Source organism: Ruegeria halocynthiae (genome assembly GCF_900106805.1).
GTDB classification, from domain to species: domain Bacteria; phylum Pseudomonadota; class Alphaproteobacteria; order Rhodobacterales; family Rhodobacteraceae; genus Ruegeria; species Ruegeria halocynthiae.
This window is the reverse complement of the sequence record NZ_FNNP01000001.1, coordinates 222,869-280,539: the sequence shown is the minus strand read 5'-3', so window position 1 is coordinate 280,539 and position 57,671 is coordinate 222,869. Positions and strand designations below refer to the sequence as shown.

General features: G+C 55.8%; 52 protein-coding genes and 2 tRNA genes (2 of these 54 running past the window's edge). 19 read left to right on the top strand and 35 right to left on the bottom strand.

The window, feature by feature from the left end:
• Nucleotides 1-116, bottom strand: the 5' portion of a protein-coding gene (locus tag BLU89_RS01440; protein WP_074733870.1) for a thiol-disulfide oxidoreductase DCC family protein. The gene continues 319 nt to the left of window position 1, outside the view; the window shows 116 of its 435 coding nt (coding positions 1-116); the start codon lies at nucleotides 114-116; its stop codon lies off the left edge, out of view.
• Nucleotides 117-440: 324 nt separating this feature from the next.
• On the opposite strand from BLU89_RS01440, the gene BLU89_RS01435 reads away from it, so the two are divergent.
• The gene (locus tag BLU89_RS01435; protein WP_074733868.1) at nucleotides 441-1,460 is read left to right on the top strand and encodes an AraC family transcriptional regulator; all 1,020 of its coding nucleotides are present in this window, start codon (nucleotides 441-443) and stop codon (nucleotides 1,458-1,460) included.
• A 176-nt stretch (nucleotides 1,461-1,636) separates the two neighbouring features.
• Here the strand turns inward: BLU89_RS01435 and rpoD are convergent, their stop codons facing one another.
• The 8 genes from rpoD to BLU89_RS01390 form a co-directional block, all read right to left on the bottom strand.
• Nucleotides 1,637-3,625 carry an RNA polymerase sigma factor RpoD gene (rpoD, locus tag BLU89_RS01430; RefSeq protein ID WP_074733866.1) on the bottom strand — a complete coding sequence of 663 codons (1,989 nt, stop codon included), beginning with the start codon at nucleotides 3,623-3,625 and terminating at the stop codon, nucleotides 1,637-1,639.
• 114 nt (nucleotides 3,626-3,739) lie between these two features.
• Nucleotides 3,740-5,689, bottom strand: a complete 1,950-nt coding sequence (dnaG, locus tag BLU89_RS01425) for a DNA primase (RefSeq protein ID WP_074733864.1) — start codon at nucleotides 5,687-5,689, stop codon at nucleotides 3,740-3,742.
• A gap of 1 nt (nucleotide 5,690) precedes the next feature.
• A complete protein-coding gene (locus tag BLU89_RS01420) occupies nucleotides 5,691-6,026 on the bottom strand; it encodes a hypothetical protein (RefSeq protein ID WP_074733861.1) in 336 nt (111 codons plus the stop codon).
• A gap of 35 nt (nucleotides 6,027-6,061) precedes the next feature.
• Nucleotides 6,062-6,607: a sarcosine oxidase subunit gamma gene (locus BLU89_RS01415; RefSeq protein ID WP_074733860.1), complete on the bottom strand. Its 546-nt coding sequence runs from the start codon at nucleotides 6,605-6,607 to the stop codon at nucleotides 6,062-6,064.
• On the bottom strand, nucleotides 6,600-9,533 hold the full coding sequence (locus BLU89_RS01410; protein WP_074733858.1) for a sarcosine oxidase subunit alpha family protein: 2,934 nt from the start codon (nucleotides 9,531-9,533) through the stop codon (nucleotides 6,600-6,602). Before BLU89_RS01410 ends, BLU89_RS01415 begins: the two co-directional genes overlap by 8 nt.
• Nucleotides 9,530-9,793: a sarcosine oxidase subunit delta gene (locus tag BLU89_RS01405; protein ID WP_074733856.1), complete on the bottom strand. Its 264-nt coding sequence runs from the start codon at nucleotides 9,791-9,793 to the stop codon at nucleotides 9,530-9,532. The genes BLU89_RS01410 and BLU89_RS01405 overlap by 4 nt, the downstream gene beginning before the upstream one ends.
• 55 nt (nucleotides 9,794-9,848) lie before the next feature.
• Nucleotides 9,849-11,102: a sarcosine oxidase subunit beta family protein gene (locus BLU89_RS01400; protein WP_074733854.1), complete on the bottom strand. Its 1,254-nt coding sequence runs from the start codon at nucleotides 11,100-11,102 to the stop codon at nucleotides 9,849-9,851.
• 197 nt (nucleotides 11,103-11,299) lie between these two features.
• Nucleotides 11,300-12,730 (bottom strand): Glu/Leu/Phe/Val family dehydrogenase, encoded by a 1,431-nt coding sequence (locus BLU89_RS01390; protein ID WP_074733850.1) that lies wholly within the window; start codon nucleotides 12,728-12,730, stop codon nucleotides 11,300-11,302.
• Between the two features lie 425 nt (nucleotides 12,731-13,155).
• On the opposite strand from BLU89_RS01390, the gene BLU89_RS01385 reads away from it, so the two are divergent.
• From BLU89_RS01385 to BLU89_RS01375, 3 genes are all read left to right on the top strand, one after another.
• Entirely contained in the window at nucleotides 13,156-14,874 is a 1,719-nt protein-coding gene (locus BLU89_RS01385) for a VWA domain-containing protein (protein ID WP_245709633.1), read from the top strand.
• 113 nt (nucleotides 14,875-14,987) lie between these two features.
• A complete protein-coding gene (locus BLU89_RS01380) occupies nucleotides 14,988-15,497 on the top strand; it encodes a hypothetical protein (RefSeq protein WP_245709632.1) in 510 nt (169 codons plus the stop codon).
• A 64-nt stretch (nucleotides 15,498-15,561) separates the two neighbouring features.
• Nucleotides 15,562-16,077, top strand: coding sequence for a hypothetical protein (locus BLU89_RS01375; RefSeq protein ID WP_245709631.1), 516 nt, complete (start codon nucleotides 15,562-15,564; stop codon nucleotides 16,075-16,077).
• Nucleotide 16,078: 1 nt separating this feature from the next.
• On the opposite strand, the gene BLU89_RS01370 is transcribed toward BLU89_RS01375, so the two are convergent.
• Nucleotides 16,079-16,549, bottom strand: coding sequence for a hypothetical protein (locus BLU89_RS01370; RefSeq protein ID WP_074736278.1), 471 nt, complete (start codon nucleotides 16,547-16,549; stop codon nucleotides 16,079-16,081).
• Nucleotides 16,550-16,709: 160 nt separating this feature from the next.
• On the opposite strand from BLU89_RS01370, the gene BLU89_RS01365 reads away from it, so the two are divergent.
• Nucleotides 16,710-17,621: a pirin family protein gene (locus tag BLU89_RS01365; protein WP_074733842.1), complete on the top strand. Its 912-nt coding sequence runs from the start codon at nucleotides 16,710-16,712 to the stop codon at nucleotides 17,619-17,621.
• A 7-nt stretch (nucleotides 17,622-17,628) separates the two neighbouring features.
• Here the strand turns inward: BLU89_RS01365 and BLU89_RS01360 are convergent, their stop codons facing one another.
• Nucleotides 17,629-18,216 carry a TetR/AcrR family transcriptional regulator gene (locus tag BLU89_RS01360; protein ID WP_074733840.1) on the bottom strand — a complete coding sequence of 196 codons (588 nt, stop codon included), beginning with the start codon at nucleotides 18,214-18,216 and terminating at the stop codon, nucleotides 17,629-17,631.
• Nucleotides 18,217-18,316: 100 nt separating this feature from the next.
• On the opposite strand from BLU89_RS01360, the gene BLU89_RS01355 reads away from it, so the two are divergent.
• The 6 genes from BLU89_RS01355 to BLU89_RS01330 all read left to right on the top strand — a co-directional run bounded on the left by BLU89_RS01355 (nucleotide 18,317) and on the right by BLU89_RS01330 (nucleotide 23,199).
• On the top strand, nucleotides 18,317-18,565 hold the full coding sequence (locus BLU89_RS01355; protein WP_074733838.1) for a hypothetical protein: 249 nt from the start codon (nucleotides 18,317-18,319) through the stop codon (nucleotides 18,563-18,565).
• Nucleotides 18,566-18,693: 128 nt separating this feature from the next.
• A complete protein-coding gene (locus BLU89_RS01350; RefSeq protein ID WP_074733836.1) occupies nucleotides 18,694-19,980 on the top strand; it encodes a homoserine dehydrogenase in 1,287 nt (428 codons plus the stop codon).
• 71 nt (nucleotides 19,981-20,051) lie between these two features.
• Nucleotides 20,052-21,035: a class II fructose-bisphosphatase gene (gene glpX / locus BLU89_RS01345; protein ID WP_074733834.1), complete on the top strand. Its 984-nt coding sequence runs from the start codon at nucleotides 20,052-20,054 to the stop codon at nucleotides 21,033-21,035.
• Nucleotides 21,036-21,127: 92 nt separating this feature from the next.
• Nucleotides 21,128-22,870, top strand: a complete 1,743-nt coding sequence (recJ, locus tag BLU89_RS01340; RefSeq protein WP_074733832.1) for a single-stranded-DNA-specific exonuclease RecJ — start codon at nucleotides 21,128-21,130, stop codon at nucleotides 22,868-22,870.
• Between the two features lie 109 nt (nucleotides 22,871-22,979).
• Nucleotides 22,980-23,054: transfer RNA gene (locus tag BLU89_RS01335), tRNA-Glu, on the top strand.
• Nucleotides 23,055-23,124: 70 nt separating this feature from the next.
• Nucleotides 23,125-23,199, top strand: a tRNA-Glu gene (locus tag BLU89_RS01330).
• A 202-nt stretch (nucleotides 23,200-23,401) separates the two neighbouring features.
• Here BLU89_RS01330 and BLU89_RS01325 read toward each other — a convergent pair.
• From BLU89_RS01325 to BLU89_RS01280, 10 genes are all read right to left on the bottom strand, one after another.
• Nucleotides 23,402-23,809, bottom strand: coding sequence for a universal stress protein (locus tag BLU89_RS01325; RefSeq protein WP_074736276.1), 408 nt, complete (start codon nucleotides 23,807-23,809; stop codon nucleotides 23,402-23,404).
• Nucleotides 23,810-23,974: 165 nt separating this feature from the next.
• On the bottom strand, nucleotides 23,975-25,156 hold the full coding sequence (locus tag BLU89_RS01320) for a UxaA family hydrolase (protein ID WP_074733830.1): 1,182 nt from the start codon (nucleotides 25,154-25,156) through the stop codon (nucleotides 23,975-23,977).
• 12 nt (nucleotides 25,157-25,168) lie between these two features.
• Complete coding sequence (locus BLU89_RS01315) at nucleotides 25,169-25,459, bottom strand: UxaA family hydrolase (RefSeq protein ID WP_074733828.1); 291 nt, start codon at nucleotides 25,457-25,459, stop codon at nucleotides 25,169-25,171.
• 18 nt (nucleotides 25,460-25,477) lie between these two features.
• Entirely contained in the window at nucleotides 25,478-26,458 is a 981-nt protein-coding gene (locus BLU89_RS01310; protein ID WP_074733826.1) for an alcohol dehydrogenase catalytic domain-containing protein, read from the bottom strand.
• Nucleotides 26,455-27,222, bottom strand: coding sequence for an SDR family NAD(P)-dependent oxidoreductase (locus BLU89_RS01305; RefSeq protein ID WP_074733824.1), 768 nt, complete (start codon nucleotides 27,220-27,222; stop codon nucleotides 26,455-26,457). Before BLU89_RS01305 ends, BLU89_RS01310 begins: the two co-directional genes overlap by 4 nt.
• Nucleotides 27,215-28,522: a histidinol dehydrogenase gene (hisD, locus tag BLU89_RS01300; RefSeq protein WP_074733822.1), complete on the bottom strand. Its 1,308-nt coding sequence runs from the start codon at nucleotides 28,520-28,522 to the stop codon at nucleotides 27,215-27,217. Before hisD ends, BLU89_RS01305 begins: the two co-directional genes overlap by 8 nt.
• Nucleotides 28,523-28,531: 9 nt before the next feature.
• Nucleotides 28,532-29,860, bottom strand: coding sequence for a TRAP transporter large permease (locus tag BLU89_RS01295; protein WP_074733820.1), 1,329 nt, complete (start codon nucleotides 29,858-29,860; stop codon nucleotides 28,532-28,534).
• A gap of 10 nt (nucleotides 29,861-29,870) precedes the next feature.
• The gene (locus BLU89_RS01290; protein ID WP_074733818.1) at nucleotides 29,871-30,386 is read right to left on the bottom strand and encodes a TRAP transporter small permease; all 516 of its coding nucleotides are present in this window, start codon (nucleotides 30,384-30,386) and stop codon (nucleotides 29,871-29,873) included.
• 102 nt (nucleotides 30,387-30,488) lie between these two features.
• Nucleotides 30,489-31,634 carry a TRAP transporter substrate-binding protein gene (locus BLU89_RS01285; protein ID WP_074733816.1) on the bottom strand — a complete coding sequence of 382 codons (1,146 nt, stop codon included), beginning with the start codon at nucleotides 31,632-31,634 and terminating at the stop codon, nucleotides 30,489-30,491.
• 32 nt (nucleotides 31,635-31,666) lie between these two features.
• A complete protein-coding gene (locus BLU89_RS01280; protein WP_074733814.1) occupies nucleotides 31,667-31,846 on the bottom strand; it encodes a hypothetical protein in 180 nt (59 codons plus the stop codon).
• Nucleotides 31,847-31,991: 145 nt separating this feature from the next.
• On the opposite strand from BLU89_RS01280, the gene BLU89_RS01275 reads away from it, so the two are divergent.
• Nucleotides 31,992-33,062 (top strand): LacI family DNA-binding transcriptional regulator, encoded by a 1,071-nt coding sequence (locus BLU89_RS01275; RefSeq protein ID WP_074733812.1) that lies wholly within the window; start codon nucleotides 31,992-31,994, stop codon nucleotides 33,060-33,062.
• 137 nt (nucleotides 33,063-33,199) lie between these two features.
• Nucleotides 33,200-33,991: an inositol monophosphatase family protein gene (locus BLU89_RS01270; RefSeq protein ID WP_074733810.1), complete on the top strand. Its 792-nt coding sequence runs from the start codon at nucleotides 33,200-33,202 to the stop codon at nucleotides 33,989-33,991.
• Between the two features lie 4 nt (nucleotides 33,992-33,995).
• Here BLU89_RS01270 and BLU89_RS01265 read toward each other — a convergent pair whose 3' ends face one another.
• The 4 genes from BLU89_RS01265 to BLU89_RS01250 are packed head-to-tail and all read right to left on the bottom strand — an operon-like array spanning nucleotide 33,996 to nucleotide 38,875.
• Nucleotides 33,996-34,562, bottom strand: a complete 567-nt coding sequence (locus tag BLU89_RS01265; protein WP_074733808.1) for a histidine phosphatase family protein — start codon at nucleotides 34,560-34,562, stop codon at nucleotides 33,996-33,998.
• A complete protein-coding gene (locus BLU89_RS01260; protein ID WP_074733806.1) occupies nucleotides 34,563-35,624 on the bottom strand; it encodes an ABC transporter ATP-binding protein in 1,062 nt (353 codons plus the stop codon).
• 11 nt (nucleotides 35,625-35,635) lie between these two features.
• Nucleotides 35,636-37,849 carry an ABC transporter permease gene (locus BLU89_RS01255; RefSeq protein WP_074733804.1) on the bottom strand — a complete coding sequence of 738 codons (2,214 nt, stop codon included), beginning with the start codon at nucleotides 37,847-37,849 and terminating at the stop codon, nucleotides 35,636-35,638.
• Entirely contained in the window at nucleotides 37,850-38,875 is a 1,026-nt protein-coding gene (locus tag BLU89_RS01250) for an ABC transporter substrate-binding protein (RefSeq protein ID WP_074736274.1), read from the bottom strand.
• 292 nt (nucleotides 38,876-39,167) lie between these two features.
• Here BLU89_RS01250 and BLU89_RS01245 point away from each other — a divergent pair, with 292 nt between their 5' ends.
• The 6 genes from BLU89_RS01245 to BLU89_RS01220 are packed head-to-tail and all read left to right on the top strand — an operon-like array spanning nucleotide 39,168 to nucleotide 44,393.
• Nucleotides 39,168-40,022: a DeoR/GlpR family DNA-binding transcription regulator gene (locus BLU89_RS01245; protein WP_074733802.1), complete on the top strand. Its 855-nt coding sequence runs from the start codon at nucleotides 39,168-39,170 to the stop codon at nucleotides 40,020-40,022.
• Nucleotides 40,023-40,035: 13 nt separating this feature from the next.
• Nucleotides 40,036-41,010 (top strand): phosphate/phosphite/phosphonate ABC transporter substrate-binding protein, encoded by a 975-nt coding sequence (phnD, locus tag BLU89_RS01240; RefSeq protein ID WP_074733800.1) that lies wholly within the window; start codon nucleotides 40,036-40,038, stop codon nucleotides 41,008-41,010.
• A 59-nt stretch (nucleotides 41,011-41,069) separates the two neighbouring features.
• Nucleotides 41,070-41,864 carry a phosphonate ABC transporter ATP-binding protein gene (gene phnC, locus BLU89_RS01235; protein ID WP_074733798.1) on the top strand — a complete coding sequence of 265 codons (795 nt, stop codon included), beginning with the start codon at nucleotides 41,070-41,072 and terminating at the stop codon, nucleotides 41,862-41,864.
• Complete coding sequence (phnE, locus tag BLU89_RS01230; RefSeq protein ID WP_074733796.1) at nucleotides 41,861-42,676, top strand: phosphonate ABC transporter, permease protein PhnE; 816 nt, start codon at nucleotides 41,861-41,863, stop codon at nucleotides 42,674-42,676. The genes phnC and phnE (BLU89_RS01230) overlap by 4 nt, the downstream gene beginning before the upstream one ends.
• Entirely contained in the window at nucleotides 42,676-43,491 is an 816-nt protein-coding gene (phnE, locus tag BLU89_RS01225; protein WP_074733795.1) for a phosphonate ABC transporter, permease protein PhnE, read from the top strand. The genes phnE (BLU89_RS01230) and phnE (BLU89_RS01225) overlap by 1 nt, the downstream gene beginning before the upstream one ends.
• A complete protein-coding gene (locus BLU89_RS01220) occupies nucleotides 43,488-44,393 on the top strand; it encodes an HAD-IIA family hydrolase (RefSeq protein ID WP_143030504.1) in 906 nt (301 codons plus the stop codon). Before phnE (BLU89_RS01225) ends, BLU89_RS01220 begins: the two co-directional genes overlap by 4 nt.
• Nucleotides 44,394-44,491: 98 nt before the next feature.
• On the opposite strand, the gene BLU89_RS01215 is transcribed toward BLU89_RS01220, so the two are convergent.
• The 10 genes from BLU89_RS01215 to BLU89_RS01170 form a co-directional block, all read right to left on the bottom strand.
• Nucleotides 44,492-48,910 (bottom strand): WD40 repeat domain-containing serine/threonine protein kinase, encoded by a 4,419-nt coding sequence (locus BLU89_RS01215; protein WP_074733792.1) that lies wholly within the window; start codon nucleotides 48,908-48,910, stop codon nucleotides 44,492-44,494.
• A gap of 15 nt (nucleotides 48,911-48,925) precedes the next feature.
• The gene (locus tag BLU89_RS01210) at nucleotides 48,926-49,390 is read right to left on the bottom strand and encodes a hypothetical protein (protein ID WP_143030503.1); all 465 of its coding nucleotides are present in this window, start codon (nucleotides 49,388-49,390) and stop codon (nucleotides 48,926-48,928) included.
• A 112-nt stretch (nucleotides 49,391-49,502) separates the two neighbouring features.
• Nucleotides 49,503-50,393: an adenylate/guanylate cyclase domain-containing protein gene (locus BLU89_RS01205; protein WP_074733789.1), complete on the bottom strand. Its 891-nt coding sequence runs from the start codon at nucleotides 50,391-50,393 to the stop codon at nucleotides 49,503-49,505.
• A gap of 114 nt (nucleotides 50,394-50,507) precedes the next feature.
• A complete protein-coding gene (locus tag BLU89_RS01200) occupies nucleotides 50,508-51,695 on the bottom strand; it encodes a S41 family peptidase (RefSeq protein WP_074733787.1) in 1,188 nt (395 codons plus the stop codon).
• A 248-nt stretch (nucleotides 51,696-51,943) separates the two neighbouring features.
• Nucleotides 51,944-52,696 (bottom strand): ABC transporter ATP-binding protein, encoded by a 753-nt coding sequence (locus tag BLU89_RS01195; protein ID WP_074733785.1) that lies wholly within the window; start codon nucleotides 52,694-52,696, stop codon nucleotides 51,944-51,946.
• A 1-nt stretch (nucleotide 52,697) separates the two neighbouring features.
• A complete protein-coding gene (locus BLU89_RS01190; RefSeq protein WP_074733783.1) occupies nucleotides 52,698-53,546 on the bottom strand; it encodes an ABC transporter ATP-binding protein in 849 nt (282 codons plus the stop codon).
• On the bottom strand, nucleotides 53,543-54,454 hold the full coding sequence (locus tag BLU89_RS01185) for an ABC transporter permease (protein ID WP_074733782.1): 912 nt from the start codon (nucleotides 54,452-54,454) through the stop codon (nucleotides 53,543-53,545). Before BLU89_RS01185 ends, BLU89_RS01190 begins: the two co-directional genes overlap by 4 nt.
• Nucleotides 54,451-55,509, bottom strand: a complete 1,059-nt coding sequence (locus BLU89_RS01180; RefSeq protein WP_074733780.1) for an ABC transporter permease — start codon at nucleotides 55,507-55,509, stop codon at nucleotides 54,451-54,453. Before BLU89_RS01180 ends, BLU89_RS01185 begins: the two co-directional genes overlap by 4 nt.
• Nucleotides 55,510-57,105 carry an ABC transporter substrate-binding protein gene (locus BLU89_RS01175; protein WP_074736272.1) on the bottom strand — a complete coding sequence of 532 codons (1,596 nt, stop codon included), beginning with the start codon at nucleotides 57,103-57,105 and terminating at the stop codon, nucleotides 55,510-55,512.
• Between the two features lie 35 nt (nucleotides 57,106-57,140).
• Nucleotides 57,141-57,671 carry the 3' portion of a dipeptidase gene (locus tag BLU89_RS01170; protein ID WP_074733778.1) on the bottom strand. Its footprint extends 525 nt past the window's final position, so the window shows 531 of its 1,056 coding nt (coding positions 526-1,056); its start codon lies off the right edge, out of view; it ends in the stop codon at nucleotides 57,141-57,143.

Here is a 57,671-nt window from a genome sequence, read left to right as displayed (position 1 = left end):
CTCTCGTCCTGATCATGGCGCAGCATGAATCGAAAAAATCCCGAGCACAGCACGCACTCACCATCGAAGACAATCAGATCTGTATCGGGGGCAAGGTTGTCGGTCACGGGATTCAAAGGATTGCACCAATTGTTCGGAAGATACTGTCACGGCTGATTGCCCTCAGCAATGCGGCATGACAGACCAGCTTGGCAAGACGTGTCGGGGAACCCGTTAAAGCGGCTTGGTGGACCGCTCGCCCGGGCTCTGACCTTATCCCCGAAAGGCGCTGACCCGACAACGCTGGCAATCTATGTGTAGCCTCAGCTGAGGTCTTGGCGATTTCTGCCAAATCCTTTCGATCCCCGGCCAATTTCCCAAGCAGCGGACCCAAGACTGGCGCAATGCCATGGTTTACCGTTAGGTTGACCGGAGTATAGGAACGAGTTCTGGACAAGGTTATGGACGTTGATATTTCGCGCATTCAGCTTCTGACACAAAGCCTCGCGCAGCGCGCCGACGCAAGCGTGGTGGCAAAGGTGCTGAGCGACTGCGATCTGTCACAGGCCGACATAGAACCGCCAGCCACACATTACAGTGCCCATCAGGAGGCACTTTTTGTGCGCCATGCCTGTGATGAGCTTGACGACATCACTTTCGGCGCACGGGCGGGTCTGGAATTCAGTTCTTCATCCAGTATCACGGCCTATATCAGCAAATATTCGCGTGATCTGCGGCAGGTCATGGAAAACACAACGCGATTCCACGGCATCATTGACCCTGCACTAGCCTTTAGCCTGCGGGTATCGGGTAACTCTGCCTCGCTTGAGGCAGATTGGAAAGATCCGGGTTTTTCCCGATATCACCGACGAACCGAGTTCATGTTGTTCGCTGCAATTGCCCGGATGCGAGCTCTGACGCAGCAAAAGTTGAACCCAATCGAAATCCGGTTTCAGCATGATGTCGGACAACACGCTGACACATTCCAGAAGATTGGAGGCTTTCCGGTGAGTTTTGGGACCGAGCGGTTGGAAATCATCCTGTCACTGCCCTCGCTCGAGATACAGATCCCAACCTACGATCTCAGCCTGCGCGCGCACCTGCTGGAATATTGCGAAAGATTGCTGGCCGAAAGGCGTTCGCCGAAACAGAAAACCCGCTCACAGATCGAGGGGCTGATCACCCGTTCCATGCCCGGAGGTATAGTGCAGGCGGATGAGGCCGCAGCGCAGCTTGGCCTCAGCACTCGGACGCTGGCACGCCGTCTGACTGATGAGGGCACCTCATATCGTGAGGTTGTCGAGGATCTGCGCTGCGATCTGGCACAAACCTTCATCAAGAACGGGATGAACCTGACCGAGATTTCCTACTCGCTGGGTTATTCCGATCAGGCCGCGTTTTCCACTGCCTTCAAACGTTGGACGGGACAAGCGCCCAGCGCCTTCCGCAAACGCGTTTCTCATCCACTTTCGCAAGGATAAAAGTGGCCGGGGGTCATCGGCGTCGCCACCTCGCCCCGGCCTGTCCATGAGTGGACAGCGACGATATAGTGAGGGCCGCAAAACCGCCCTTGTGATTTCTCGCCAATTTGAATTGAAGTTTGGCCATCGTGAAGTGACCAAAGAAAAAGGCGCCTCGGATCGAGGCGCCTTTGATCTTATTGGTCCAGGAACGACCGCAATTTCCGCGACCGACTGGGATGCTTCAGCTTCCGCAGCGCTTTCGCTTCGATCTGGCGGATACGTTCGCGGGTCACGCTGAACTGCTGGCCTACTTCTTCCAGCGTGTGGTCGGTGTTCATGCCGATGCCAAAGCGCATCCGCAGAACTCGTTCCTCACGCGGGGTGAGCGAGGCCAGAACCCGTGTCGTGGTTTCCTTGAGGTTTTCCTGAATGGCGCTGTCCAGCGGCAGCACGGCATTCTTATCCTCGATGAAATCGCCCAATTGGCTGTCTTCTTCATCGCCGATCGGCGTTTCGAGTGAGATCGGCTCTTTGGCGATTTTCATCACCTTGCGAACCTTCTCAAGCGGCATCTGCAGCTTTTCGGCCAGCTCTTCCGGCGTCGGTTCGCGGCCGATTTCGTGCAGCATCTGACGACCGGTCCGGACCAGCTTGTTGATCGTTTCGATCATGTGGACCGGAATACGGATCGTGCGCGCCTGATCCGCAATCGAGCGCGTGATCGCCTGACGAATCCACCAGGTTGCATAGGTCGAGAACTTATAGCCACGGCGGTATTCGAACTTATCGACCGCCTTCATCAAGCCGATGTTACCTTCCTGAATAAGATCAAGGAATTGCAAACCACGGTTCGTGTATTTCTTGGCGATCGAAATCACCAGGCGCAGGTTGGCTTCGACCATTTCCTTCTTGGCCTGCCGGGCTTCTTTCTCACCCTTCTGTACCTGCTGAACGATGCGGCGGAATTCCGAGATATCCAGACCAACATACTGTCCGACCTGAGCCATATCGTTGCGCAGTTCCTCAACTTTGTCGGTTGAGCGTTCGATGAACATCTGCCAACCCCGACCCGGCTTTCCTGCCATCTCAGACAGCCAGTTCGGATCAAGCTCGCGCCCTCGATAGGCATCAATGAACTCGCGCCGGTTGATGCGTGCCTGATCAGCCAGCTTTACCATCGAACCGTCCAGCGACATGATGCGGCGGTTGATGCCGTAAAGCTGGTCGATCAGCGCTTCGATCCGGTTGTTGTGCAGGTGAAGTCCATTAACAAGCTCAACGATTTCAGCGCGCAGCTTCTGATAGGTCTCTTCGTCCTTGGCGCTGAAAGTGCCGTCTTCGTTTAGCGTTGCCGAAATCCGGCTATCCTGCATCTCCGACAACATCGCAAAATCGGTTGAGATGCGTTCCAGCGTGGTCAGAACCTGATCCTTAAGCGCCGCTTCCATGGCGGCGAGGGACATATTGGCCTGCTCATCTTCGTCGTCATCATCGTCTTGAGCGATCGGGTTGCCGTCAGCATCCAGCTCTGGGCCTGTGTCTTTTTCAGGTTTGGCCGCTTGAACAGTGGAGGTGTCGACGACGGGTTCTTCAACGTCACCATCTTCGTCCAGCTGGTTACCGAACGTCGTTTCCAGATCAATGACATCGCGTAGCAGGATGTCTTCGGACAGCAATTCGTCATGCCAGATCGTAATCGCTTGGAAGGTCAACGGGCTTTCGCACAGCCCCAGGATCATCGTATTGCGACCAGCCTCGATCCGCTTAGCGATAGCAATCTCGCCCTCACGACTCAGCAGTTCGACCGATCCCATCTCGCGCAGGTACATGCGCACGGGGTCGTCGGTTCGATCCAGCTTTTCGTTCTGCGAGCCGGCCAACGCAATCTCACGCGGGCCTTCAGTAGTCACCAGATCGGTCGAGCCTTTGTTCTCTTCCTCTTCGGCCTCTTCATCTTCGATGATGTTGATGCCCATCTCGGATAGCATCGACATAACATCTTCGATCTGTTCCGAGCTGACCTGATCTGGCGGAAGAACCTGATTAAGCTGGTCGTAGGTGATGTAACCTTTCTCGCGAGCCTCGGCGATCATCTTCTTGACCTGGGTCTGGCTCATGTCCAGCGAGATTTCCTGTTCCTGCTCGTCGGATTTGCGGTCTTCGTTCGTATCCTTGGCGGCCATTCAATGCTCCTGCAGGGATGGGTGATTCGTTTGAACCGAATCATTAGCGCGTGAAAGTGATTCGGCCACCCGTTTACCTGTTTTTCTTTTCCAGTGCCTTACGAAAACACCACATTAGCGGCGTTTTCTCTCAAATTTGATACCCGACATGATGGTCTTAAACGCGTCTTTCTCGTCGCGGTTGATTCGCGCACCATTGTCGGCGATGTCGAAAACAGCCCTGTCTTCATTCTGGCTACGGCTTGTTCGGTTACGCTCTTCGGCGGCTTGCGCCAGCCGGTACGTCAACGCCTCATCGGCCAGATCAGACAGTTCCTCCGCTGCTTCTGCAATCTCGGCATCCAACCCCCGGAGCGCTTTGATCTTTGCGAGTTCCTCGGCCAGCGTCATCTCGGCCTTTTCAACGTCGCCTGGTTTGTGCACACAGGGGATTACAGCGACATGGCGAAGCGTCAGCAGCTTTTCAAGGGGTTCTGGGCCCAAAGTTTGAACGATATGGTCATGCAGATTGTCCGGATCATCAATCGCGTGACGCAGGATCGCCCCGCGCAAAGCCGCGTGATCAGGATCGTGGCAATCCATTTCTTCCAACTGGTGTTCAAATTGGACCACAACTTGCGGATTTAGAACTGCGATTGCCAGTATGGCCGCTTCGCGCAGTTGAATATCGGCGTTCTCAGACGACGCCAGAAAAGAAGCACGTGCACCGGGAGAGGCCGGTTGTGGTTGCGGCTGCCATTTCCCGCGCGGTTGCCACGGACGGTTTGGCGATTGTCTCTGCGGGCGAAACAATTGCCAGCGCAGGTCCTTAATTTCCTGTCCGTAATGTGACCGGATCGACGGATCGCGGATCAGCTTGATCTTCTCACGCAGGGATTTGTCCAATGCTGCTTTGCGTTCGGGGCTGTCGAACACCTTGCCTTCGGTCTCGCGTTGCCACAGCAGTTTGACCATAGGGATCGCAGCATCCAGCACAGATTGCACCGCGCCCGGCCCTTCTGCACGCAGCAGATCGTCAGGGTCCTTGCCCTCGGGCATCAGCGCAAAGCGCAAGGATTTGCCTGCCTCCAGCAGCGGCAAGGCCAAGTCGATCGCCCGCATCGCCGCGCGCAGGCCTGCAGTATCACCATCCAGCGCTATGATCGGCTCATCAGAAACACGCCAGAGCAATTGCAACTGATGTTCGGTGATCGCTGTTCCCAAGGGCGCGACCGACGCGCCGAAACCCGCCTCGGCCAGTGCGATCACGTCCATATAGCCCTCAGCCACGATCAGAGGCTGCCCCTTTCCCACAGCCTGCCGCGCAGGGCCGTGGTTATAGAGGCTGCGGCCCTTGTCGAACAAATCAGTCTCGGGCGAGTTCAGGTATTTCGCGTTGTCGTTGGGGTCCATGGCCCGACCGCCAAACGCAACGCAGCGTCCACGCGGGTCGCGGATGGGGTACATGATCCGATTGCGGAACGTATCATAAGGCTTCTTGCCCTTGTTCGAAGGCTTGGCCAGCCCAGCCCCTAGAATCAGATCTTCGGCCACATTCTTTCCGGTCAAGTGATCCCAAAGTGCCTGCCAACCATCGGGAGCGAACCCGATCTCCCAGCGATCAAGCGCCTGCGCGTTCAAACCACGACGGGTCAGGTAATCGCGCGCCGCGGCCCCTGCCCCTGTCTTGAGCTGCAAGCGGAAGAACTGCACCGCCTGTTCCATCACCTCAGCCAATTGAGAACGCCGGTCTTGTTTCTCTTGCGCTTTTGGATCGCGCTCGGGCATCGGCATCCCAGCTTCACGCGCCAGAATTTCAACCGCTTCGATGAACGAGACATTCTCGCTCTCTTTTACAAAGCTGATCGCATCGCCTTTGGCATGGCAACCAAAGCAGTAATAGAATCCCTTTTGATCATCGACGTGGAACGAGGCGGTCTTTTCATGATGAAACGGACACGGGGCCCACATGTCACCCTTGCCCTGATTGGATTTACGCTGGTCCCACATGACCTTACGCCCGACAACCTGAGACAGGCTGAGGCGCGCACGCAGTTCATCCAGAAATCCAGGGGGCAGTGACATATCAGTTATTGAGGTCTTTTCTCAGGGCCTGAACCTGGTCCCAGTTGTCCACGCATTGCTGATACGTAATTTCGCCAAAATCTTTCTTACGCAAATCTCGCTTCTTTTGCTCGTAAATCCACGAAGTCAGCGGAGGAATCGCTTTGTTATAGTTCGATGGCCAAGACGGGTTGGTCGACGCGATTGTCCCGGCAACATCCGCTTCTTTAGTCCGGTCCAGTCGTGCTTGCTGAATCGCCCGAACAACGTCGGCTTGATACCCACAGCTTTCCTCTTTGGTTTCTTGCGCTAGCGCTGGGGTGGACAGAAGGACAAGGGCGAGCAATGGGCGAAACATTATGCGGCTCCGGAATCAGTTGAGTTCCGAGAAGTCTACCCGCGCGCGGCCACGCCTTCCATCGCCCTTTTCAAATCGTGAACCAGTGTCTCGGCCATGGATCGAAAGACCATGATCTGAAACGCGTTCTCACCCACCCGCGTGATCGAAGCTGTCATGTGAAACAGTAAGGTCCGGGCGGTATGGCCGCGCTTGAACTGAGACAAACGCAAATCAACCGGAACTACGCGGGCAAGTACATCTTCGACCTCAGCCCCATTGACCCGGACGACTGTCCACGCGTCTGACTGATCGACGATCGCAGCATTCCCAAACAGCGTTACATCAGGTGCAGGCCCCATCAGCATCACATGTGACGGGCCGAACCAGATCGCCCGGTCACCTGCTTTCCCGGTCGCCCTATTGGCCGACGGATAAGCCATCCCATGCGCTGCCTTCAACGCCTCGGACAAAGCCTTTTGCTTACCATTTAAGGGTGAGATCGAATGGATCGCCCCGACATCCTCTTCGCTGAGCGTCACAGAGCCGACAGTCAGAGGCAGCAACCCGTCGCAAGGCGTATTAGCGATCAGTTTACCCACGGACGCGCCCTCCTTCTGGATCAAAGAAGACCGGGTTAACCACTTCGCACAGCGTCGTCACGCCGCGCAGATGATCGACCATCTTGACGATTGCTCCGTACCTGTCCGGCCCATCGGCAAGAAAACCCAACCCCAACATGGTTTCCAGAGTCGGCGAGTAACAAACCGAGGTCAGATAACCCTGATCATTGATCCGCACTGGTTCGGCTTCTTCATTGTAGAGATGCGCTCCAGCCAAAAGCTCTCTGCTTTCGCCAATCGGCTTCAGTCCGACCAGCCGTTCCCGCCCTGACCCTTCCAGACCAGGACGTTCTGACATAGTTTTGCCGATACAATCCTTTTTCTGCGACACCATCCGGCCCATACCAATATCATAGGCGGTTGTCCGACCATGGATCTCGGAATGCGTGATGAATCCCTTCTCGATCCGCAGAACGTTCAACGCTTCCATCCCGTAAAGCCCACCGCCAAGCGCTTGGGCGCGCTCGGTCAAAATGTCGAACAGACTCGCGCCATAGCGCGCGGGCACCGCGATTTCATAGGCGTGCTCGCCCGAGAACGAGATGCGGAACAGCCGCCCCTGCACACCCAGCACCGAGATCGGACCACAGGCCATGAACGGCCAGCTTTCGTCATCGATGGCTGAATCCAGCAGGTCATTCAGCAGCTCGCGTGACTTTGGCCCAGCCACTGCGAATTGTGCCCATTGCTCGGTCACCGACGTGAACGATACATCAAGATCGGGGCGCAGCCCCTGGTGGGCGAACTCCAGATGTTTCATCACGTCCCCCGCCGCCGCGGTGGTCGTAGTCATCAGGTAATGCGTTTCACCCAACCGCGCGGTGGTGCCGTCATCCATGACGAACCCATCCTCGCGCAACATGAGCCCATACCGGGTGCGGCCCACTTTCAACGTCGAGAACATGTTCGCATATACGAAATCCAGAATCGCCCCGGCATCCGGGCCTTGAATGTCGATCTTTCCCAAAGTTGAGACGTCACATACGCCAACCGCCTGACGCACCATGTTGACCTCGCGGTCGCAGGACTGCCGCCATGTGGTCTCAGCTTTCTCAGGGAAATAGCTGGGGCGGTACCACAACCCCGCCTCAATCAGCGGAGCCTGTCGCGCCACGGTTGCCTTGTGCGATGTGGCAAAGCGCTGCGGCTTGAACCCTTTGCCTTCGGCCCCCGCGCCCAAGGCCGCAATGGCAATCGGAGAATATGGCGGGCGGAACGTCGTAGTCCCGGTCTCGGATATCCCGCGCCCGGTTGCATCAGCCAAAATAGCCAGCGCCGTCACGTTCGAGTTCTTGCCCTGATCCGTCGCCATACCTTGCGTGGTATAGCGCTTCATATGCTCGACCGAACGGAAGTTTTCGGTCGCGGCCTGTTTAATGTCTTTCACCGTGACGTCGTTCTGGAAATCCAGCCAGGCACGCCCCTTGCCAGGAACAGCCCAAAGCTGAGATATCTCATAAGGTGTATCTTCGGCCTGCGGCATGGCGGTCTTTGGCGCTTTCAGACTGAGATCTCCAAGCGCGGCCTCTGCCGCCTCAACCCCCTGGCGCAGGCAGGCCGCGGTCGAGAACGATCCGCTGCACGCCCCCGCCGTCACCATTCCGGGCACAGCCCCCGAGATTGGCACAAAGGCCTCGATATCACGCTTCCATACGGGGCGGCCATTCATATGGCAGGTCAGGTGAACCGAGGGATTCCACCCACCGGTCATGGCCAAACAGTCGGTGTGGATACGATCTTCGCCACTGGGGCGACGCACTGTGATTGATTCCAGCCCCTTGCGACCGGAACTGCCGCAGACCTGAGCGCCTCGCAGAACTTCATAATCGTCAGACAAGGGCGCATCATGGCGGCTGTCGATCACGGCGGCTATATGAACACCTGCATCTAGCAGATCGCGCGCGGTGCGATGAATGTCATCAGTATTGCCGAAGATCGTCACATTATTGCCGGGACTAACCCCCCAACGGTTCAGGTAGGCCCGAACAGCGCCTGCGGTCATGATCCCGGGACGGTCATTATCACGGAACGCGATCGGGCGCTCTAACGCGCCTGCCGCCAATATCGAGCGTTTCGCAACAATCCGCAAATAGGTCTCGATCGGGGCTCCGTTTGGACGTCTGTCAGTGTGATGCAGCACCCGCTCCAACGCAGCAAAAGTACCCTGATCATAGGCGCCCGCGACAGTTGTTCGCGTCATGATGCGGACGTTATCCATCACAGCCAACTCGGCCAGCACCTCATCTACCCAGACAGGCCCCGGCTTTCCGTCGATCTCATAGGTCTCGGCCAGCAGACGCCCTCCGACGCGACTGTTTTCGTCCACTAAAATGACATCCGCACCGGCCCGACCCGCAACCAGAGCAGCCATCAATCCGGCGGGCCCAGCGCCGATTACCAGAAGATCACAAAAAGCATACGCGCTTTCGTACTTGTCGGGATTGTCCTCTCCCGACAATGCCCCCAAACCCGCCGCACGCCGGATGACGGGTTCATATAACTTTTCCCAAAAGCTTTTTGGCCACATGAATGTCTTGTAATAGAAACCCGCGCCCAGAAACGGCGCCGCCAGATCGTTGATCCCCATCACATCGAAATTCAGACTCGGCCAGCGGTTCTGACTGCGCGCATCCAGCCCCGGATAAATCTCTTGCATCGTTGCGCGGACATTTGGTTCCTGCCCGGCCCCCATCCCAACAGTCACTAACGCATTCGGTTCTTCGCTGCCCGCGGTCAGCACGCCACGTGGCCGGTGATACTTGAACGATCGCCCCATCAGCCGTACGCCGTTAGCCAAAAGCGCCGAAGCCAACGTATCGCCCGCATAGCCATTGTAGCTAACGCCATCGAACACAAACGGAATGGATCGCGTCCGGTCAATCAAACCTTTTCCATCGACCCTCATGCTTTCACCTCCGACGCCAGTTGCACGTCGATCATCTCGTGTGTCACCGTGTTTCGTGTGACCACGATCCACGCGCCGCATCCGCCTTCGTGAAACCAGAGCTCACGTATCGGTCCTGCCGGGTTTTCCCGTTGATAAACAAAGTCGTCCCAGGCCTCCCCACCAGCATCCGGGGCCGGACGATCCAGATCAACAGCCGCTCCGCGATAGTAAAACTCGCGCCGATCCCGTTCGCCGCAATACGGACAGGTAATCCTCATACCCGCACCCCCTGCTTTATCTTTTCAACAACACCCGAATCCGACATCGCCACCCTCAATGCAGATTGTGCTGAGAGCCTTTGCCCTCTTCATCAATGATACCGTTCCCGGTGCGGAAACGGTCCAACCGGAAACCAGTCGCATTCTCATGATAGCGGTCAGTCGCAATCAGATGTGCGAACACATTTCCCGACCCCGGAACCGCTTTGAACCCGCCATAATTCCAGCCGCAATTCATATAGAGCCCTTCGATATCCGTCCGGTCGATGATCGGCGACCCATCGGGTGTCATGTCCATGATCCCACCCCAGGACCTTAGTACACGCGCTTTCCCGATCATTGGCATCAGGGTCATCCCGGCCTCCATCACGCTTTCGACGGTGGGCAAGTTCCCCCGCGCCGCATACGATGCATAGAAATCCAGATCACCGCCAAAGACCAAACCGCCCTTGTCCGACTGACTGATATAGAAATGCCCCATACCAAAAGTCACAACATGATCGAGGCAGGGTTTCAGCCCTTCGGTCACAAAAGCCTGCAGTACATGGCTTTCGATCGGCAGTCGCATACCTGCCATCGCAGCCACCTGACCCGACCGACCGGCGGCAACCATAGCCACTTTCTTGGCCCGGATCGGCCCGCGTGAGGTCTGCACTCCGCGCACCACACCGTTTTCGATATCGATGCCTGCCACTTCACAATTCTGGATCAAATCAACACCGCGTTGATCTGCCCCACGGGCGTACCCCCAGGCCACCGCATCGTGTCGCGCCGTCCCTCCGCGCGGGTGATAGAGACCGCCATAGAGCGGGAACCGAAGGTCATCGAAGTTCAGATAAGGCAGCATTCGTCTCAGCTCATCACGATTGAGCAGAATGGCATCGTCCCCTTGGCTGATCATCATATTGCCGCGCCGCGCCGCCGCATCCCGTTGCCCGTCCGAGTGGAACAGATTAATTATCCCACGCTGAGAATGCATGACGTTATAGTTCAGATCCTCCTCAAGTCCTTCCCACAGCTTCAGCGAATGCGAATAAAACTCTGAATTTCCCTGCAGAAAGTAGTTCGCGCGAACGATTGTGGTATTGCGCCCGATGTTGCCCCCACCGATATAGCCCTTTTCCAGAACCGCAATGTTGGTCAGACCATGTTCCTTGGCCAGATAATATGCCGTGCTCAGACCATGGCCGCCGCCGCCGATAATCACGATGTCATATTCGGATTTCGGCTCGGGCTCGCGCCAGTGCGGCGCCCAACCTTTGTTACCGGTCAGACCCTCTTTCAGGACACGCAAGCCGGAGAAACGCATTCAGACCTCCCTACAGGTATGTCGGCATCAAACCAACTTCGCCCAGCAGTAACAACGCCAGATTCCGGTTCCGCTGCTGTTTTCGACAAAAACTTGTCAACTGGCGACCAACTCATTCACATGAACGACTTTGGTCAAAACCAAAAGCGGCCGACCCAGGGGCCGCCCGCTTTCACAACCTTGATCCTCGTGCGGTTTTAGAGCCCTTTGGCGCGATAGCTTTTTGAGACGCGGTCGATCGCCACGATATAGGCGGCCGTGCGCAGGTCGTCGACATCGGCGCGATCATGCCAAACCTCGCTCATGGCCTGATAGGCAATGCGCATCGTGTCATCGAGGCCCGAGCGAACAAGCTCCAGCTCATCTGCACCCTTTAGATACTTGGCTTTGAAATCCGGTGACATTGACCAAGCATCGCCCAGATACCTATCTAGCCGCTGAAGCTCGCTGACGATCAACTCATGCCGTGCTTCTTCCTGACGGCGTTGCATCCGACCAAAGCGGATGTGGCTGAGGTTCTTGACCCACTCGAAATAGGACACAGTAACACCACCCGCATTTGCATACATGTCGGGGATAATCACGGTGCCTTTATTGCGTAGCACTTCGTCCGCGCCCGCCGTGACAGGGCCGTTGGCGGCCTCGATAATCAGCGGTGCTTTGATCCGTTCAGCATTGGACAGGTTAATCACCCCCTCCAGCGCCGCCGGGATCAGGATGTCGCACTCTGATTCAAGCACTGCACCGCCTTCGGCTGAATGCGTGGCATCGGGATAGTCTTTCACGCCGCCATGCTTGACAATCCATTGGCGCACCGCTTCGACATCAATGCCATCGGGATTGTACAATGCACCATCCCATTCGATGATTCCGATGACACGTGACCCGTCTTCTTCGCTAAGAAATTTGGCGGCGTGATAGCCCACATTGCCCAAGCCCTGCACGACAACACGCTTGCCGTCCAGCTTGCCAGACATGCCTGCCTTTTTGACATCCTCAGGATTCCGGAAGAATTCGCGCAACGCATACTGAATGCCACGCCCGGTCGCTTCGACCCTGCCCGCGATACCACCGGCGTTCAACGGTTTGCCTGTCACACAGGCCTTTGCATTGATATCCGTCGTGTTCATCCGTGCGTACTGGTCGGCCATCCACGCCATTTCTCGCTCACCCGTTCCCATGTCGGGTGCCGGGACGTTCTGGGACGGGTTGATCAGATCGCGCTTGGCCAATTCATAGGCGAAACGGCGGGTGATCTGTTCCATCTCGTGTTCTTCGTATTTACGCGGATCAATGCACAACCCACCCTTCGAACCGCCGAACGGAGCCTCGACCAAAGCACACTTGTAGGTCATAAGCGCCGCGAGCGCTTCGACCTCATCCTGGTTCACGGCAAGGGCATAACGAATACCACCTTTGACGGGCTCCATATGTTCCGAATGAACTGAGCGGTATCCGGTGAACGTGTGAATCTGACCCCGCAAACGAACCCCGAACCTAACCGTGTAGGTGGCGTTACACACTCGTATCTTTTCTTCCAGTCCGGGCGGCAGGTCCATCAGTGACGCAGCCCTGTTGAACATCAGATCAACACTCTCACGAAAGCTTGGTTCTTTAATGGCGGTCATAAAGTCCTCCGTACCGGTAGGTGACATACGTCATGACGTTTTGTCGCATCGCTGATGACTAACCGCAATCAATAACTGCACTTATTTTCATCTGCTCGTGAATATCGCAGTACGATGCCATAGGTGAGTCGGAGATTAACGAAGCCGCGCTCGATTGTCCCGAAGTGCGAAACAAAAGCCCCCGGAACGGCACGAATAAAGCCGAAAATCGTTGAAAACGAGCAGCATAATACCCACTACGCCCAAATCTCGCCACGATCCGTGTATAAATTATTAAAGTTGCAAAGCGCTGGCATCAGTATGTCTGATCGACAGAGGAACCCATTATGCACAAGTTTGGTTTGATGATCCAACTCAACCGTATATGTCGCGAAAACAGATGCTCTCGGCACTTGCGTCGGTTCGTCGATGCAACTGATGGCTCGATGACGATCCTCGCGCTTTTCCTGGTCATGATGGTCTTCACGGTTGCCGGATTTGCCGTTGATGTCATGCGTCACGATCGGGAAAGAGTAAGGCTGCAATACGCACTTGACCGTGCCGTTCTCGCGGCAGCTGATCTCGACCAAGAGCTCTGCCCGCGTGTCGTCGTAAACGATTACATCAGCAAAGAAGGCTTCAGCACAGATATTATCAGCAATATCGTGGTTGAACCTGAAACATGCAAAACCAATGAGGACGGGACTGTTGAGCAAATCGCTGACCTTGAAGGTAAGCGCAAAGTCTCAGCCAGCGCAGATTTGAGCATCGAGACCCACTTCATGAAGTGGAGTGGTGTTGATCACATCGACACAACCGCCACCAGCGTCGCCGAAGAATCCATTGGTAACGTCGAAATTTCGTTGGTTCTGGACGTATCGGGCTCGATGCGTGGGACAAAGCTGACCAATCTGAAAAAAGCGGCAAACGATTTTATTGATGAAATGATCCTGAAGTCAGAGGACGGCAGGTTGTCGATTTCGATCGTTCCGTATTCCGAACAAGTCTCGGTCCCTGATTATTTAATGAACGCGATGAATACGATCGGTGGAAACGAAGTTGCCAATTGCATTGATTTCCAAGCCTCGGATTTCAGAACGACCAACTTCAACTACTATGATATCGTAGATGATGGTGGAAACATCATCAAAAAAGGAGACTACATCCCGCAGACTCTCCACTTCAGGGATTCCGGTTCAAGTGACAAGAGGTTTAACGATACGCTGGTATCCAGCAGTACGTGCCGTCTTGAATCCCCGACCGACCAGCGGGAAATGACTATTATTCAAAATAGCCCCACCATACTGAAAGATCAGATTGACAACTTGGTCGCAAGCGGCTGGACGTCAATCGACGTCGGTTTGAAATGGGGGCTGACACTGCTTGATGACAGTATTCAGCCACTGATTGCCCAAATTGCCGACAGTTCCGAAATTCCAAACTCTTTTGCGATACGCCCCGCGTCAAACAACACTTCAGATACCCTTAAGGTTCTTGTTTTGATGACTGATGGTGAAAACACCTATCAGCACAAAGTTAACTCGCCATACAACGACGGCGACTCCGGCATTTTTTGGAACGAAACTGCCGAAACCTATTCCATCTATGACGAGGACAATGCGCGCTGGGCTTGGCCTAATGTTAATACCACCGTTTGGGACAATGGGTATTGGACACGAGACAAGTTTCAAGATCACGCACACGGGAATGGAACCCATATTCGATATCGTTGCAGAGATTATTATTACGGGACTTGCTACGATATCGACAGATCGGATGATCGCGAATTCACTGAAAGCGGAGCAGCCCTTGCTGACGATGAGTTGCAATGGCCCGATGTCTGGGCACATACAGAAAAGTATGCGATCCGGGACATGATCCGTCACACTTATGGCTGGACCCGCGCCGACGAGTTTGCTGCAAACTCGACAACCGAAATCGGCCCCGGAACCAAAAACCCCCGCGTTGTAGATCTCTGCGTAGAGGCCGAGAAAGAAAAAGTCATAATCTTCTCCGTCGCTTTCGAGGCCCCGTACGGTGTCAAACAGATGCTGAAAGACTGCGCGATCAAACCTGCGCGTTATTATGAAGCGTCCGGCAGTCAGATTGAGCGTGTATTTGATTCAATCAGCACCTCGATTCAGAACCTGAGGCTGACCCAATGAGAATGTCGTTGCGAAAGCGAACGAAGCGATTTTGGCGCAATGAGGATGGCGCATCCTCGAGTATCGAATTTCTATTCTGGTTCCCTCTTTTCTTTTATGTCGGATATTCTGGCATGGACCTGGGATTGCAGTCCTTTCACCACGCCGATCTTGAACGCTCGTTGGACATGACGATCAGAGAAGTTCGACTGAACCGTCTGCCCGCCGGAGAAGACAAGTGGGATCACGCTCTACTGAAAAAAATGATATGTGAACGCGCGCTTATTTCCGAATGCTCCCAACATCTTGCACTCGAAATGAAATCCATTGACCCGCGCGTCGGGAATACACTGGACCCTACCCCGTTTTGTGTCGACACCCCCGCCACGATCAGAAAAGCCGAAGACGTTGTGTTTGAACTGGGAACATCGAATGAACTGATGATTATCCGTGCCTGTCTTGAAGTGTCACCTGCTTTTGGTTTTTCCATGATGAACGATCTGGTCAAGCAGGATAATGACGGGCAATGGGAACTGCACGCAATCTCAGTATTTGTTCATGAGCCTTTCGGAGGATCATCCAATACAGCCACTGGGGATGGATCCTCTACATCAACGGAGGACACAACCAGTGCCACGAACTAGGTATTCAAGCAAAGGCTTGGTCACAAAATTTGTTCGTCGGTTCCGGCGTCGGGAAGACGGCATCATGTCGGTCGAAGCGATGTTGATATTGCCATTGCTATACTGGTCGATGCTCGCATCATATACCTACTATGACGCCTATCGGCAAAGCTCTCGAAATATTAAAGGTGCTTATGCGGTTGCCGATGTGGTTTCGCGTGAAGACGGCAATGTAAACGCCACCTATGTCAACACCATGTATGATCTTTTGGAAGCCATGGTTGAAACGCGCTCACCAGTGACATTGCGAATGACCTACCTGACGTATGATGGGGAAAACGATGTCCACAATGTGCTGTGGTCGTGCGTTCGCGGTACAGGCTTACCAAAATGGTCAAACGCAGAGATTGATGACATCAAGCCTCGGTTGCCCGCCATGCCTGACAATGGATCAATGATCGTGATTGAGACCAGGAATACCTATCGGCCACCGTTTTACATCGCATTCGAATTCGCCGAGTTTGAAATGAACAATCTTGTGTTCACGCATCCACGGGTATTCGACAACATCGCTAACAATGATCCATCCTGCGTCGTGTGACTTAACCCCTCTCGGCAAGCATAACGGACAATATCTCTGACATGAATTTGGTCTCGGCGGCAGCAGTCATGCCGCCGATTCCGATGCGGCGACCGACGCGCCACCAAAGGCCGGGAAACCAGTCGAAAGATCGCGGTGTATGGGTTTTGATGATAAAACCGTTCGATGGTTTGAACGCGAAAACGCCCCGATCAACGGTCTCGACTTCTTCTATTTTGCAAATCACCTGTCCTGAACTGGTGCGCAATTCGGATTGGGTAAGCTCGATCCTGTCCTGCGTTGAATGCCACATATGATACGACAGCCAGAATGCCCCAATGCCGACAACAAACAGAAACACTTGCCAGCCAAGTTCCGGGGGCGACGCCAGTGCGACGTAGATCACCAGCACTCCGACAGTGGCCAGCATCCCCACTCCGGTCCAGCGGCGCGCGGATGAGGCCTCGATAGAGGCCAGGACTTCTTCTTGCATGTCACCCTCCTGATTACCCGCCTGCTCTAGCTGGTTTGGTGTGTAAAAAACAACACCCATGTCACACACCTGAGCGTGGTTGCACAGATGACGTGTTCCTGCGCGAATTGATCACAAACACACAAGGCATAAATTGCGGTCAAACGTTCAGGAGACTGCTATGTCACTCAGGCCAACTCTCGAGTCTCGCAAGGCTGTTCCGACAATGGAAGGTGCGGGCGTCAGGCTGCACCGCGCGTTCGGGTTTCAGGACCCATCCGAGCTGGACCCGTTCCTGCTGTTCGACGATTTCAGAAACGATAACCCGCAGGACTATATGGCTGGTTTTCCATGGCACCCGCATCGTGGCATTGAGACAATCACATATGTGCTGTCCGGATCGGTGGAACACAGTGACTCGCTTGGCAATAGCGGTACGCTGGGGGCCGGTGATGTTCAGTGGATGACGGCCGGGTCAGGCATCCTGCATCAGGAAATGCCCAAAGGTTCGACCGGCGGTCAGATGCACGGGTTCCAGTTGTGGGGCAATCTGCCATCCGGCCAGAAGATGTCCGCTCCGCGCTATCAGGATGTCCAAAGCGCGGATATCCCTGAGGTTACCGATGATGACGGCACAACGGTCCGTGTGATCGTTGGCACCTTTTGGGGGCGCACCGGTCCTGTTGATGGCATTGCCGCAGACCCGCAGTATCTGGATATCAGCATACCAGCGGGGGTTAAAAAGACTTTTTCCATCGACACCTACCGCCGGGCATTCGCCTATATCTTTGCGGGTGAGGCAGCCTTTGCGGATGCGTCACGCCCTATCGGTGTTCTTTTGGAAAAAGAAGTCGCGGGACAAGAGGTCAACATCCGTGACATGTCCGGCGATCGGACGCTTATCCGGTTCGGCACAGGGGACGAGATCACCGTTCAGGCCGGGCCCGAGGGGGTGCGGTTTCTTCTAATTTCCGGCGCTCCGATCGACGAGCCCGTCGCCTGGCACGGTCCGATCGTGATGAACACGCAGGCCGAATTGCAGCAAGCCTTTCGGGAACTACGCAACGGCACATTCATCCGCCCGGCCCATTAGGGGCCGGTCAGGCGGTAACGGCCTTGCGCACCATGTCCCAATAAACTTGTTCTACCTCGTCCAGCGACAAACGCCCGCCACTGCGGTACCAGGTGATTACGCCGTTCAGCATGGCGATAACCGCCAAAGTGGCAATCTTTGTATCCGAAACCGAGAATTGACCCGTGTTCTGACCATTGCACAGAACAGCCTCCAGCGAATCCTCGTAACGGCGACGTAGGGCCTCAATTTCGGTGAAGTTTTCAGGCGTCAGATTGCGCAGTTCCATATAGGCGATGAACACCTCGTCAGGGCGTTGCAGGTGAAAGCGGATGTGAAACCCGACAAACTGTCGGAGCGCTTCCTGCGGATCGTCGAACCCATCCAGATCGCCGTATGTGGTCAGCAGATCTTGCATATGATCCTGCATCAGACGAAACAGCAGGCTCTGCTTGTCAGGCGTGTAGTTGTAGAGCGCCCCAGCCTGCACCCCCACCTCACCCGCGATTTGTCGCATCGATACCGCCGCATAGCCGTGACGGGCAAATAACCCCAGTGCCGCCTCTCGAATGCGGGGGCCGGTAATATCGGAATGAGAACCTTGTGTACGCGCCATGTCGTCACCGTATATGAACAGGCGTTCAGATAGAAGCCCGCTTGAACCAACCCAGCAAAAAGTGCATCACGGGACACACGCTGCAACCCGAAGGTCCGCGATGAAGCTTTTGCCGCCGATACTCTTTCTGCTGGCCGCCGCAGGCTGCACCAATATCCCCGAACTGGAGGGCAGAGAAACCGCTGCCTTGCACAAGGCGCCCTACCCCGAGTTAATTGACCTGGATCCGGCGCTTGGCCCTCCTGCTGACCCGATCAGCGAGGCGGCGGAAGTTGAAGAGGATCTGATAGCGCGCAGCGAAGCGCTGGCGAAGAAGGCCGAGGCGCTGCAGAATGTCGAGATTGAATAGGATTTCGACCGAACCGAAGGTTCGGAAAGATTAGACGGATTGCGCCCCTGCCCTGAACCCGCTAAGGCAGCCCGCAAAGAACACTTCGCCTTCGCAGGCGGTATTGCGAGCAGAAAGGACCCAAGGGAATGACACAGGCGCTGAGGCTTGGAATTGCCGGATTGGGAACCGTTGGCGTGGGCGTGGTTAAAATCGTGCGCCGTCATGCCGATCTTTTGCAGGCCCGCACAGGACGCCCCATTGAAATCACCGCTGTTTCGGCCCGCGATGCCAACAAGGATCGCGGCGTGAACTTGTCGGATTACGCATGGGAGACCGATCCTGTTGCCTTGGCCAAACGCGATGATATCGACGTTTATGTCGAGCTGATGGGCGGTGAAGACGGCCCTGCAAGAGCTTCGGTCGAGGCAGCACTCGCGCACGGCAAGGATGTGGTCACCGCCAACAAGGCGCTGCTGGCCATCCATGGTCAGGAACTGGCGGAACAGGCCGAAGCCGCAGGTCGTGTCATTCGGTTCGAGGCAGCCGTTGCAGGGGGCATCCCGGTGATCAAATCTCTGACCGAGGGGCTGGCTGGCAACGAGGTGACCCGCGTCATGGGGGTAATGAACGGCACCTGTAACTACATTCTGACACGGATGCAGTCGCAAGAGCTGGGTTACAACGCCCTGTTCGAGGAATGCGCGCAGCTTGGCTATCTCGAAGCCGACCCCAACCTTGACGTCGGAGGCATCGACGCGGCACATAAATTGGCCCTGCTGTCATCTATTGCGTTTGGCACAAAACCGAATTTCGACGGGATCGAGATTGAAGGCATTCAGCAGATCAGCCTTGATGACATCCATCAGGCCCACGACATGGGCTATCGGATCAAACTGCTAGGCGTTGCGCAACGCACCGCGCGCGGATTGGAACAACGGATGCAGCCTTGCCTGGTGCCAAGCGATTCTCCGTTGGGCCAATTGGAAGGCGGAACTAACATGGTTGTGTTGGACGGCGATGCCGTTGAACAGATTGTTCTTCGCGGCCCCGGTGCAGGCGAAGGGCCAACCGCCAGCGCGGTAATGGGTGATGTCTGCGATCTGGCGCGTGGTCTGAACATACCGACCTTTGGTCGTCCCGCCGCGACTCTGCAAGAGGCTGCACCTGCCGTTACCGGCCTGCCTGCACCCTATTACCTGCGGCTTGGATTGCAGGACAAACCAGGTGCACTGGCCAAGGTTGCCGCTATTCTGGGCGATGCCGGAGTCTCGATCGATCGGATGCGTCAATATGGGCATTCAGAAAGCACAGCGCCTGTACTGATCGTGACCCACAAAACCACGCGCACGACGCTGAATCACGCGTTGGACGGTCTGCGTGCCACCAATGTAGTAGCCGGAGAACCCGTCGCGCTGCGCATCGAGCAGGTCTGACCCCTTGCGACCTGTGCTGCGCGCAGGCTATGCCGGATAGAACGTCTTAGCTGACCAAAGGATTACCGAAGATGAATGCTGCCAAGATCGATTTCAACGACCGCCTGCTGTCTCTGGGGCTTGCGCGGGTCGCAGAGCAGGCCGCACTGGCATCCGCCTCGCTGGTTGGCCGGGGTGATGAAAAAGCCGCTGACCAAGCTGCCGTGAATGCCATGCGCGAGCAGCTGAACCTGTTGGATATCGCGGGTGTTGTTGTCATCGGTGAAGGCGAACGCGACGAAGCACCGATGCTTTATATCGGTGAAGAAGTTGGCACAGGCAACGGCCCCGGCGTGGATATTGCGCTGGACCCGCTGGAAGGTACGACCCTGACCGCCAAGGACATGCCAAACGCCCTGACCGTGATCGCCATGGGCCCGCGCGGCTCGATGCTGCACGCGCCCGACGTTTACATGGACAAGCTGGCCGTTGGACCGGGTTTCCCCGAAGGTGTCGTCAATCTGGACATGAGCCCCCGCGAACGTGTCGAAGCGTTGGCCAAGGCCAAAGGCTGTCAGCCCGCAGATATCACCGTCTGCATCCTGGAACGTCCCCGCCATGAGGCGATGATTACCGAGGTCCGCGATACCGGCGCCTCGATCCGTCTGATTACTGATGGCGACGTGGCCGGCGTCATGCATTGTGCCGAGAGTGAAGTCACAGGCATCGATATGTATATGGGCCAAGGCGGCGCGCCCGAGGGTGTTCTGGCCGCAGCCGCGTTGAAATGCATGGGTGGTCAGATTTTTGGCCGTCTGTTGTTTCGAAATGACGATGAACGGGGCCGCGCCGCCAAGGCAGGCATCACCGATCTCAATCGCGTCTATACGCGTGACGAGATGGTGACGGCGGATGTGATCTTTGCAGCCACAGGCGTGACCGGCGGATCTCTGCTGCCGCGCATCAAGCGAGAGCCGGGCTGGGTAGAGACAACGACACTTTTGATGCGCTCGAAAACTGGATCGGTGCGGCGGATGTCCTATCGCACACCAACGTGGCCGCATGACGAGGCTTAACCGCTTGCGCCATCGCCTTCGGCGAGAGTAGTTTCAAAAATGATGAAGAGGCCGGGTCCGAAGGGGTCCGGCCTTGGTGCATGAGGTGAGATGTGGCGTTTCTGGGTATAGAGCAATCTTTGACGGGGCGGCGTTGGGTTGGGCCGGGGGTCGAGGTCGAGCGTTCGTCTGAGATGATGGCGCAACAGACCGACCTGCCGCGCGCTGTTTGTCAGGTGCTGGCGCGACGCGGTGTACCCGTCATGGAGGCGCGTGGATTTCTTGAACCAAAGTTGAAAGAGCTGCTGCCCGATCCGCGTTCGATGAAGGACATGGAGGTCGCCGCCGCACGATTACTGGAAGCCGTGCGCAAGCGGGACAGGATCGCGGTGTTTGCAGATTATGATGTGGACGGAGGCAGTTCAGCGGCGCTGTTGCTGGTGTGGCTGCGTCAGATGGGGCTTGCCGCAACATTGTATGTGCCAGACCGGATCGACGAGGGCTATGGGCCGAATGTGCCTGCGATGCAGGATTTGGCAGCCCGTCATGACCTGATCATCTGCGTCGATTGCGGAACGCTCAGCCACGAGCCCATCGCAGCGGCGAAGGGTGCGGACGTGATCGTACTGGATCACCATTTGGGTGGGGAAACCCTGCCTGATTGTATCGCTGTGGTGAACCCGAACCGGCAGGATGAAAGCGGCGATCTGGGCTATCTCTGTGCCGCTGCAGTCGTATTTCTGATGCTGGTCGAGGCGGGTCGTCAATTGCGCATCGCAGGCGCCAACGGACCGGATCTGATGGCGATGCTGGATCTGGTGGCATTGGCCACAGTGGCGGATGTCGCACCTCTGGTCGAGGCCAACCGGGCACTGGTTCGGCAGGGCCTGAAGGTGATGGCCCAACGGCAGAGGCCGGGGTTGGTTGCGTTGTCTGATGTGGCGCGGATGGATACTGCCCCTAACAGCTATCATCTGGGGTTTCTGTTGGGGCCGCGCGTAAATGCTGGTGGGCGGATTGGGCAGGCCGATCTAGGCGCGCGGTTGCTGAGCACCGACTCGGCCTCTGAAGCTGAAGCTCTGTCCGAGCGATTGGATGCCCTGAACTCGGAGCGGCGTGAGATCGAGAACGCCGTGCGCGCGGCAGCTATGGCGCAGGCGGAAGAGCGCGGGCTGGATGCACCGCTGGTTTGGGCTGCTGCCGACGGCTGGCATCCCGGCGTAGTGGGCATCGTCGCATCGCGGCTGAAAGAGACTGCAAATCGGCCTGCCATCGTAATCGGATTTGACGGGGATGAGGGCAAGGGCTCGGGCCGTTCGGTCTCGGGCGTTGATCTGGGTGCATCGATCCAGCGGCTTGCATCCGAGGGGCTGTTGACCAAGGGCGGGGGGCACAAGATGGCAGCTGGCCTGACGGTAATGCGCGATCAGTTGGAGCCCGCAATGGCGCGCCTGTCGGACCTGCTGGCCAAACAAGGTGCGGGGCAAAGCGGCCCTGCTGACCTTAAACTGGACGGAACGCTGATGCCGGCGGCCGCAACCGTCGATCTGATCGAACAGATCGAAAAGGCAGGTCCCTTTGGGGCCGGCGCCCCTGCCCCGCGCTATGCCCTGCCCGATCTGCAGGTGCGATTTGCCAAACGTGTGGGTGAGACGCATCTGAAGCTGTCCCTGTCGGACGGTATGTCCGGGGGGCTGGACGCTATCGCCTTCGGTGCATTTGACGGCCCGTTGGGGGATCGCCTGTTAAATCACGGCGGCGCCCGGTTCCACTTCGCCGGGCGGCTCGAGGTCAATTCATGGGGCGGACGGCAAAGCGTACAACTTCGGCTGGAGGATGTAGCCGAGGCTAATTGAACCCGGTTTCTACTTCACATCGAAAGGCTCAAAAAACTTTCATAGCGCTGCGTTTTACGTCTTGCGGGGGTGCATGGTAAACCGTAAAAGGCCCCCCACAAGCCAGCGTGGCCCGTTCGTCTATCGGTTAGGACGCCAGGTTTTCAACCTGGAAAGAGGGGTTCGATTCCCCTACGGGCTACCAACTTGGTTTTACTTATAATTCTCAATAGGTTAGCATAGCTAATCTAGGGATTTCGCTGGTTGGCCAATGTGGCCCGTTCGTCTATCGGTTAGGACGCCAGGTTTTCAACCTGGAAAGAGGGGTTCGATTCCCCTACGGGCTACCATTTTTCCGAAAACCTCACCCGCCTCAATGGTCGCTCTACGCAACAAAGCGTAGAACGTGATACCAGGTGCAACGTTAGGTCTGGATGTCGGATTGTGGTTCGCTCCGGTGCAAACCGGTCTAAAGATGTTGATCACGCCGAATTCAAACAAGACAAAGAAGATCCTATCAGATTTTATCGAGTCGCTTGAATTGGCCGCGCGCTATCTGTGTACATAAACAGCACATTCCGCTCGGCGCACGATACGCGACGCGGTCGAGCCCAGGAAATAGCCGGTTGCCCCTGGCTTTTGTGACCCGACGATGATCAGATCGACGCCCACTTTGCTTGCATATTCCGGGATTCTGACACCGGCTTTTCCCGAGATAACGTCAATCCCGATATCCTCTGCGTCTGCAGCTATCTCGCGAAGCCTGGACCTTACGTTTTCGCTGAGGTTGTTGGCTTCTTTGACGGTCACGAACTCGGCGACGAAACCCGGGATCTCTTCGAGTACGGTCAACAGGGTGATCCGCCCTCCGTCATCCAGCAACCGCCGCGCAACGTCGAGCTTTCGCCGGGCCAGATTCTCGTGATCCAGAGCAACAGGGATAAGGATATGTTCTGGCATGTTCTGTTCCTTGCTGTTCAAATCTGCCGCGGCGTGCATCGCCCGGTCTGACAGATGATTTCACGGCACCACTGGCCCGGTGTTGGCCGCTTTGAAAGCTGCGTTTATTTCGTCTCTTCACAGGGCACCTGCCGGGCGCCAAAAGACAAGTGCCCTGCTGATCCGCTATGCGCTGCGATACAGCTTGGTCATCGAGAATTCGCGATGGCCAAGCGCCTCGGCTGCGGTGTTTCGGCCATTGGCAGTGCGGCAGATCATTTCGATCAGCGCGTCGCCAGCCACGTCTATTGTCATCTCTCGGCGCAAGATGCCTGAAACGTCGACATCGATATGCTCGCTCATGGTACGCACAGTACGCGGATTGGCCGTGATCTTGATAACCGGTACAATCGGATTGCCGACCACATTGCCCTGACCGGTTGGGAAGGTGTGGATGACCGCACCCCCAGCCGCCATCAGCGTAACACACTCAGCTGCGGCCGAAGACGAATCCATGAAGTACAAGCCGTTTCCGGATTGTGGTGCTTCCGCCGGTTCAAGTATATCAATGTACTGTGAAGTACGGCCAATCTTTTCCAGGTTCCCCAGCGCCTTCTCCTCAATCGTGGTGAGGCCGCCTTCGATGTTGCCTTTGGTCGGCTGACTGTCGGATAGATCATCTGTCTGATGCGCGAAGATCACGTCATCCTGATAGGCCTTCCACATCTTGTACCAGCGCTCACCAACCTCTGCGTTTACAGCACGTTTCTGGCAGATATGCTCGGCCCCTGTGATTTCAGAGGTTTCGCCGAAAAAGCCTGTAATGCCCTCGGGAAGCAATTTGTCATACATGTTGCCGACAGTTGGGCACGATCCCAGCCCGGTTGTCGTGTCACTTTCTCCGCACTTGGTCGAGACCCAAAGCTCGGAAACATTGCACTCTTCCCGCTGCAATTCGGTAGCCCAGTGCACGAACTCCTTGGCCTTCCAACTGGCCGCCCGGATGGTTTCAAAGTCTCCATTTTGCTCAATCGAGAATTCGGCCACCGGCTTGCCCGTCTCGCGGATGCCATCGGCAATGCGTTTGGTCCAGCCGGGTTCGATCCCGATCACCACAACAGCCGCGACATTCGGATTGGCGCCAGTGCCGATCATGGTACGGAAATGCAGATCCAGATCCTCACCAAATTGCAATCGTCCATAGGCGTGTGGCAGCGCCATCGAGCCTTTGACATTGTTTGCCACAGCCTCACACGCCGCATTCGAGATGTCGTCAACCGGCAGTACCACCACGTGATTACGCACGCCGACCCGGCCGTTTTCCCGTCGGTACGCTTTGACAGTCATGTTGGAATATTTCGATGCCATCTTATGCGCTCCTTACCAGCGTTTGGTTTTGCAATTGTGGGTGTGGACGTGGGCGCCCTTCGGGATATCAGCGATGATCTTGCCGATATCCTCGCCATACTTCGTTGCAGTGTCGCCGGAATTGAGATCGGTAAGAGCGATCTTGTGGCCGATCGGAACATCATCGCCCGAGGTCAGGCGGAACGTGGAATTGTCATGCGTGATGCAACACAACATGTCCGTGCCTGCGGTCAGCCCCTCAACCACGACCACGCCAACATTGTCGTTGTGTTCGTGCACAAGAAGGTGCGGAATTTCTGTCATTGGGTTTCTCCTTGAAGATCAGTCATTGGGTATGAGAAGTGTTTTCGGTGCGGCAACCAAACCGGATTTGATCTCGTGAAAAGCCGAGGCGCCTTCGGAAAGCGGTCGGGTTTCGGTCCAGTCGAGAGGACCGAGGCGGCCATCGAACATGGCGGCGGTCGTGTCGCCAAAATCTGCTGAGGTATAGGTGTAGGTGCCCGTAAATGTGATTTCCTGCAGGGTCATCCGACGGATATCCAGGCCCCCGGTGTCTTCCCCCAGACCTATGTGAACAATCGCTCCACCGGGACAAACCAGGTCCGAGGCTAGGGCACGGGTCGCCGCATAACCAACCGCATCCACGACAAGCGGAGCAGCCTCTGCACTTTGATCAATGGCCTTTACCCCGCAACTGCCATTCAAAAAGTCGCGCCGCGCCGGGTTCGGCTCCAAAATCGATACGGCCTCAAATCCCATCGCTTTCAGCGCCAGAGCCGCGGCAAGTCCAATTGCTCCGCCGCCAATGACCAAAGCGCGCCTTTCCAGCGACCTGTGCAGCGCCTCAAGCCCCAATCGCGCAGAATGCCAACTGACTGCGAGCGGTTCAGCAAGCGCTGCTTTGGACAAGGGAAACGCGTCCGGCACCGTTATCAGGTTGCTTTCAGGCATCGCAACAAACTGCGCAAACGCACCCTCGCGCGGCGGCATCGAAATGATCTGTCGCTTCGGGCACAGATTCTCGCGGCCCGCCTTGCAGGCGGTGCATTCACCACAGCTAACCAGTGGGTTGATGGTCACACGCTCGCCATCGCGCGCTCCTCCAACGATTACGCCAGCCGCTTCGTGCCCCAGGATAAGAGGCGCCGGCCGCCGATCGTCATGGCCAAGATAGGCGTGCATGTCCGAGCCGCATATGCCCGCCGCACACACCCGAACAAGCTGTTCGTTCAGCGCAGGCACCGGTTCGCGGACATCCCTGTAGTCAACCGTTTCAGGCCCGTCGTAAACCAGCGCCTTCATTTCGCCGTGTACCCCCCGTCCAACATCAGTACTTGCCCGGTCACGTATCGTGACGCATCGGAACACAAGAACAGCAGTGGGCCGTCGAGGTCAGCGGGTTCCCCATTTCTGCCGATACAGGTTTGTGCTGCGTTACGCGTTGCACGTTCTGCGTCGGCAAATACTGCAGCGGTCAGTTCTGTTTCGAAAAACCCCGGTGCAAGTGCATTGGTGTTGATACCGCTGCTCGACCAAGCCTGCGCCATCGCACGGGTCAACTGGGTCACACCGCCTTTGCTGGCACCATAAGAGATGCCACCGGGAAAGGCGCGATAGGATTGCAAGGACGCGAAATTCACGATCCGCCCCCATCCCTTTCGCTGCATCTCCGGCACCAGTTTCTGGCTTAGAAAGAACGGAGCAGTCAGGTTCACTGCGATGGTGGCATCCCACCCTTCGGCAGAGACGACATCTGCCTGTTCTCTGGTGTTCAGACCTGCGGCATGAATCAAGATTTCAGGCGGGCCGAACGCGGCAGTGATCCGATGGACAAGATCATCCATCCCATCCCGAACCGCCACATCCCCCTGAACCGCGCTGAGATTTCCATCTACATCAGAGCACAGCGCATCAAGCCTGTCGGATCGTCGGGCAACGGCAACGACCGATGCCCCCGCGCGCGCCAGAACTTCTGCTGCACGGCGGCCGAGACCTGAACTGGCGCCGGTGACACAGGCCACCCGCCCTTCGACACCAAACAAGGCTGATGGCGGAAGGTTATCCATCGGCAGACAGGTCAAAATTTTCGCCGGGAAAGTACTTTTGCAATCGAATGTCGGCGGTGCGGGCGTGGCCTTCCATACCCTCCAACCGGGCGATGCGGGCGGTTGCCTCGGCAACCGGTTTCGCCCCTTCGCGCGTGGCGCGCTGCCAGGTCACGATTTTCATGTATTTGTGCACGCTCAGGCCACCGGTATAGCTGGCGGCACCTGACGTCGGCAGCACATGGTTCGTTCCCGAGGCTTTGTCGCCAAATGCGACCGTGGTTTCCTCGCCCAGGAATAATGACCCGTAACATGACAGGCGATCCAACCACCATTCAAGATCATCGGCCTGTACGGTCAGATGCTCAGGCGCATAATCGTCAGAACAGGCTGCCATATCGTCGCGATCAGCGCATAGGATCACCTCGGCATAGTCGCGCCAGGCGGCGGAGGCGTTGTCGCGATTGACCTCTGGCAGATCGTCTATCAGCAGCGGCACAAGGCGCATTACCTCATTGGCCAATGCGCGATCATCCGTCACCAGCCAGACGGGTGAGTTGTATCCGTGCTCGGCCTGTCCCACGAGGTCGGTCGCAACGATCATCGGATCGGCGCTTGCGTCAGCAAGGATCAGGCTATCGGTTGGGCCCGCGATCATGTCGATGCCGACACGTCCGAACAACATCCGTTTGGCCTCGGCCACGAACTGATTGCCGGGACCAACAAGAATGTTGGCCTTAGGCAGCCCGAACAGGCCAAAGGTCATCGCAGCGACCCCCTGCACCCCACCCATGGCAAGGATCTTGTCGGCTCCGCAGACATGCGCGGCATAAATGATCGCGGGTGCGACACCAACGCCGGGCCGTGGCGGTGAACAGGCAACGATGTTCTTGCACCCGGCGACCTTGGCCGTTGTGACTGTCATGATCGCGCTGGCGATATGGCTGTAGCGCCCGCCCGGCACATAACATCCAGCCCCCGACACAGGGATCGCCTTTTGGCCAGCGATCAGGCCCGGCACGACCTCAATCTCAAAATCCGCGACGGTGTTCAGCTGGGCCTCGGCAAAGCGTCGAACGTTGTCATGTGCGAACTGAATATCGCGTCGAAGTTTGTCGGGCACCTGCGCTGCAGCCGCTTGTATAGCTTCAGGTGACAGAATGATCTCGCCGTCATACTGATCGAATTTGGCTGCGTATTCCAACGCCTTGGCGTCCCCGCCCGCCTCGATATCATCAAGGATTTCCCGAACGATCTTTTTGGTTTCCGAGGCATCGCTGTTTGAGGTAAGCGTTGCTTTCTTAAGGTATTCTCTCGGCATGTTTCAGACCTACTTGTAAATGTCAGGAAGAAAGACGGTTGAAATCGTCGGCAGGTACGCGATGAACAGCGTCACGATCAGCATGAACAGCACGAAGGGTATGGCGCGATACGCGATCTTGAGGATGGATTCGCCCGTTAACCCTGACACGACGAACAGGTTCAACCCAAGTGGTGGCGTGATGAAGCCGACACCCAGCGCGGTGATCATCATGATGCAGAACTGAATTTCGTTCATGCCGATATTGTCGGCCAGCGGCTTCAGGATCGGCGCCAGGATTACGATGTTCGGCGTGGTCTCCATGACGCAGCCCGACGCGATCAGGATCAAGATCATCATCAGGATAAGAACCCAAGGCTCTTCGCTAACCGATGTTGCTGCAGCTACAAACCCTTGCGGCACGCCCAGGATCGCCAGCGCTTGCGCCAATGGCAGCGAGAATGCGATGATCGGCAGGATAACCCCATTTACCTTGGCCGAACTGACCAGCATCGACGGGAAATCGCTCAGTCGCAGGGTCCCTAGGATGAAACCCATGGCGATGGTAACGACAACAGCGGTTGCACCCGCTTCTGTCGGAGTCAAGCGACCTGAGAAGATACCGTAAAAGATGATCCCGGGTACAATGAAGGCGTACCATCCGGATTTGAGAGCCGTCCCCAGCCGCGAAAAATAATCGCCCATGCTGATATTGCCGCCACCTTCCCAGCCATAGAGCCGGTTCATGATGATATTGGTGGCCAGGATCGACAACAGTATTGCGACACCGGGAATTACGGCTGCAAGGAACAGGGTCGATGCGGAAATACCCAGAACAAGGCCGATAATGATATAGGCGATCGAGGGCGGGATCAGGATTCCGGTACAGGCACCTGCCGCCACCAATGCACAGGCATAGGGACGCGGGTAACCGGACTCGACCAGTCGGTTGATCGTCATCCGACCCACCGCCGCCGCACCCGCCGCGTCCGAGCCTGAGATCGCGGCAAACATACCGCATACAAGGACGGTTGCCGAACCGAAGCCCCCTTTGGCGAACTGAGTTAGCGCTTCGGCCACGTCAAGGAACTTTCGGCTCAGCCCCGTGCGCACCAATACGTCCCCGGTCAGGATGAACAATGGAACAGCCGTCAGGGCAAAGTGGTCGATACCGTGAAACAGACTTTCACCAACCAGCGACAGCGGAAGCGCGCCTGACAGCAGCAGCATTGCGATTGCCGATGCCCCGATAGCGGCCCAGACAGGTACCGCCAAAGCGATGAGAACGATAAAGATCAGAACCGGGCCGTAGAAATCCCAGCCAAGTTCGACCGTTTGATTGAGTTGATTCCAGAGCATCGGTGCCTCCTCAATCGAACAGTTTGTCGCCTTCGTAGACGGGGCGGCCGTTACGAAGATCGTTGATATCGCGTAGGAAAGACTGGATCAGCCTGACAATGACCAGCCCGAACCCGATGGGCACGGCGGACAGGAACCAGACCTGACTGATCCGCAGGCCATGAGTCACCGATCCGAACTTGCCGGATACCAGCACCGTTTCAAGCGACCAGTAGAAGGCAACGATGGCCACAGCAAACATGACAATATCGCCAAAGATGTAGAGCACCGCTTTTGCGCGCCAGCCGATGTACTGCATGATGACATCAATGCGGATATGACCACGCTCACGCACGGCTGCGGCAGCGCCGATCCATGCCAGATAAATGAATGAGTATCGGACTATTTCCTCACCCCAGATCGAAGAATAAGCCAGCAATTCGCGCCGCAGCACTTCGATGAACATGGTCGCAACCAGCATTGTGTAGAACACAAGCAGAAGCCAGCGTTCCGCATTCTGGTCGAGAAGTCGAATTATCCCCGACATGTAACTCTCCCGTTGGCCTGCGGCGAATTCACGCCCGGCGGTGCGTTCCCCAAGAAAGGGATGTGTGGGCGGCAGCACCTGCGCCGCCCATCGGTGTTTGGTTTACGCGTCGTGAACGTAGTGGCGGCCCATGGTACCGGCAGCCTCTTCAAGCTTGGTGAAATTATCCATCGACCCTGCAAGCTCGACCTTGAACTCGTCCCAATCGGGCAGCTGATAACCACCTGCGGCCTTCCACTCACCGAGTTGATCATCGCTCAGGCTGTGGAATTCAACACCTGCTTTACTCAGCTCGGACATCGCATAGGTCCGCGCAGAAGGCACCTTGGCGAGGTTCTGATCGGTGGTCATTTCACCAGCCCATTCGATCCCTTCTTGCACGTCAGCGGGCAGCGAATTGAACCACTCGAGGTTCATCGAATATACTTGGCTGTCCGGCACCGCCTGCGTGAAGGTTACATGGCTGAGAATGTCCTTGAAGCCAAAGACAAACAGCGCCCCAACCGAAGGATCAAGCGCATCCGCAACACCTTGCTTGATCGCTGAAGGGGTCTCGCCCCAGGCAACCGGCGTCGGGTTCGCGCCAACCATGCGATAGTATTGCTGCAGCATCTTCGAGCCTGGAACGCGGAATTTCACACCGTCCAGATCGCCTGGGGTGATGACCTTGTTTCCTCCCTTGCGCACTGCCACGACGCGCGGGTCGATGACCACATAGAACAGCGCTTTGAATCCTGATGACTCGATCTTGGGATGTACTTCCGACTTCCACGCGTCCGAGCCGACAAGGTTGGTAAACCTTTGGTTCGAACCACAGAAATAGGGCATGTTGATCAGATCAACAGCACTGGCATAAGGCGCAAAGTTCGACAGCGAGTGCTGAGCGCATTGGATCGTGCCTGTCTGCACCGCCTGCGCCAGCGCACCGCCTGCCCCAAGCTGGCCTCCGGGTGCAAGTTTTACGTAGACTTTGCCGTTGGTCGCGTTCTGAATGTTCTCTTTCAGATCAAGCTGCATTATCGGATAGCTGCGCGACGCACCAAGTACGTATGCAGTGGCGAGCGTCATCACATGATCTGCTGCTGCTTCGCGTTCTTTTTCTTCCTTGGCGGTCTGCGCTGCAGCCTCACTTGACCAAAGTAGCCCACCGGCCCCAGCGACAACTGCCGCGGTGAAACTGCCTGTACCGGCCAGCCTCAGAAAATTGCGTCGTTCTTCCGAAGCCAATCCTAGTCTTTCACGGTCCATGTTTTCCTCCCTACACGTCACGATTTTTTTGATTATTCCGAGTTTTTCGACGCCTCCTCGCGTCGAAGAACAGCCACAACGAAAAAGATCGATGCTGCGAACAGCACCAGCATCTCGCCGACGTCACCAAGAAAGGGAGAGCTGGAAAGCGCGCCCAAAGCCACATTGACGACAAAGACTGCGAACAGAGCCACTGCGGTGATCAGATACATCCCGTCCCCTTTTCGTTGATTCGGGATGAAATGTAAGCGCTTACATTTTCTCATGCAAGCGCTTACATTTGTACCTTTGGAAACTGTTTGCTAAATGTTTGAATACTGCGGACAGTCACGGCCTCAGAATCAATGGACCTGATCGATGCCCGAAGAAAAACTTCGAAGACAACGAACCGGGCGCGCGAATTCGTCCCCTACACTGGAAGATGTCGCCCAAAAGGCCGGCGTTTCCACAGCAACCGTTTCGCGATGCCTGAACGCCCCGGCACGGGTCAGCGAAGCCACACGCAAGCAAGTTCTCGAAGCGGTTAACCAGCTGGGATATGCACCTAATTTTGGTGCGCGCGCCCTGGCGGCCAAGCGCACGGACACGTTTGGGGCCATCATTCCGACCATGGAGAACGCCATCTTCGCACGCGGTCTTCAGGCGTTTCAGGAAGAGCTTGAGCAGAACGGCATCACCTTGCTTGTCTCCAGCTCGTCCTACAGCCCGCAACTTGAAGAAAAACAGGTCCACGCCCTGATAGCACGTGGTGCCGATGCGCTGTTGCTGATCGGTCATGACCGCACACCCAAAAGCTACGATCTGTTGGAAAGCAAAGGCATTCCGCACGTGATCGCGTGGTCGATCGCGCATGACGTACCCAGAACATCAATCGGTTTCGACAATCGTAACGCCATGAAGACCCTGGCCCTTGAGGTCCTCAAGCTGGGACATCGCGATCTTGCCGTCATATCCGCACCACGAGAGGGAAATGACCGCGCCCGGGAAAGGTGTCAGGGCGTAGCCGACGCGCTGATCCAATTCGGTCTGAGGCCCACAGATTTGCCTATTATCGAAACACCCTACTCGATTTCCAATGGTGCCGAGGCCTTTCAGACTCTGGTGAGCTCCGGCAACAGGCCAACCGCCGTTTTGTGCGGCAATGATGTACTGGCCGCAGGTGCGATATCGCGCGCACGCGAACTGGGGTTGCGCGTTCCGGACGACATTTCAATCACCGGATTCGACGATATCGAAATTGCACAGATTGTCTCTCCGGGGCTGACAACCGTTCATGTCCCGCACAGAAAAATGGGTATTCACGCCGCGCGATTGCTGATCGCGATGCGCAACGGCGAATATGGCGACGCCCCGGCAGAGAGCCTGGAATTGCAGGTCACCATCACATGGCGTGGCTCGCTCGGGCCGGTTCCATTGCGCAACGCCTGATCGAATTCCAATAGAATGCGGAACCTTCAGAATGCGAAGCATCGTTTCCAGGCTGCAAACCCGAAACTTGGTGTTTGCCATTCCCTCGCACAGCCCTCAAAGTTCCCGATATTCGACATTTCAGAAATGGAGCACCAATGGATCGCCTCTCAGAACGTAGGGAATTTGCAATCACGGTCTGCCAAGATGCCGGTGCAATCGCCCTAAAGTACTTTGCGGATCGAAGCGCTTTGATCGTTGATCAGAAAGGCGCGCAGGATTGGGTCAGCGAAGCGGACCGAAATGTGGAAACATTCATTCGTCAAAGGATCTCACAAGACTGGCCCGACGATGGCGTGTTTGGGGAAGAACACGGTGAAACCGCTGGTCAGAGTGGTTTTGACTGGGTGATCGACCCGATTGATGGCACGACAAATTTCGTCAATGGCATTCCGGCTTGGACCATCGTTCTGGCGGGGGTCACGCAAGGCAAGACAACGGTCGGAGTGATCCATGATCCAAATGTTGATGAGACCTATGTGGCCACGCTTGGTGGCGGCGCAACTCTGAACCATGTTCCGATGAGGGTCGCTTCGGGTGTGGCGTTGCAGCAGGGAACGGTCGCCGTGGGGTATTCGAACCGGATCGAATCCCGCCACGTGGTGCCGATTGTGGCCGACCTGATTGAACACGGAGCGATGTTTCACAGAAATGCCAGCGGCGCTCTGTCATTGGCTTATGTGGCTGCGGGTCGGCTGCTGGGCTATATCGAAGAGCATATGAACGCATGGGACTGTTTGGCCGGCCAGTTGATGATCGCAGAAGCAGGCGGCAGGATCGAGGATCAGGATGCCGACGCCATGATCCGTAACGGCGGTCGGGTGATCGCAGGGACACCGGATGTGTTTGATACCCTACACGAAATTGCTGAGAGCGCGTGGAAAACCTGAGCGGCTAATCAAGCGAACACCACCCGGTAAGCGGTTTATGCGACTTGAGATCGGCCTGCCAATAGTGGCCTTGCGAGGGCTGATCATATTTTCGATCGATAGGATACCCCGATAGGGCGCACCACAGCAGTGTGCCGACAGCCCCATGCGTGACAATGGCAAGGTCATTGCCATCGTGTATCTCGATAATTGAGATCGTTGCCCGGTGAATGCGTTGCTGCGCCTCGACCGCCGTTTCCCAACCATGAAAGCTGATATCGGGGTGGGCAAAGAATGCATCAGCGGCAGCCTCAAACGCGTCACGCGGCAAAAAACCGGTGGCGCTGCGGTTATTTTCTCCAAGGGCGGCGTTTTGATTTACCGGCAGGTTTCGGGGCGCCGCAAGAATCTCAGCCGTATCGCGGGCCTTTTGCTCAGTGCTGGTCCAGATTTGTGTGACCTTCGATAAGATTTCGCCAGTCGCAAAAGCAGCAGCGCGGCGGCGGCCAATCTCACTAAGACCCCAATCTGTTACAGGGACGTCGGGGGTGATGGCGACCTCGGGATGGGAGATGATCAGAAGCTTCTGCATCTACTCGGGCAAAAGGACGGGGCCCTTCTCGGCAAAACCCATCTGGACCTCGGTGCCAGGCTCAAGCGGCGCATCCACATCATCATGCACTGCGAAAACCTGACCGAAGGCCCCAGTCAGAGTGTACTCCATACGAACACCGACATAGGTTGCCTTGGCAACAGTTGCGACGATGCCCTGTTCGATGCCGATCACCAGACGCGAAGGACGGATAGCGACTGTTGCGGGCCCCTCGGACATACCACGAGATGACAACGTGTGGCGGTAGCCCTCAATCTCGATTGAAGCCATTTCTCCATCGACAGAAGTGATCTGACAGGCCAGCAGGTTCGCCTCACCAATAAAATCCGCGACAAAGCGATCATTCGGGGCATCGTATAACTGGCGCGGTGTACCGATCTGAGCGATTGCCGCATTCCTCATCACGACGATCTCGTCCGAAACCGCCAATGCTTCTTCCTGATCGTGCGTTACGTAGACGACCGTCAGTCCAAGGTCCTGTTGGATGGCTCTGATATCCTCGCGCACCTGACGGCGCAGTTTCGCGTCAAGATTAGACAGCGGCTCATCGAACAACAAAACCTGTGGCTCCAGCACCAGCGCACGCGCGACAGCGACGCGCTGTTGCTGACCACCGGACAATTCGGACGGCAGGCGGTTGTCAAACCCCTTGAGTCCAACCAGGTCCAGACCATGTAACGCGCGACTGCGGGCCTCGTCCTTGCCGAAGCCCGAGAAAGTCAGGCCATACTTTACATTCTCAAGCACGCTCATATGCGGAAACAGCGCGTAGGATTGGAACACCATCGACACGTCCCGGTCCGTGGCAGGTAGCTTGGTTACGTCTCGATCTCCGATGGTGATCTTACCCGAAGTCGCCATTTCAAGCCCTGCGATCATCCTCAGGGTTGTCGTCTTGCCGCAACCCGAAGGGCCCAACAGCGTTACCAGCTTTCCCGCGTCGACATGCAGGTCGATGTTGTCGACGGCAACCACATCCTTACCGAACATTTTTGTGACGGACTCGAATCGAACCGGCGCGGCTTTGGACTGCAGGCTCATGTCAAACTCTCCTAAACATTGGTCCGCGACTGCGTCATGCGCCGCCCGATCTTGGTTCGACCAACGATCAGCTGCATCAATGCAACCACAGACAGCATCACAAAGATCAGTGTGGTGGAATAGGCAATGGCGAGACCATAGTCGTTATTCTCGACCCGCCCGATGATATAGCTGGTCGCCATGTCATATTCTGCGCTGACCAGAAAGATCACCGCCGAAATCGCGGTCATGGCCCGCACAAAGCTGTAGACAAGTGCCGCAAGGATCGCCGGGCGCAAAAGTGGCAAGATGATCCGCCGGAATGTCTGCCAGGAGTTTGCACCAAGCGTCAGCGAGGATTCGTCAAGACTGCGATCCAGTTGTGACATGCTGGCGATTCCGGCGCGGACACCTACCGGCATATTGCGGAAGATGAAGCTGACAACAAGGATGACACCCGTACCCGTGATCTCGATCGGAGGCACATTAAAGGCCAGGATGTAGCTTACGCCAATCACGGTGCCGGGGATGGCAAAGGACAGCATGGTTCCAAACTCAAAGGCGTCTTTGCCAGCAAAACTCTGCCGGGTCAGAAGATAGGCTGTCACAAGCCCAACGGCAGCTGTCAGCGGTGCGGCGATGGCGGCGATTGTGATGGTTGTCCAGAAACTGTCCCAGGCAGCGCCCGTCCAGCGGATGCCTTCTGCTTCGAAGCGAACCGAGAAAGCAGTGACGTAGTGTTTGAAGGTCAAAGAATTGTTGACGCCCCACAGCTCAACCACGCTGCCGTAAATGATCATGGCATAAACGATGATGGTAAACACGGCCCAACCAAGGGCGACAGTCAGCACCGGGATAGAAAGGCCCGATGGCATCAACGGATGAACACCTGCGTCGCCTTTGCCAGTGACTGTGGTGTAGCTCTTTTTGCCAAGCCAGGCACGCTGAGCGTAAAAGGCTGAAAGTGTGAAGAACAGCAGCACCATGGCCAGCACAGCAGCGCGACCTTGATCATACTGTGCGCCAACGATCGCAAAGAATATCTCGGTCGACAGCACATCGAAATTACCACCCAGCACAAGCGGATTGCCAAAATCTGCCATGCTTTCGATGAATCCCAGAAGAAACGCATTGGCAAGGCCGGGGCGCATCAGCGGTAGAGATACGGTTTTGAACGTCTGCCATCTGTTGGCACGCAACGTCTGGGCAGCTTCTTCCATCGAAGGAGAAACCCCTTCCACGACTCCGATCAGCACAAGGAACGCGATAGGCGTGAAGGCAAGCGTTTGTGCGATCAGAACACCCGGCATTCCATAAAGCCAGCGCGTGGGCTGGGTGCCAAATAGCTCAGCGAAGAACTGCGTGACCGAACCGGAAAGACCAAACAGCAGGATCAAAGCAAGCCCGATGACAAATGGTGGCGTGATGATCGGTAAAACTGTCAGGGCGCGTAATGCGCGTTTGTAGCGAAAACCCGAGCGGGTCACGACCAGCGCAAAGCACAGGCCAAGCACCGTGGTGATGAAGCCAACCAAAATAGCGAGGAATAGTGAATTCCAAGCCGCCCCGCACCGCGCACCCCAGAAACATCCAAGACCCCACAGACGGTCGTCAAAGAATTTCGAGAAAAACACCGCAATGGAGTATGCACCCTCTTCTGTCACAAAGGCCGCGAACAGCATTTTCGCGATGGGGAAGAAGACAAAAGCGGTGACGATGGTGATCACGCCGCCGATAGCGCTGACCACGAACACGTCTCCATTTATGGCTCCGCGCGCAGCGACACCTTGGGTCAGAAGAAACAGAAAGCTCGACGCGCAGATCATCGCGCCGTAACCCATTCCGAATTGCCGATCATCAAGATCCCCGAACAGGGTTTCAAGCCAGTCGAAGTTGTAACCTCGAATTCCGATGCTGAACCCTTGTGCGATCAACCAACCAAACCCGAGCGCCCCAGACAGGACCAAGATGCGCGCATAGAGTGGATCGGATTTGGAGCGCTTTAAAACCAAAAGCGGCAGCAGTAGTGCAATAAGAAGCGGTGCAAGCCACAGCTTTTCCCCCTGCCCGATCAGAAAGGCTGCAGGAGCGTAGTCTTCGTCGAACGGATAGCCATTCAACAGCCACTCGAACGACCACAGGCCGCCTTCTACCATGTACCATGGCAGCAGGCAGAATCCGACCCACCCGGCGATGATCCAGAAGATCAGAACCGGATGGGTCGTTTTTGTCGTCTTCTCAGTCATTTACTGCGGCAGCACCGAAACTTCTTCGTCCCATTTCTGCAGCAGGCGCTTGCGCTCATCCGACGAGCCGTATTTCTTGAAGTCATAGTCGATCAGCTTGATCTGACTCATGTCCGGGGCGCTTTCTGATGTCTCGGCACCTGTGTTGGATGGCACCTGAAAGGCGTTGACCTCTAGGGCAAGGTTCTGTGCTTCGGGCGACAAAGCCCAGTCATAGAACTTCTTGGCTTCTTCTTCGTTGCGCGCGCCTTCGATGATCGACATCGAACCAATCTCGTATCCGGTCCCCTCGCACGGCGCGACGACCTTGATCGGGAAACCCGACACAGCTTGCTTTACTGCGTCATGCATGAAGACGATGCCGATGGTGTTTTCGCCGCGCCCCGCAGCTTTGATCGGCGCCGATCCAGATTTGGTGTACTGGTTGATGTTGGAATGCAGGCCTTTCATGAAATCAAAGCCTTCGTCTTCGCCAAAAATCTGCACCATTGAGGCAAGAGTGGTGTACGCTGTGCCTGACGAATTTGGGTTCGCCATCTGAACATGACCCTTGTATTCGGGCTTCAGAAGGTCCTTCCAGCAGGCAGGCTCGGGCAGGTTATTTGCTGCAAGCAAATCGGCGTTGTAGCCGTAGCCAAGCGCACCGGAATAGATACCGATCGTTCTGTTACCGGCACTTTCAGCCTGCGAGATCGCCCAGTCATGAAGCTGGTCGCGCATCGGCGAGACGTATTCCATCGTCAGCCCTTCTTCTGCGGCCTGCAGATGCGGATCACCGGTACCGCCCCACCAGACGTCACCCTTTGGGTTCGAGCTTTCCGCGCGTATCTGGGCAAAAGTTTCACCCGAAGACTTTCGAGTCATATTGACGTCAATACCGGTTGCGTCCTCAAAACTGCGCGCCATCAGCTGACACCAGTCCTCCTGCGCCGAGCAATACAGCGTCAGCTTATCAGCCTGTGCTGCTGACACTGATGCGGCCAGGGCGATAAGCGATCCCAATGCTGTGGTTGTCAATTTCTTCATTGTCTTCTCTCCCTTCAGGTTCACTACGACCGGGTTTCCCGGTTCTTGTACACGCTTTTTCAATGCCACGGCGCCAAACAGGCCGTAAACGCCATATCCGCCCATCTTCCCACAATGAGGTTCATCTGGCCGATTTTCCGAAAAAGCTACGCTGGTACTTTTCGTATTCCGCGCCTTGAAACAGGTGGAGTTCTTTGAACTCTCACAATGAATCGAGGGTTTTGCAACAGAAATTGTTGCAAAACGCCCGAAAGGCCACAAAAGTGAAACTGTAGCCGAGTCGGATTGCCAAATGTCCAAGACGGAAAAACGCGGTATGAAAGCCAAAAAGGGTCAGGGTCGGGTGAAGAAATCCGACCGCCGCCGTGAGATTCTGTTGGAGTTGAAGCTTCGCCCTCACGTCCGGATCAGCGAACTGGCGCATCGTTTCAACGTATCTGCAGAAACGGTTCGCCGGGATTTTGACGCCCTGTCCCATGATGGCCTGATTTCTCGCGCGCATGGCGGCGCGTCCGCCCCGACGCAGGGGCGTTATCCAACCTTGGACGAACGTACCAATGCCCGTCTTGAAGAGCGTGAAAAGATTGGCAAGAGCGCAGCCGACCTGATCCAGGAAGGCGAGACAGTAATGATCGATTCCGGGTCAACCACGATTGAGATGGCGCGAATGCTGGCTTATCGGGGCACCATTTGCACGGTCATAACTAACTCGGTCCCTGTGGCCATGACCCTTGGCCACACGCCTGCCGAGGTTATTTTGTGCCCGGGCGAGTATCTGGCAGCGGAATCCGCAACCATCGGGACCGAAACACTAGAGTTTCTGTCCCGCTTTAATGTGGATTGCTGCATGATTGGTTCCTCTGGTTTCTCGGAGGAAGGGCCGTCGGAAACAGTGCGCGGTTTTGCGGCCGTAAAGCGCATGATGCTGGCACGCGCCGAGACACGGCATCTTTTGATTGATTCAGAGAAGTTCGGCCGGAAAGATTTGACGCATATCGGCGACCTTGACCGGCTCGATTCCATCATAACCGACACCGAACCAACGGGAGATTTATTGAGTGCCATCAAAAGCGCCGGGGTCGAAATCCTTGTCGCTGAGCAACCACTACAAAGAATGACAAACCGTGGACAATTGAGCCACGCATGACTGGGAGGAAGAAATGAAATTCGACATCAAACCATTGATCAGGGCTTCTGCGATCGCCCTTATGTCGCTGTCCGGAACAGCATCTGCACAGGATTGTCCGCGCGGTGATCTGGACGCGCGGTTTTGTGACGCCGACGGCGATCTGATCGCGGATATCCCCACCGATCCTTCCGAACAGATCGACCCAGATACGTTGATCTTCGCCTATACACCGGTCGAAGACCCCGCCGTTTACAAAACCGCATGGTCGGATTTTCTTGAGCATCTGAAAGCCGAAACCGGCAAGGATGTTGTCTTTTTCCCGGTTCAAAATAACGCCGCCCAGATCGAGGCGATGCGTTCGGGACGCTTGCACATCGCGGGTTTCAACACCGGTTCGAACCCTCTGGCGGTGAACTGCGCCGGGTTCCGCCCCTTCACGATCATGGCCTCAAAAGATGGCAACTTCGGGTATGAGATGGAGATCATCACCTATCCGGATTCGGGTATCGAAAAAGTCGAAGACATCAAAGGCAAGCAACTGGCCTTTACCTCGCCCACCTCAAATTCGGGTTTCAAAGCACCGTCGGCCATTCTAAAAAGCGACTTTGATCTGCTGCCTGAGCGCGATTTCGAACCTGTCTATTCCGGCAAGCACGACAATTCGATCCTGGGTGTGGCCAACAAGGACTACCTGGCGGCCTCGATCGCAAACTCGGTCAAGTCACGAATGATCCTGCGCGATGTGATCAACGAAGACGATGTAATCACAATCTACAAGTCGCAGACTTTCCCGACCACTGGCTTTGGCACGGTTTACAACCTGAAGCCCGAGTTGGAGGAAAAGATCCGCAATGCATTCTTCAGCTTCGATTGGGATGGCACAACGCTTGAGGCCGAGTTCTCGAAGTCGAATGAAGGTCAGTTCCTTGAGATGACATATCAGGAATTCTGGGATGTGATCCGAAAGATCGACGCAGCCAACGGCGTTTCCTACGCTTGCCAATAATCCATCACTCAATCGACGGGCCCTTCGGGGCCCGTTACCACCCTAATCAGGGGTATTAAATGCTGCGGCTTCAAAAGCTTACAAAGACTTATAAAACCGGAGATCAAGCCCTGAAGGCGATTGATCTTGATGTACCCAAAGGTCAGGTTCTGGCGCTGATCGGACCATCCGGCGCGGGGAAATCAACGTTGATCCGGTGCATAAACCGTTTGGTTGAACCCACAAGCGGCGAGGTTCTTCTGGAAGATGTGAATCTGGTCAAGCTCGGTTCGGGCGCACTGCGGAAAGCGCGGCGTGAGATGGGGATGATCTTTCAGGAATACGCGCTGGTCGAACGCCTGACAGTTATGGAAAACGTACTGTCAGGGCGGTTGGGATATGTCGGGTTCTGGCGCAGTTTCCTGCGGCGGTATCCACAATCTGACGTGGATGAAGCTTTCCGCCTGCTTGATCGCGTGGGGCTGCTGCATATGGCCGACAAACGCGCGGATGAGCTGTCTGGCGGTCAGCGCCAGCGGGTCGGCATCTGCCGCGCACTGATCCAAAACCCCAAGCTTTTGCTGGTCGATGAACCGACGGCCTCGCTAGACCCGAAAACCAGTCGTCAGATCATGCGGCTGATCACCGAGCTATGTCTGGAACGCGGATTGGCTGCGATTATCAACATTCATGACGTGGCGCTGGCACAAATGTTCGTGCCACGCGTCGTAGGTCTTCGCTTTGGCGAGATCGTCTATGACGGCCTGCCCACCGGTCTGACCCCTGACAAGCTGACCGAAATCTACGGTGAGGAAGACTGGGAAGCAACCATCGAGAAAGTGGACGAAGACGAAGAGATCGAGGCCGCAGAATGAGCCACCTCGAACTTGATGACATGCTGGGCAAAGGCTGGCGCAAACCTGCCTTTGTCAAAAACTCCATGCTCCGCTGGACTCTGATTGGCGGCTTCGTTGCGTATCTGATCGCTGCCTTCATGACCATTGAGGTGAATTGGAGCCGGGTTTACGAAGGTCTGGATCGGGGCTGGGCCTTTGTGCTTGCGTTTACCAGCCCGGATTTCATATCGCGCTGGAGCGATATCTGGAGCGGCCTTCTAGAGAGTATAGTGATGACGGTCGCGTCCTCGGTCGTAGGCATCCTGATATCGATCCCGATCGGACTCGGCGCTGCGCGCAATATTGCGCCTCTTCCGGTCTATGTGATCTGCCGCGGAATCGTCGCAATCAGCCGTGCATTGCAAGAGATCATCGTTGCCATTCTTCTGGTGGCCATATTTGGCTTTGGGCCTCTGGCGGGCTTCCTGACCCTTTCTTTCGCCACCATCGGTTTCCTGTCCAAGCTTCTGGCTGAGGATATCGAGGCCATGGACAAAGTGCAGGCCGAGGCGATCAAGGCCTCAGGTGCGCGCTGGATGCAGTGGATCAATTATGGCGTGCAGCCACAGGTCATGCCGCGGCTGGTCGGGCTGTCGATGTACAGGATCGACATCAACTTTCGTGAAAGTGCAATTCTCGGGCTTGTCGGGGCCGGCGGCATTGGTGCGACGCTGAACACGGCGTTTGATCGTTATGAGTACGATACCGCAGCCGCCATTCTGATCCTGATCATCGGGATTGTCATGGTGCTCGAATACCTCTCGGGTATCATTCGCGCGAGGGTCCAGTAATGCCGGTACTAGAACATGAAGATGCGCAAATCTGGCGCAGGCGCACGACCGGTCAAAGCCTGGTACGCTGGTTCGGCTGGCTGTTGGGTGTGGCAGTCTTTGTCTACTGCTGGCAAATCATCTCAGCGTCCACGACATGGTTCTTCGTCTGGGATGCACCCCGCATCGCCAACGATATCTGGACCCGGGCGACACCACCGAAATGGGATTACATCACTCAGCTGGGACGCCCGATCTGGGACACGCTGAACATTGCGACGCTTGGCACAATCATCGCGCTGTTCCTGGCAGTGCCTGTCGCCTTTCTGGCGGCGCGAAACACCACGCCATCGGCCCTGTTCATCCGCCCTATCGCGCTGTTGATCATCGTTTCGACCCGCTCGATCAATTCGTTGATCTGGGCGCTGCTGTTAATTGCGATCATCGGCCCCGGAGTGTTTGCAGGCGTCATCGCCATCGCCATCCGTTCGATCGGTTTCTGCGCCAAGCTTCTCTATGAGGCCATTGAAGAAATCGATCACACTCAGGTCGAAGCGATCACCGCCACCGGCGCATCCCGCTGGCAGATCATGGCGTACGGAATTGTGCCGCAAATCCTACCCGCCTTTGCAGGTATCGCGGTGTTCCGCTGGGATATCAACATTCGCGAGTCTACGGTTTTGGGGCTTGTAGGCGCAGGGGGCATCGGGCTTCAGCTGTCGGCATCGCTCAACGTTCTTGCGTGGCCGCAAGTTAGTCTGATCCTGATTGTGATCCTTGCTGCAGTCATGATCAGCGAATGGGTTTCAGCCAAGGTCAGAGGTGCGATTATTTGACCCAAATCTCTGCCCAGGAGGCATTCGATGCGTATGAGGCGGTTCGTCATCGCCTTCCTGCACCCGAACCGGTGGATCGAATGTACCGTCAGGTTGACACGCTTGAGGATGTTGCCGAAGGTTTCGATGTCTTCCTCCTCGACGCCTTCGGGGTGCTCAACATTGGCGAAACAGCCATACCGGGCACAGCCGAACGGATCGAGACGCTTAAGGCCATGGGCAAACGTGTTCTGGTCGTTTCAAATGCAGCAGGCTTCCCTCATGCGGCGCTTGTCGAGAAATACACGAGGCTCGGCTATGACTTTGCGCCGGAGGATATCATTACCAGCCGCGCGACACTGCTGGCAGGCCTGAACGACCATCGCGATCTGCACTGGGGCCTGATGTCGAACCCCAGCAAAGGTCTTCGCGATCTGGAAGGAATGAACCTGACCTATCTAGAGGAAGATCCTGCGCCCTATGCCTCGACAGATGGTTTTTTGCTGATCAGCGCTGCAACCTGGTCCGAGGCGCGTCAGGCCTTGCTGGAAGCCGCCCTGCTCAGACGTCCCCGCCCGGTACTGGTCGGAAATCCCGACATTGTTGCACCGCGCGAGTACGGCTTTTCAACCGAGCCCGGCCTCTTCGCCCACCGCCTTGCGGATCGAACCGGAGTGACCCCGTCTTTCTTTGGAAAGCCCTTCGGTAATATCTTTGATCTGGTCTTTGAGCGGCTCGGCCAGATCGACAAGTCACGCGTGCTGATGGTCGGCGACAGCCTGCACACCGACATTCTAGGCGCACATGCTGCCGGGATCGCCTCGGCATTGATTTCTGGCTACGGCTTTTTTGCAGGGCAAGATGCCAAAACAGCAATCACACAAGCAGGGATCATGCCTGATTTCGTCGTGAACCGACCATAAAGTTAAGCACCGTCTTAGTCTAAGCAACGCAAAAGCTTGGCGGTCCGGACTCGCTTTTGCGATGACGAAAGGTTCATACAGACGACCTGTCTGTATGATCATTTGGCCAACGCATCACAGCTATTCGTTGGTTCATCACTGCCCAAATATTGGATTCTACGCTCTTTGTCGAAAGTAGGGCTGCCCAGTGTACATGCGATCCGCAGGCTTAAACTGTTCCAGATCCGAATGTCGCCCTGCTCGCTTGAAGTCGCAAAAGACCGTCCATCAGGGGCCCGCGCTATTCGCCAGCTCGGGGCGTCATGTATCCTTTCGACCGGCACGAGCCTGCGGTTGGTGGCCGTGTCCCACCAATGCAGTTCACCCGATCTGTCGATCGCAACCAACGTCGCCTCATCCTCTAAATAGATCACATCAGTGGCGCCGCCCTTGTGACCTCCGTAAGAAGCCAGCTCATTGCCGCTGTCCAGGTTCCAAATCTTCACCACCTCATCGCTTGAGGCCGTCGCCACACGTGTGCCGTCCGTGCTGAAGGCAACGCTCCACAGGGAATTGTCGTCAGCCTCGATGACTTTATCCAGCAGTCCGTCCTCGACCGACCAGATATAAACCTTTCCGTCCGCAGAAGCCGCTGCAAGCTTGCTTCCATCATTCGAGATGGCTGCTCGATTAAAGGGAACGTCGGGCGGATCAAACACTCTGACCGTTCCCGCATCGGAAACATCGATCTGAAATATGCCCTTTCCTGTCGCCGCATAAAACTTGGCCGAGTCGGTTGGCACCAAAGACCAGACCGGTGCCCCACCCAGATCGAGTCGTTGTTTCTGCCGCATGGAATCCATGTCCCATACGATCAGGTGACCGTCGCGATCACCGGTTAGCATTGTTTTGCCATCGTGAGAGAATGCGATGGCCCAAACCTGGCTATCATGCCCGTTTAACAGCATGGGCTTCATGGCTGACCCTGGCCGCCAAACCCAGATGTTTCCGTCACTGTCACCAATGGCGACTGATTTACCATCCGGATTGTAAGCAATCCCCAGCGCCTTTGCCCCATCCTGCAACCTGAGGATTTCATTATCGCCCGATTCAGCTCCAACCTGCCACAATCGCACTTGCTGATCCCGGCCCAACGTTGCCAGCAGGGGCGCTCGTTTGGCTGCGCCCAAGTCAACAATTCGCTGGCTGTGGGCCTGTACCACATCCCCGACCGGTTCCAGGTCTGCGTCTTCCAAACGCAACGTTCCGTCTGCGCTGGCTCCGACCAAAAGATTATCTGGCCCGGCAAAGATAGCCGCGACAATGGGGGCAGCACCAGAAAAGCGATCAATGATCGGACTGCCTTTGGGAAAGCCTATTGTGGTGACTTTTCCATTGGTATGGGATACCGCAAATTCACTGCCGTCGTTGCTGAACGACAGGTGATCCGGGTCCGGTCCAAGCGGCCCGCCCGGTATCGGTACAAAGGCCTGCGTGGCCGTGGAATCCATCCAGCCGAATATCGCTCCATCGACATTGCCCGCAACCAGCCCCTCCGAAACCGGAGAAAACGTAACTCTCTTGAACCCGAGCGGCATTTTTACCAAAGGCTCTCCAATTTGCATCCCGTTAGAAACGTCCCAAAGACGCACTGTCCCGTCTCCAGTAGCTGAGGCAACGCGCGCGCCGGTTGCATCGAAGGCCACACCAAATGCCACATCATTCCCGGAAAACAACGTGGTGATGAGGCCATTCGCAGACGGCGAAACAGTCCACAGTCGGACATCCCCGTCCGTTGCAGCCGAGACCAGAAGCTCACCGCCAGGTGAAAAGTCGATATCTCTTACTCCGCCTGCGTGCCCAACCAGTTCGGTCAGAACGGGACCACCGGATTCAGTGCTGTGAATGACGATGCGTCCATCGCGTAACCCGACTGCAATTCTCGAACCAGATGCATTGATGGCCATGGTCTGCGCGTCACCAACCGTGAAGGGACTGCCCAGAGGGATCAAACCCGCCTCACCCAATTTTTGCCGCGCCATGATCATCGCAGATCGTGCTTCTGAAGTGGACCCAGCAGATTCAGCACGAACAATCGCTTCGGCACTCAGGGACAATGCAAGCAACGGATCAGTTTTGGACAACCCGTTTGCCGCAGCACCAAGCGCCCTTGCAAATCTTTCGTTGGCTTCAGCAGTTGCGACCACGGCGATCTGTCGGTTCCTCTCTGCAAGGTTTGAGGCACGAATTGCCAAAAGCGAAGAAACTGTTGCGCCAATGGCCAACAAAGCAAGAGCACCCACAGCGGTTTGGTTGATCCGCCGACGACGGCGGCGGCGCAAACTAGAAGCGGCTTGCGCCTTGTTGCGCGCTTCCCGTGCCTCTCCCAGAAATTCTCGTTCCAAGGCACCAAGAACATTCTGATTTTTCTCCGACCACTCCTCGGCGGCCAAAAGCCTTGTTCCCCGGTACAGTAAGTCAGGTTCGCGTCTCTCACCGTCCCACTCTGCAGCATCATGTTGTATGCGCTGACGCATACGTAAATCATCCCGGCTACCTTCGATCCAGGAATTGAGTCTCGGCCAGGTCCGCAAAAGCGCTTCATGCGTAATCTGGACATTCTTGTCGTCCAGCGTCAGAAGCCGCGCATCTGTCAAAGCCTCGACGACACGCTGCGTCGTATCAGGGTCCGAGTCACGCTCGACCTCATCTATCGGCAACAGTCGGCGCGTATCAGGCGTCCCCTCGCCAGGTGTCACCAGACGTAGGAATAACCGTTGAGTTGCGTCCTGTTGATCTTTGTCGAAACCGTTTGTGAAAAGCGTCTCCGCAGTCTGGCTGATGGCGCCCGCAACACCACCTGATTGGCGATAGCCATCCAGTGACATGACCGCACCTTTGCGTCGGCTCCATGTTTCGTAAAGGGAGTGCGCCACCAGCGGAAGTGAACCCGCCTCGCGCCCGGCTTCATCGACAATCGCGTCGATCAGTGATCGGTCCATATGCAGCCCGGCGGCATGTGCGGGTTCGCTGATTGCACGGCGAAGCTCGGGTCGTGTCATTGGTCCGACCAGAAACTGATTCTCCGAGATACGGTCGGCGAGCCAGGGAATCTCGGCACAGGACGCGTAAAAATCCGCCCTGATCGTCAGTACAATACGAACACGGCTGTCCGCAGGATCAGTCATCGCAGACAAGGCCTCGATGAACTTGCTCCTGCGTTCCTGTCTGACCAAGGTAAACAGCTCTTCAAACTGATCGATACATATCAGCAACTCTCCGTCATTGGCGGTTGCAAGGCGGCGTGCTGCGCTTGGGTAGCCGATGAAGTCGTCTAGGGACACCTGAGCCGTAAGGTGAGAATTGTCACCAATGAGCTGAAAGTACAGATCGGTCATCGGGTCGCGACCCGGGGTGAAAACACAAACGCGCCAGTTCTCGCTTCCGGATATCGCATTCGCCGCCACAGCAGGCAGCAGCCCTGCCCGCAAAACTGACGATTTGCCACTGCCGGATGATCCGCCCAGAACCAGTATCCGACTTTGCTGGAGCCGGTGTACAAGTTCCTCGACCAGATCTTCACGACCAAAGAAGTAATTGGAATCTTCTGGCTGGAACGCAGCAAGCCCTTTGTAGGGGCATTCCACCCGGCTTTCGGATATTTGTGTTACTGCCTCAGACGCGGCCTCGCGCCGGTCGCGATCCAGCGCGTCGTTCATTGCACTGCGCCAGGACATCATATCCAGAAACCGTGCCTGTGGATCCAGGGCCATCCCGTGTTCGATGCAGTCGCGCCACATTTCCGGCAATCCGGTAAGATACTCGGTAATACGGTGGAAGGGTGGCGGCGCCTTTCCCGTCAGGACATGCCACATCAGCGCGCTGGCTGAATATATGTCAGTCATCGGCGTCACGGGCTGGCCGTGCTCAGCCTGCTCCGGAGCCTGATAAAGCGGTGTTCCGGCCATCATGGTTGCACCGGTTACGCCAATTGCCAAATCCTTCGCTATCCCCAGATCAGCCAGAAAAACCCGTTCATCAAGCCCGACCAATGCACTGAAGGGGCTATTTGTTTCATCATCTTTGGAGCGTTTGACCCGTTGCAACAGCACATTTGCGGGTTTGACGTCCCGATGCACGACATTTGCATCGTGTACCGCAGACAAACCATCAGCCAACGCGTCGATCAGTATTTCCACACCCTCGCGCCTTGCCAATACCGATGGCTCCAAACGCTTTAGTCGGTCAGCCAACGTGCCCCGATCTGCGTAGTCCATAACGAAATAGGGCCGCCCGTCTTCCAATCGACCCACATCATGCACGGAAACAACGCGCGGAGATCGAATGCGTCGCAACAGTCGTGCTTCCTCAAGGAAATGAGTGATGACCTTTTCATTGGCCGCGAGGTTTGAATGGAGAATCTTGAGCGTTACCGGAACTTCCAGTTCGTCATCCCGCGCGAGGACAACTGCCGCAAACCCACCGCTCGCGATTTCTTTCTCGACCGCGTAACGACCGATGAACGCCGGAAAACTCATGATGCATTGTTCGCTTTAGAGGTGCTCCTGCACGTCAACGCAATGATACTTGGTCGCATCCAGAATATTGTGGTCCCTATCGGCAGCAGTAACGCACATTGTCGTGCCTCCGTCACGCGCCGCCGTCGAGGCCGCCTCCTTAGTCACATAACTTGGAAAATCATCATGGCGATGCCATCTGCCCTGAACGACATTGAATTCACTCTGAGCATTTCTGCCAACCTGCTCAACTGAATAGGTGTCCCCCCACCAGGAATGGAAATGGTTCTTTGATACATCCGGTGTAAAATTCGCTTCGAACATGAGGGTGAGTTCGTCACCATCTTTGGCGATTGAGACGATACGCACTTCACACCCATCGACCGGGCAGGCGTTTGGCATTGTTGATTGTGCCATCGTATCGGCACTGAACATCATCGTGACCGCCCCAAGGATAATAACACCCTGATACATTTGGTTTCCCGAAGAATTCAATGACATCATTCCCTCCTAATCTGGGTTGAAACCCGGTATTTGTGCCAATTCTAGCACAATAACAAAATTCGTTCTGAGACTTTGGCCACAGAACCCAGATTACGGGAATTTCAGCACGCTAGCGTCGAACGACTTCGAACTCTAACGGACGGGCATCGGTATGCAGAATCGGAAGTGCCGGCGAAATCAATCCGCTATCGGCCAGCATTACACTTTCACGTTTAAGCTGGACTTCGCGTGCATTCTCAACCTGTACATACGTCCCTGATGAACTGCGATCGGCGAGCATCAGTTTCCCTGCTTTCATACTAAGAACAGCGTGAAGCCGAGAAACCCACGGCTGCGGCAAGATCACATCACACTGACCAGATCTACCGATCTTGAGTTCACCGCCTTCGCGGCACCGCCACATACGATCATCGTAATACAGTATGAGCGCAAAGTTCTCGCTATGATGGCCCTCAGAGTAGCTGCCGGCCGTCTGTGTCGGGACGTGCATCACGGTATTCAATCCGCCATTCGACGCTACAACCGAATAGGCTTTGACGGGTTCGCTTACTCCTTTCAGACGAAGCGAGCCGATCGTGGTAAGCAACATCTTTGTCTCAGTGCTCAGATCTTTGGCAACACTATCGCTGACACAGGCCTCGCCCGGGTTAGCAGCAGCTGCGAGACGGGCGGTCAAATTGACTGTCTCGCCAAAAATGCCGTTGTCGCCAACCACCACAGGACCCTGATGCACGCCAGCGTGAACTGACAGCAATGTGCCCGGTGGCTTCTGGATCATCTCAAGAACCGACTGAATGGCAGCTTCCGGATCATAGAAATAGCATAAAACGTCATCACCTTTCTGACCAACAGGCACACCACCATACCCAAGCAAAACATCGCGCAATCGGCCAAGTTCAAGCTGGATCAACTCTTGCGCCTGATCGTCCCCCATAGCTTCGTAGAACGGAGTGCTATCCGATATGTCGGCAATTATGGTTGTGACAAGTTTGGTTTCCACGGTGGCTTCGCAATCTGGTTGTTGGTAACGACAGTTCGGGAAACTCCATAAACTGCAAACAAAGTAGAATGGCGCTGTCAACTGTCGAAAGTCGGCGCGGCAATCCATTAGTCATTATAGACTAAAACCGAGTTCTTTCAGAAATCTGCGATGCACCCCCTCCCGTGATATCTCATCAAACGGAGATTCTACCCAGTGATGATCTATTTTCAGGTCTTTTACAGGTACGATATGTTCAGCAATTTCTGGCGGGGTGGTTTGGTCAATTGTTCCCGTCTCCCAATCATGCAGCGCGGTTGAGTAGCGCATGACCGCACCACAGGCAGGTAGATCGATCAGACCGCCTTCAGCGAAAAATCTCAGCCCGTCACCCATATCCTCACCAACCAGTTTCAATTTGTCGCCCAGTCGGTGCTTCAGGATCGCGACAAAAACGATCGCGGCAGAGAACGTAAACTTATCCACCAGCACCACACAGCCGCTCTCCTGACCGCATTCGGTGATTGCTTCGACCAGCGGCATGACAGACAGAAAATCACCTCCGGTATTGCCGCGCACATCAATCAACAAAGGGAGAGTTGGACAAAGGCGAACGCGATTTTCGGCGCTTGCAATAGCGTCGCGAAGCGCACTTCCTTCCTTGTCAAAAAAACTCGGTAGTATGATGGATCGCCCGATATCGGACCATTCTTGAATTTCCACGTAGTCTCTGAAACTCAAGGACGGGTCAATTCGACCGTGCTCGCTATTTGGATACAGTGAACACGCCGGAACTGTACGATTGCAGTTTGCGCGCACCGTCCTGATTTGCCCCTTTGCGTCTACTATCTGATAGCTGATTTCGCCATTTTCCGCGGCAACCCCCAACCTCACCAACGCGGCTGGCCATGCCAACATGATTGGCCCGATTACTCGCTTCCTTTGGCGCGTTCCAGCCAGGTAGCAATCTGCCGTCTGCAGAAACCCTTCCACGGGGGTCCCGTTCACCCTGTGCAACCTGCCGGGTGCAAATTCTGCAAATTCACCGAGCGTTTTTGTTAAGAAAATCGCTTCCCCGACGGACACAAACCTGAATGGTAAAACCGAGATTGCATCATTTGGTATCAGACGCGTATGGCCATTTCCGGCTAATGCGAAGAGGGACATCGCAGAAAGCAGAAACTCCTCTCGCCTGCATTCAGCCAGATTTGTTTGAAGATCCTTTGTGCGGCGCTCAATGCGTTCACGCTCAACGGACCTAAAACTCGGATCGGTACGTTCTACAACGCCTAGTATGAGTTCTAAATCATGATCGAGTGACATGCGGCAATGCTGGCTTTCTCACGATGCGAATCTCCATCTTGGTCACTTTCGGTCGCCAATCTATAGCCATGCTAGTCGATACATGCTGCATCAGATCAATTGGATAGGCCGTCGATCTACGCCTCTCTTGAAATCACAGCCAAAAATGCACCTGCCGGCTTAGACAAACTGCGGGCCGAGGTTGCTACACATCTCTGATCCTTGCTCGGCAACCGGACTTGTTCGCGATTCTGTTTTGCGCGTCTTCTTCATTGCAGTGCAACAGACGCCCGAAGCAGCTCTTGCGAGTACTCATGTCTGGGAGTTCCGGTGCGAAGAGTATCAGAGGACATAACCTCCACAATCTCGCCATTTCTCATGACCGCCAGTTGATCACACATATGCGCGATGACGGGTAGATCATGTGACACCATCAGATAAGTCAGCCCACGTCGAGCACGCAAATCGGTCAACAGATTGAGCACCTCTGCCTGGACGCTGACATCCAACGCGGATGTCGGTTCGTCCAATAGCAAAATGTCCGGCTCACCCGCCAAAGCTCTTGCAATTGCCACACGCTGGCGCTGGCCACCAGAAAGCTGATGGGGATAGCGGAATCTAAATCTTTGCCCAAGTCCGACGTCGGCCAGCAACTCGGTGACGCGCTTGTCGATATTGTCCAGCCCGTGCAGGTGTAATGTCTCGCTCAGCACCTGATCGACCGTATGTCGCGGGTGGAGCGATGCATAGGGGTCCTGAAACACCATCTGTACCGTTCGGAAGAACCTGCGGTCCCGCTTAGCGCCGGAAAGTGCCTCACCCTCTATGCGGACAGATCCAGACCAATGCGGCGCGAGGCCGGTTATGGCACGCAGGATCGTCGATTTGCCGGACCCGCTCTCTCCGACTAGACCGAAACTCTCACCCTGCTTAACTTCGAGGCAAGCGCCTTTAACCGCATCGACGCGGTCATGTGCGTATCCGAACCATACGTTCAAGCCCTTGATGTCCAGTGCGATCATTTCAGCCCCTCACGCTCGGCGCTTCGGACCAGGAAGGATCGCGGGTTAGAACACTCAGGTGATTGCACTTTTCATCAAGACGCGGAAGGGAGTTTAGCAAACCTTGAGTATACGGGTGCTGGGCCTGATGCAGCTTATCGGCTTCGCAGACTTCGACAATCCGGCCCGCATACATGATGAGGACACGATCGCAGAATTCGGACACAAGATTTAGATCATGGCTGATGAATATCAGCCCCATCCCTCGTTCTTTGACCAATCCATCCATTATGTTCAGTACCTGCCGTTGGACGCTGACATCAAGCGCCGAGGTCGGTTCATCCGCAATCAGAATCTTGGGGTTCGGGATCAGCATCATCGCAATCATGATCCGCTGCCCCATACCCCCTGACACTTCATGCGGATAAGTCCGCATCACCCGTTCGGAATCGCGTATCGAGACATTTTCCAGCATCTCGATCGCCATTTTTCGGGCACGCGCCTTGGAACCAGAGTTGTGCTGAAGATATGCCTCAATCAGTTGTTCTCCGACCGTGACCACTGGGTTCAGTGAAAACTTAGGATCCTGCATCACCATAGAGATCTGCTTGCCACGAACCTCGCGCATCTCGCGCTCGCTAAGTTTCAGCAGGTCACGACCTTCGAGATTGATGTGGTTGGCCTCAACAATGCCCGGCTTTCGGATCAGACGCAGAATGGCCCGACCCGTCATCGATTTACCAGACCCACTTTCGCCGACGATTCCCAGACGTTCGCGCCCCAACGAGAACGAGACACCGCGCACCGCATCAAACACTCCCTGACGGGTTGGGAAGCGAACCCACAGATCTTCTATGTCGAGTAAGTTCATTGCCCACCATCCTTCGGGTCAAGCGCATCCCTCAGCCCGTCACCCAACAGGTTGAAGGCCAGTGAGACCGTGAAAATTGCAAGCCCCGGCACCGTTGCAACCCACCAGTGATCAAGGATGAACCTGCGGCCTTCTGAAATCATCGCGCCCCATTCCGGGCTTGGCGGTTGTGCCCCCAGGCCCAAGAAACCCAGGCCGGCTGCGGCCAGAATGATCCCGGCCATGTCTAATGTAACCCGTACAATCAGCGATGAGACACAAAGCGGCCAGATATGCCGGGTGATAATCCGCAGCGGGCCAGCACCCTGCAGACGGATCGCGTTGATATAGTCGGTTGACCGGATCGTAAGCGTTTCTGCCCGCGCCATACGGGCATAGGGTGGCCACGCAGTAAGCGAGATTGCAAGCACTGCGTTTTCAATTCCCGCCCCGAGTGCGGCGACAAACGCCAGCGCCAGAACAAGCCGTGGGAAAGCGAGGAAAATATCTGTGATTCGCATGAGGATCACATCAGCCCATCCCCCCGCGTATCCCGCGACGGTTCCCACCAGAAGTCCTGCGACTGGCGCGATAAGCGCCACTAACGCGACGATGTATAGCGTTATCCGCGCTCCGTAGATCAGGCGTGACAGAATATCCCGCCCCAAACTATCGGTTCCCAGCAAGTGTCCTTCAGCTCCGATAGGGAGCAGTCGGCTGGACAGATCCTGCACAAAGGGATCATGTGGCGCGATGATAGACGCAAAAACCGCGGTCAATACAAGGCCAACAAGGATCGCCAACCCAACCATTGCCATCGAGTTTGATCGCAGGGTCAGCCAGCCTTTGTACAAGCTGGACAATCTTGCGTGTCGGCGGGATGTGGGTTCGTCGGTCAGCAGCCACTGACGCAAAGTCATGTCGCTCATTTCGACCTCGGATCAAAGAAACGGTAAAGGAGATCAGAGAATATATTCAGGCAGATAAAGATCAGCCCAACCACCACTGTTCCACCGAGAACGGCGTTCATGTCTGCACTCAGCAGAGCGGTCGTGATGTAGCTTCCGATCCCAGGCCAGCTAAAGATGATCTCGGTCAGAACCGACCCTTCCAGCAAATTGGCGTAGCTCAGTGCGATGACCGTAATGAGCTGCACTCGGATGTTCTTGAATGCGTGGCGCCAGATGACCTGTCGCTCCGACAAGCCTTTGACGCGGGCGGTAATGACATATTCCGCTGACAACTGTTCCAGCATGAACGACCGCGTCATTCGGCTGATGTAAGCCAGCGAGTAATACCCCAACAAGGCAGCTGGAAGTACGATGTGCGACAACGCATTGCGGAAGACGTCCCAGTCTCGGGCGATGGCACTATCCACTAGGATCAAACCTGTACGCGTGGGCACAATGTCATCATAGAAGATATCAAGTCTGCCTGGCCCTCCGACCCAGCCAAGAATTCCGTAGAAGACAAGCAGCCCCATGAGCCCCAGCCAGAAGATCGGCATTGAGTAGCCAACAAGCGCGACCACACGGGCGATCTGATCCACCCATGTCCCCCGCTTCACGGCAGCGATCACCCCCAATGGAACACCCAGAAAGATGCCAATCATTACACCCAGGGTTGCCAGTTCCAATGTGGCGGGGAAGACGCGCGCTATGTCTTCGGACACTGGCCGGGCATTCAGCAGCGAATTGCCAAAATCACCGTGCAAGACATCCCAAAGATAATATCCAAACTGAACCAGCATTGGTTTATCGAGGCCAAGCTGTTGGTAAACCGCGTCATAGGTCGATTGCGAGGCACGCTCACCTACGATGGCCAACACCGGATCAATCGGCATGACGCGACCGATGATGAAAGTCACGAGCAGCAGACCCAGCATTGTAATTGCAATGGTGCCAAGAGTTTTAAGGATGCTCTTGACCCAATGGACAAGAGGCGCCGCACGGCGCCCCTCAGTTGGTCTTTCGGCCAGTGCCATTTACTTTGTCACCTGCCAATACGAAGCCGACGTAATGGCCTGACCGGTCGAGAAATCAGTTACGTTTTCACGCAGCGCCGATTGCTCGATCTGCTGGAACATCACGACAAATGGTGAAGTTTCACGAAATTCAGCCTGGATCGTCTTGTACATGTCTGCACGTTTCACAGTGTCATTCTCGACCACAGCTGCATCCGTTTTCTCGGTCAACCCACCGGTATCCCAAGAGTTACGCCACGCCAGCAGACCGGTTGCATTGGCCGCATCCGAATTGTCCGGGTTGTATGCGAAAGTTCCAGCGTTGGTCTGTGGGTCAGGATAATCCGGTCCCCACGCGCCCAGATACACATCCAGTTCCCGTGCACGATATCGCGCCAGAATCTGCTTGGCGGTTCCGACCGTGATGTTCATCTTAATCCCGACCTGACCAAGCGCATTTTGCATCGACTGGGCGATTTCAATCCGTTCCTGAGCTTCACGCACACCAACTTCGATCTCCAGACCACTTACACCGGCCTCATCCAGCAGTGCCTTGGCTTTTTCCACGTTGAAGCTGAACGGGTTTTCATCGGATGCGCCAAGATATGTTTGCGGCAGGAAATTCTGATGAATCGTGTACTGACCTTTCAGGAAACTGTCGCGCATCCCTTCATAGTCAATCAGGTATTTGAACGCTTGGCGAACCTGCGGTTTGCTAAGCTCGGGATGCTTTTGATTCAGCGAGACATACATCAGCCGCCCCTTAAGCTCATCCGCGATCTTGACACCCGCGACAGATGACACCCCTGCAACGTCTTCGGGGTTCAGGTTGCGGGCAACGTCGATATCACCACGCTCTAGTAGAAGACGCTGGCTGGCGCTTTCTTGAACGTGGCGGACAACGACACGCTCCATCGCCGGGGCACCCAAATGGAAATCGGGGTTCGACTTCAGTGTCACGCTTTCATTGGGTTTCCAGCTCACCAAGCTATAGGCACCGGATCCAGCGGTGTTGGTCTTGAGCCATTCGTTGCCCAGATCGCCGTCCTTGTCGTGCTCCATCACCGCCTTCTTGTCGACGATGCCACCGATGGTTGCAGTCAGACAGTTCAAAACGAACGATGTTGCATAGGGCTTGTCCGTCGTGATCGTCAGCGTATCGCCATCTGCCACGATTGTCTGTTCAACGTTCTCTGGCGTGAACCCAAATTGGGTCAGGATGAAAGCTGGAGTTTTGTTCAGGATGATCGCGCGGCGCAGCGAAAATTGAACATCTTCGGCGGTCACCGGATTGCCGGAATGAAAGGTCAGCCCTTCCCTGATCTTAAAGGTAATCGACTTGCCGTCTTCTGACACATCCCAACTTTCTGCAACATCTGGCTGATACCCTGCGTCCAGATCAAGCGGGTCAAAGTTGACGAGTTTTTGGTAAACATTACGGCTGACATCCGATCCGGCAAATTCAAAACTTTCAGCAGGATCCAACGTCGTGATGTCATCGATACGATTTGCGATCACCAGCATGTTTGGTGGTGTCTCGGCCATCGCCGAAGTCGAGGTCACGGCCAGCGCCAATCCCAGCGCGGCACCGGTAAGCAATCTGTTAAATGCGTTCATTTTGTCCTCTCTGTCATCAGGTCTTTCACTTTCGGTTACGATCCCCATGTCTTTTCGAGTACACGCAACCAGTTTTCGTGGCAGAGCTTCTTGATGAGCTCTTCGCCGTATCCATGGCTTTCCATGGCATTTCTCAGTCGGGGCAGCATCGAAACGTCAGTCACTTCATCGGGCACTACCGCTCCGTCATAGTCCGACCCAAGCCCGACCCGATCCTCTCCTAATATGCTGATCAGGTGATCGAGGTGCTTTAGTACTTGTGTCAGAGGCACGTCGGACAGCATCCGCCCATCTTCTCGCAAAAACGCGGCGGCAAAATTCAAGCCGACCATCCCGTCGCTTTCTGCAATAGTGCGAAGTTGGTCATCGGTGAGATTTCGCGCGTGAGGGCAAATTGCATGGGCATTTGAATGCGTTGCAACCAATGGTGCGTTTGAATATCGCGCTACGTCCCAAAACCCTTTTTCATTGAGGTGCGATAAATCCAACATGATGCCAAGCGTATTGCAGCGCTGAACAAGTCGCAAACCGTGATCCGTCAATCCCTGTCCGGTATCTGGTTCGGA

Bases quoted from the DNA above. Each gene is read 5' to 3' on its own strand.
- BLU89_RS01435 (WP_074733868.1), top strand. From the start codon at position 441: ATGGACGTTGATATTTCGCGCATTCAGCTTCTGACACAAAGCCTCGCG.
- rpoD (WP_074733866.1), bottom strand. From the start codon at position 3,625: ATGGCCGCCAAGGATACGAACGAAGACCGCAAATCCGACGAGCAGGAA.
- dnaG (WP_074733864.1), bottom strand. From the start codon at position 5,689: ATGTCACTGCCCCCTGGATTTCTGGATGAACTGCGTGCGCGCCTCAGC.
- BLU89_RS01420 (WP_074733861.1), bottom strand. From the start codon at position 6,026: ATGTTTCGCCCATTGCTCGCCCTTGTCCTTCTGTCCACCCCAGCGCTA.
- BLU89_RS01410 (WP_074733858.1), bottom strand. From the start codon at position 9,533: ATGAGGGTCGATGGAAAAGGTTTGATTGACCGGACGCGATCCATTCCG.
- BLU89_RS01405 (WP_074733856.1), bottom strand. From the start codon at position 9,793: ATGAGGATTACCTGTCCGTATTGCGGCGAACGGGATCGGCGCGAGTTT.
- BLU89_RS01400 (WP_074733854.1), bottom strand. From the start codon at position 11,102: ATGCGTTTCTCCGGCTTGCGTGTCCTGAAAGAGGGTCTGACCGGTAAC.
- BLU89_RS01390 (WP_074733850.1), bottom strand. From the start codon at position 12,730: ATGACCGCCATTAAAGAACCAAGCTTTCGTGAGAGTGTTGATCTGATG.
- BLU89_RS01385 (WP_245709633.1), top strand. From the start codon at position 13,156: ATGACGATCCTCGCGCTTTTCCTGGTCATGATGGTCTTCACGGTTGCC.
- BLU89_RS01380 (WP_245709632.1), top strand. From the start codon at position 14,988: ATGGACCTGGGATTGCAGTCCTTTCACCACGCCGATCTTGAACGCTCG.
- BLU89_RS01375 (WP_245709631.1), top strand. From the start codon at position 15,562: ATGTCGGTCGAAGCGATGTTGATATTGCCATTGCTATACTGGTCGATG.
- BLU89_RS01370 (WP_074736278.1), bottom strand. From the start codon at position 16,549: ATGCAAGAAGAAGTCCTGGCCTCTATCGAGGCCTCATCCGCGCGCCGC.
- BLU89_RS01365 (WP_074733842.1), top strand. From the start codon at position 16,710: ATGTCACTCAGGCCAACTCTCGAGTCTCGCAAGGCTGTTCCGACAATG.
- BLU89_RS01360 (WP_074733840.1), bottom strand. From the start codon at position 18,216: ATGGCGCGTACACAAGGTTCTCATTCCGATATTACCGGCCCCCGCATT.
- BLU89_RS01355 (WP_074733838.1), top strand. From the start codon at position 18,317: ATGAAGCTTTTGCCGCCGATACTCTTTCTGCTGGCCGCCGCAGGCTGC.
- BLU89_RS01350 (WP_074733836.1), top strand. From the start codon at position 18,694: ATGACACAGGCGCTGAGGCTTGGAATTGCCGGATTGGGAACCGTTGGC.
- glpX (WP_074733834.1), top strand. From the start codon at position 20,052: ATGAATGCTGCCAAGATCGATTTCAACGACCGCCTGCTGTCTCTGGGG.
- BLU89_RS01325 (WP_074736276.1), bottom strand. From the start codon at position 23,809: ATGCCAGAACATATCCTTATCCCTGTTGCTCTGGATCACGAGAATCTG.
- BLU89_RS01320 (WP_074733830.1), bottom strand. From the start codon at position 25,156: ATGGCATCGAAATATTCCAACATGACTGTCAAAGCGTACCGACGGGAA.
- BLU89_RS01315 (WP_074733828.1), bottom strand. From the start codon at position 25,459: ATGACAGAAATTCCGCACCTTCTTGTGCACGAACACAACGACAATGTT.
- BLU89_RS01310 (WP_074733826.1), bottom strand. From the start codon at position 26,458: ATGAAGGCGCTGGTTTACGACGGGCCTGAAACGGTTGACTACAGGGAT.
- BLU89_RS01305 (WP_074733824.1), bottom strand. From the start codon at position 27,222: ATGGATAACCTTCCGCCATCAGCCTTGTTTGGTGTCGAAGGGCGGGTG.
- hisD (WP_074733822.1), bottom strand. From the start codon at position 28,522: ATGCCGAGAGAATACCTTAAGAAAGCAACGCTTACCTCAAACAGCGAT.
- BLU89_RS01295 (WP_074733820.1), bottom strand. From the start codon at position 29,860: ATGCTCTGGAATCAACTCAATCAAACGGTCGAACTTGGCTGGGATTTC.
- BLU89_RS01290 (WP_074733818.1), bottom strand. From the start codon at position 30,386: ATGTCGGGGATAATTCGACTTCTCGACCAGAATGCGGAACGCTGGCTT.
- BLU89_RS01285 (WP_074733816.1), bottom strand. From the start codon at position 31,634: ATGGACCGTGAAAGACTAGGATTGGCTTCGGAAGAACGACGCAATTTT.
- BLU89_RS01280 (WP_074733814.1), bottom strand. From the start codon at position 31,846: ATGTATCTGATCACCGCAGTGGCTCTGTTCGCAGTCTTTGTCGTCAAT.
- BLU89_RS01275 (WP_074733812.1), top strand. From the start codon at position 31,992: ATGCCCGAAGAAAAACTTCGAAGACAACGAACCGGGCGCGCGAATTCG.
- BLU89_RS01270 (WP_074733810.1), top strand. From the start codon at position 33,200: ATGGATCGCCTCTCAGAACGTAGGGAATTTGCAATCACGGTCTGCCAA.
- BLU89_RS01265 (WP_074733808.1), bottom strand. From the start codon at position 34,562: ATGCAGAAGCTTCTGATCATCTCCCATCCCGAGGTCGCCATCACCCCC.
- BLU89_RS01260 (WP_074733806.1), bottom strand. From the start codon at position 35,624: ATGAGCCTGCAGTCCAAAGCCGCGCCGGTTCGATTCGAGTCCGTCACA.
- BLU89_RS01255 (WP_074733804.1), bottom strand. From the start codon at position 37,849: ATGACTGAGAAGACGACAAAAACGACCCATCCGGTTCTGATCTTCTGG.
- BLU89_RS01250 (WP_074736274.1), bottom strand. From the start codon at position 38,875: ATGAAGAAATTGACAACCACAGCATTGGGATCGCTTATCGCCCTGGCC.
- BLU89_RS01245 (WP_074733802.1), top strand. From the start codon at position 39,168: ATGTCCAAGACGGAAAAACGCGGTATGAAAGCCAAAAAGGGTCAGGGT.
- phnD (WP_074733800.1), top strand. From the start codon at position 40,036: ATGAAATTCGACATCAAACCATTGATCAGGGCTTCTGCGATCGCCCTT.
- phnC (WP_074733798.1), top strand. From the start codon at position 41,070: ATGCTGCGGCTTCAAAAGCTTACAAAGACTTATAAAACCGGAGATCAA.
- phnE (WP_074733796.1), top strand. From the start codon at position 41,861: ATGAGCCACCTCGAACTTGATGACATGCTGGGCAAAGGCTGGCGCAAA.
- phnE (WP_074733795.1), top strand. From the start codon at position 42,676: ATGCCGGTACTAGAACATGAAGATGCGCAAATCTGGCGCAGGCGCACG.
- BLU89_RS01215 (WP_074733792.1), bottom strand. From the start codon at position 48,910: ATGAGTTTTCCGGCGTTCATCGGTCGTTACGCGGTCGAGAAAGAAATC.
- BLU89_RS01210 (WP_143030503.1), bottom strand. From the start codon at position 49,390: ATGTCATTGAATTCTTCGGGAAACCAAATGTATCAGGGTGTTATTATC.
- BLU89_RS01200 (WP_074733787.1), bottom strand. From the start codon at position 51,695: ATGTCACTCGATCATGATTTAGAACTCATACTAGGCGTTGTAGAACGT.
- BLU89_RS01195 (WP_074733785.1), bottom strand. From the start codon at position 52,696: ATGATCGCACTGGACATCAAGGGCTTGAACGTATGGTTCGGATACGCA.
- BLU89_RS01190 (WP_074733783.1), bottom strand. From the start codon at position 53,546: ATGAACTTACTCGACATAGAAGATCTGTGGGTTCGCTTCCCAACCCGT.
- BLU89_RS01185 (WP_074733782.1), bottom strand. From the start codon at position 54,454: ATGAGCGACATGACTTTGCGTCAGTGGCTGCTGACCGACGAACCCACA.
- BLU89_RS01180 (WP_074733780.1), bottom strand. From the start codon at position 55,509: ATGGCACTGGCCGAAAGACCAACTGAGGGGCGCCGTGCGGCGCCTCTT.
- BLU89_RS01175 (WP_074736272.1), bottom strand. From the start codon at position 57,105: ATGAACGCATTTAACAGATTGCTTACCGGTGCCGCGCTGGGATTGGCG.